Source organism: Paenibacillus sp. FSL R7-0189 (genome assembly GCF_037969925.1).
Classification (GTDB): domain Bacteria; phylum Bacillota; class Bacilli; order Paenibacillales; family Paenibacillaceae; genus Paenibacillus_AQ; species Paenibacillus_AQ odorifer.
Genome location: NZ_CP150223.1, coordinates 6,574,225 through 6,630,928, shown reverse-complemented (window position 1 = coordinate 6,630,928; position 56,704 = coordinate 6,574,225). Strand labels below are relative to the sequence as shown.

The window sequence follows — 56,704 nt, the reverse complement described above, 5'->3', positions numbered from 1 at the left end:
AGGATCAGCAAGTTGTAAAAGATCAATCCGTTAGCATTAAAGATGATTTCTGGGGAAGTTATATAAAGCTGGTACAGGATGTTGTAATCCCGTATCAATATGAGGCATTGCACGACAAAGCAGCGGGAGCTGAGCCCAGTCATGCCATTGCTAACTTTGAGATTGCTGCGGGCCGGAAGAGCGGCGAATTTTACGGCTGGGTTTTTCAAGACAGTGATGTAGCCAAGTGGCTGGAGGCCGTAGGTTATTCCTTAAGCATCAAACGTGATCCCGAGCTGGAGCGTCAAGCGGATGAAGTGATTGACCTCGTTGGAGAAGCGCAGCAGGAAGACGGGTACTTAAATACTTATTTTACGATAAAAGAACCCGGCAAACGCTGGACTAATCTGAACGATTGCCACGAGCTGTACTGTGCTGGGCATTTCATTGAAGCCGCCGTTTCTTACTATGAAGCTACAGGCAAAAGAAAACTGCTCGACATCATGTGCCGAATGGTTGATCATATCGATTCTGTGTTTGGTCCGGAAGAAGGAAAAATGCGGGGATTTGATGGTCATCAGGAGATTGAGCTTGCGCTCGTTAAGTTGTATCGGCTCACAGGTGAGGAGCGGTATTTGAAGCTCAGCAGCTTTTTTATTAATGAGCGAGGTCAACAGCCGAATTTCTTAAAGCAACAATGGGATAATCTGGGGAGTATCAATTTTTTCACAGGTCAGAAGGAGAATTTAGATTTAAAATATTACCAAAGTCATCTTCCGGTAAGAGAACAGGAAGTGGCTGTAGGACACGCTGTGCGTGCGGTTTATATGTATACTGCTATGGCTGATCTAGCCGCACTTACGGGAGATGATACCCTTCGCGAAGCATGCGAGAGACTGTGGAATAACATCACTACTAAGCAAATGTACATTACTGGCGGGATCGGATCTACGCATCGGGGTGAGGCTTTCACCTTCGATTATGATCTGCCTAACGATTCGGTGTACGCAGAGACTTGTGCATCTATTGGGTTGATCTTTTTTGCACAACGGATGCTGAGAATATCGCCGGATGCACGTTATGCCGATGTCATGGAGCGGGCGCTTTATAACAATGTGTTGGGTTCGATGGCACAGGATGGTAAGCACTATTTTTATGTAAATCCACTGGAAGTATGGCCTAAGGCATGTAGCTGCAACCCAGATAAACATCATGTGAAGTCCGAGCGTCAAGGCTGGTTTGGCTGCGCTTGCTGTCCTCCGAATGTGGCGCGTCTGCTGACTTCGCTTAATCAATATATCTATACGATCCATGGTGATACGCTCTATACGAATTTGTATATTGGCAGTGAGCTGACAACAAAGCTGGGTGGAACAGATGTTGCAATTCAGCAAGAGAGTAACTATCCATGGGAAGGTACAGTCTCGTTGAAGATTAATCCTGCAGCGGAAGCAGAGTTTGGGATTGCCTTGCGGATTCCATCTTGGAGCCAAGGTATGGAGATCAGAGTCAACGGTGAAACAATGAATACTGCTGAGAACATCGAGCAGGGATACCTCGTTATCCGGAGACTGTGGAGAGCAGGAGATGTAATCGAAGTGCATGACCCTATGGAGGCACATCGTATCTACGCACATCCGAATTTGCGTGCAGATGCTCAAAAAGTAACGATTCAGCGTGGACCTCTTGTGTATTGCCTTGAAAGTATAGATAATGGTGAGCCTTTAAGCTCAATTTCTTTAAAAGAAGGCAGTGAACTTACTGCGGCTTTTGATGAGACATTGCTCGGCGGCGCTGTTGTTGTCGAGGCAGAGGGGCTGCGTGTAGATAAAGAGGGCTGGAGTGGTGGACTTTACAGTAGAGTAAAAGCACCAGTTCAAACTGTTAAGGTTAAGGCAGTTCCGTATTACTTATGGGGAAATCGTGGCAGTGGTGAAATGAAGGTATGGATTCCGGAAGCCAGCGTTTAAGTTATCGGTAGACATAGATCTCGGGAATGACTGTGTTTTATCAGTATTTTCCAAGGGGGACAGCTGTAATTTACAGTCTGTCCTTTTCTTTTTGCAAAAAGGAGAACACACGCGAAATGGCGAAATTAGAAGAAACATAGAAATATTCTTAAATCCTATAAAAGTGGAGGCGGGCTATATTTATAATCATGCTCCAGAGGGTTATACTTGTCCCTTTTGTTTGTTGGTTTCGGGCATTGAAAATGAACATGTGCGTTCTAAGCAACGGATATTATTTATAAAGATCATTACATAACGGCTTTTATTGCTTCTCATTGGTATCCGAATAATGAAGGGCATGTTCTAATCATCCCTAATCAGCATATCGAGAACATTTATACATTGGATGTTGAAATTTCAAACCGGATACATGAGCTGGAGATTGAAGTTGCTAGAGGACTTAAAGAAGTTTATAAATGTGATGGCGTTTCTTCTAGACAACATAATGAGCCGGATGGCAGCCAAGATGTATGGCATTATCATCTACATGTGTTTCCAAGATATCATGCGGATAATCTGTATGGCACTTATGGGAAGTTATCGGATGAGACAGCAAGAAAAAATTTCGCCCAATTATTAAGCGGATATTTGAGCAACAATAAGAACATTGGGGCTTATTAAGTTGAGAGGGGGAGAAGTATGAAGCCAAACTTTTTCGAAAAAGTTATAGAGTCAGAAGAAGAGTTAAGGTCTTTATTTGGGTACCCAAGCGAATTGGTTAACAACAAAACCATAACTTTTATAGATCATCATTGCCGTGATTATATCTCAAAATCCCCAATGCTTTTTATGGCTACAAGCGGTTCGTCCGGTGCTTGTGATGTCTCTCCGCGCGGGGACGCAGAAGGTTTTGTTCACGTGTTGGATGATAAACATTTAGTGATCCCTGAACGCCCTGGGAACAGACGGTTTGATTCTTTGCGGAATATACTTGAGAACCCAAAAGTCGGTTTGATATTCATCATTCCCGGACTTGAAGAAACATTAAGAATAAATGGGCACGCGAGTATAGTTAAGGATGAAGAAATATTGAAACCTATGGAAGCGCATGGTAAAGTCCCGGTCATTGGAATAGGCGTGGAAGTTGAAGAATGTTATATGCATTGTGCAAAAGCCTTTAAGCGGTCACATTTGTGGGATGACGATTATTGGCTTGCGAAAGAAGTATTGCCTAATCCATCAAAAATACTGGCGCAGCATGCCCGCAAACTTGGAGTTACTCCAGAGGATATCTCGAAATCACTAAAAGAAAGCTATGAAAAACGGCTATATTAACATTTTTGACTTAGAAATGGAATGGGATTTGCCCTTCATTGTATGCTATATTTGATCTGGATAAGGCAACTGATCATTTTACAGATAATATTGGAGGCATCACAATGAGTAAACGTTATCGAATGACAAGAGCAATGCAGAATGATGGAGATTCAGCACCAACCCTATCTTTAGAAGAGTGTAAGCAATATTTCGCATCCAAACCTGATTTCACCTATACATCAGTTTTTACAGTAACAGGTGCCACTACCATGTCCATTGAGGGAGATTTCTTTATGTGGAGCTATGGTGATATAACAATCCCATTTAGACATTATCAGGGCGATATTTATGTTTCTGGCGCCAATGAAGCCGTGATTCCTAGAATGCTTGAGGTTGCGAGTGATTTAAGAGCAGATATTGTGGAAGGGTAAAAAAAGATGACCCCTGAATCCTTCAGGGGTCATCTACTGTTAATTTTTGATGCGCTCAATCGTTCAAACGAACGGTTGAGCGGATTTTTTTGTATTAACCCAGTTCTACAACTACTTGGTGTACAGCACCGTCTCCAACAGGAGTGATGATGTTACCTTCTACAGCTGCGCCATCCAAGGTAAGACTAGCTACACCTTTGGATACATGGTTCGGGTTCTTGATTTGAATCACATAAGTATCTCCACGGAAGACACGGGTGATTTCAAAGCTGTCCCACTCTGTAGGAATACAAGGATCGATCTTCAGACCATTGAAGTCCGCTTGAATACCAAGGATAGATTGTGTAATCGCTACATAGTTCCAAGCAGCAGTACCAGTCAACCAGGAGTTTTTAGCTTCCCCGTGGCGAACGGCATCTTTACCTGCGATCATTTGCGAGTATACATAAGGTTCAGTACGGTGAATTTCGCTGATATCCTCCAAGTAAGCAGGAGCAATTTTAGCGTAAATTTCAAACGCTCTGTCGCCATGTCCAAGTACAGTTTCAGCGATCATGATCCAAGGGTTATTGTGGCAGAAAATACCAGCATTTTCTTTGTAGCCCGGAGGGTACGTAGAAATTTCACCCAGGTTCAGATAGTACTTGGAATATGGTGGCTGTTGCAATACGATACCGTATTTAGTATCCAAATGCTCTTGCACGGAAGTCAGAGCTTTTTCAGCTTGACCATCTTCCACACCGATACCGGCCATAACACAGATACCTTGTGGTTCGATGAAGATTTTACCTTCTTCGTTTTCTTTGGAACCGATCTTGTCGCCATAGTGGTCATAAGCGCGCAGGAACCAGTCACCATCGAAACCGTGAGTCAGTGTGATTTCACGCATGTTGTCAATCTTAGCTTCTGCATCCGTAGCTACATCATTAAGTCCGCGCATCCGGCAGATTTCTGCATAGTCCGGTCCAACGAAGACGAACAGACCCGCGATAAATACGGATTCCGCTACGCGGCCTTCGATGTTGGCAGTAGTTTGGAAAGATTCGCCCGGCTCTGTAGAGAAGCAGTTCAGGTTCAAGCAGTCATTCCAGTCTGCACGGCCGATCAGCGGCAAGCCGTGAGGTCCGAGATTGTTAGTTACATGCTCGAAGGAGCGTTTCAAGTGCTCAAACAGAGTAGCTGTGTTATCCGGATTGCTGTCAAAAGGAACCTGCTCATCAAGAATCGAGGTGTCGCCAGTTTCTTTGATGTAAGCAGCTGTGCCAAGGATCAACCAAAGCGGGTCATCATTAAAGCCGGTACCGACTTCATTGTTACCTTTTTTAGTGAGTGGTTGGTATTGGTGATAGGCACTGCCGTCTTCAAATTGTGTAGCGGCAATATCGAGAATACGTTCTTTAGCACGTTCAGGGATTTGGTGCACAAATCCGAGCAAGTCTTGGTTAGAATCCCGGAAGCCCATACCACGGCCAATACCGGATTCAAAGTAAGAAGCGGAGCGGGACATGTTGAAGGTAACCATACATTGATATGGATTCCAGATGTTAACCATACGGTTCAACTTGTCGTCGCCACTTTGGATTTGATATTTGGACAACAGGTTATCCCAGTGTGCAGCCAGTGCAGCCAAAGCGGCGTCCACTTGAGCGTCTGTAGCAAATTGCTCGATCATAGCCTCTGCTGGTTTTTTGTTGATTACGTTCAGAGATTCCCATTTGTCTTCTTCTGGGTTTTCAATGTAACCAAGGACAAAGATGAAGCTTTGCTCTTCGCCTGGCTCCAGAGTAATGTTCAGGGCGTGCGATCCGATAGGGGACCAGCCGCTCGCTACGGAGTTAGTTGGTTCACCTGCAGCAACAGCTTGCGGGCTTTCCAGACCATTGTACATCCCTACGAAAGCTTCGCGGTCAGTATCAAAGCCGGCGATTTCTTTGTTAACAGAGTAGAAAGCGTAGTGGTTTCTGCGCTCACGGTATTCTGTTTTGTGATAGATAACAGAACCCTTCACTTCAACCTCACCAGTGCTGAGATTGCGTTGGAAGTTAGTCATATCATCTTGTGCATTCCAAAGACAGAATTCTGCAAAAGAGAATAGCTTAACGGATTTCTTCGCGGAACCCGTGTTTTTCACTACAAGACGATGTACCTCAGCATTATGACCCATAGGTACAAAAGCAAGCTGGTTTACAGAGATGCCGTTGCGTTCACCAGTAATGGAAGTGTAGCCAAGACCGTGACGGCATTCGTAGAAGTCCAGATCACGTTTTACTGGCATCCAGCCTGGAGTCCAGAAATCACCATCATCATAAAGATAGTAGTAACGGCCGCCAGCATCCATTGGGATATTGTTGTAACGGTAACGGGTCAATCTTCTGAGACGAGCGTCTCTATAGAAGGTATAGCCACCAGCAGTATTAGAAATAAGTCCGAAAAATTGTTCATTACCAAGGTAGTTAATCCAAGGGTAAGGTGTTTTTGGTGTGTTAATTACATACTCTTTACGAGTGTCGTCAAAGGTACCGAATTTCATGTGAGAAAGTCTCCTTTCGATTGTGAACGCGCGTTTATAAGTTTCAGGAAAAATTCCCTCGAGGGAAGGGATTCTTTCCGTTGTTTCTAAAAGATAGTATTAGGCAGTGATTTCGAGAACCAATGATAGCAGCTTCACAGAAAAATATGTATTCTTCAGTGAATGATGAATCTGTGCTACTTCTTCGGCGGTTGACAGGAATCTCTCTCCACTAAACGAGCTGGAAAGCTGATCGTGCTGAAAGTCGGCTGCTGCGAATCACACAGCTCGATTACTTTTTCCACTGCAGCCTTGGACATTTCATAAATCGGCAAGCGTACAGAGGTCAGCTTAGGCTGAATACGGGATGCCAGCTGAATGTCATCAAAACCAGCAATGGAGATATCCTCAGGGACAATGATTCCGTGTTCGGAGAACGCTTCCATCGCTGAAATAGCCATGTCATCGTTGGAAGAGAAGAAGGCAGTCGGCAAAGGTTCACCAGAAGCAAGCAGCTTCTTGACCTCTTCATAAGCCGTCTCTTTCAGAAAATCACCCTTTAGGATAAACTTCTCATTCATTGGCAGACCATGTTTTTTTAGCGTATCCTCATAGGCCGTGTAGCGTTCTCGACCAGAGTACGTATTCATTTGCCCGCAGATGATGCCGATCTCTTGATGGCCTAGGGAGATTAAATGTTCAATCACTTCTGTGGTGCCCTCGTAATCTTTGGAGTTCACAATGGCCAGATGATTGCGGTCAAGATGCTCCGACATAATCTCTGAGATATCATAATCAATCAGTACAAGCGGAGAATCCAGTCCCACCATTTCGCGGACGATATTAATATCCTTCTGAGTGCCGACAATTATACCACCGTCAATCCGTTTTTGCAGAAAAGCTTGTTTTACCTTCAGAAAATCGTCCGGAGAGTATACCGTATGAATCAGAACGTAACATCCGCGGGCATTCGACGTGTCGACTACGGCATCGACGAATGGTGCAAAGTAATTGTTCTGATAAATTCGGGTAGTGTTCTCTTTCTCGTTCATACTGATGGCGAACAATCCGATGGTATCGGTTTTCTTACCGGCCAGAGCCCGTGCAAAGCTGTTCGGTTCGTACTGATGTTGCTCAATCACCCGCAGCACTTTAGCCCGGGTTTCTTCAGGAACATTGGAATAGTTGTTGATCACGCGGGATACCGTACTTCGGGAAACCCCGGCCAACTTAGCAATATCTTCGCTGCGCATGTTTCCCCTCTTTTCATAAACGCGCGTTTATGAGTTTATTGTAAGCGAAAGCATCGTATAAATCAATCGTAAAAAAAGAAATTTTGCGATCAAGTTAATAAAGGGTGACCTATTTTAAATAGAAGAAGAATCCTACCAAATAATGATAGAGCAGAATAACTAGAAATAGTTTGTATAAGTTTTTTGCGGAGAAAGTGCATTGAAAGCTATGAAAGTCATGCTACTATTGTGATAAAGGTTATTGAGAATGATAATCAATGACAATAAAGCATAGGAGTGAAGGGATCAATGGCAAGATGGGGTCAGAAGTTTTTGTGGGCAGCGGTACTTATAATGGCAATCACCGCGCTGGCAGCATGCGGAACGAATAACAATACTGCGAAAGAAAACGTTGCTAAGACAGAGAATGCAGAGGAATCTACCTCAGCGAGCACTAGCGCACCAACTGAAGGAAGTGGAAATGCCGCAGAAGAGGGTGCAACCCGGACGATTGCCGGGGAATTCGGGGATGTTGAAATTCCAGTTAAACCGCAACGGGTAGCCGGGATCTATGTAGAAGATTATTTGAAGGCATTGGGCATTACACCGGTGGTTCAGTGGTATCATCCAAGCTGGGGCAAACAGGATTATTTAAATCTGGATGTGCCAGAATTCGATATCACGGGTAGCGTGGAGGCATTATTGGAAAAAGACCCCGATTTGATTATTGTGGACGGAGGCGCTGATGCGGCGAGATATGAACTATATTCCAAGATAGCACCAACTTATCGTCTACCTGAGTCGGTGTTGCAAGACTCAAGACAAATGCTTACAGCTATTGCAGATGCCCTTGGTATTCCGGAGAAGGCGGAATCCGTCCTTGCAGCGTATGATCAGAAGGTGGCAGAGGGGAAAGCTAAGCTGCAACAGGCCCTGGGTCAGGAAAAAGTAGCGGTGATCCGGCTTAACGTAGCGGATAAAACCTTTGCTCTATTCGGTGTTAAAAACCGCTATACCGGTGTGATTTATGATCAATTTGGGCTGACACCCGTGCCTATGGCGGCAGAAATGACCGAATATCAATCTGTTATTTCTGAAGAGCTTATTCCTCAGCTCGACGCGGATCATATTATTGTGTTCCCTGATAATGGGGGCTGGGATACTGAAGGGAATCAGGAAGCGATTCAAATACTTGAGGGTCCATTGTGGAAGAGTCTGCCTGCGGTGAAGAACGGGAATGTCTATAGAATGGAACGTTCCCACTGGCAGTCCGGTGCCATCACAGCCAATTCGATGAAGCTTGATGACTTGCTGAAAGCTATGGTGAAATAAAACGGTAGCCGTCGTAAGGAATAGCATAAAGAAGGTTTATCAGCATAGTTGATAGACCTTCTTTTTTATTCTAAACTATAGTAAAGTGAATGAAAATGGTTCTCAATTGGAGGGCGCTAGAATGGCAGAAGATTTACAAGACAGCAATAAAAAGAGGCTATTCTATAGCTTGATTAACATAGAAGCCCAATCCTTATCGGTGAACGGACAGACCTTAGTGTTTCAAGATCATACCCTGATCATTGTATCGGAAGGACAGGGATGGTTAGAAGCCGAGGAGAAGCGTTTTCCTCTGGAAAAAGGTGTCGGGTTCTTGTTCGAACCTGGGCTAATAAGCAAAATCAATGCAGAGGAGCGAGGACTTAGCTTTTATAGGCTTACGTTTGAAGTCATCGAAACGGGGGGAAGCAGGCAGAGTGGAATGGAAAAGGGGACTAAAGAAGGAATTCTCCGGTCCGGTCCGCTAAGCTGCAGACCTTTTTCACAATGTGCACTACTGCTTGAGGCTATCTATCATAGTCGCAGAAGTACGGAAGAGATTGAATGGTTCGCAGGCCATACCCGCTTTCAAGAGTTACTGCTGCTGATCATGCGGGCAAATTCCTCTGTCATCCAGATGAAAGGAGCCCATGAGGCGGTGCAGCGTTCCATCCGCTATATGCAGGAACATTATAATCACGCCATAACCGTCGATCAATTGGCTGAAGTGGCAGGCGTTACACGTGCACGCTACACACAGATTTTTAAAGAAGTGACAGGGCGGATTCCCTTAGAGCATTTGAACGGACTTCGTATTGAAAGGGCCCAGCAGCAGTTGCTGCTTACGAATGACCGTATGCATGATATCGCGTTATCCGTAGGATATAGCAATGAGTATTATTTTAACCGGCGTTTCAAAAGATCGGTGGGCGTTACGCCCGGCCAATACAGAAGCTTCCATCAGGAAGGGCTGCGGGTGTTCGCTCCTTTTCTGGAAGACTATCTGCTGGCTCTGGATATTACACCGGTGGCGCAATATTCTCACGCTCAGTGGGGGAAGCAGGAGTATCTGTCCCTCAACGATGTGCCTGCGGTTGATATTTCAACTGGCGATTGGCAGGAGCTCTCCCAGTACATGCCCGAACTGATCCTGCTGGATGATGGCTTTCAGCGTTGGCACCTGGAGGAGTGCAGCCAAATTGCTCCGTTGTTCAAGCTGCCTTTTCATCAGGAGGATTGGCGTGCCACGTTATTTTCTGCAGCAGCCGTCTTTGGCAGAACGGACCGTGTCCAGGAAGTGATCGGCAATTATGAGCATCGGGCGCAGCAAGCCAAACGAGTGCTAAACCGTTCTGTCCAAGGGCAGACTGTAGCATGCTTAAGAATATCTTCCTACGGAATCAATCTCTATGGATGCGGGCAATTGGGTTATACAGGTAGCGTACTCCATCATGATTTAGGTTTGCAGCCCCATGAATTGGTTCCGAAGTTGACCCGTGGACAGAAGCGGGTGAGCCTAACAAGAGAAGAGCTTGCGAGCCTGACTGCAGATCATTTGTTCATTACCTTTGATCGACAGGAAGGAGAAGGACGGGAACTGCTGGATACACCGCTTTGGCGCAGTCTGCCCGCTGTGCGTAGTCGCTGTGTATATGAGGTGGATTTTATGGCCTGGATGAATTACGGGGTATTGTCGCATCAGCGCAAGATTGAAGATGTGCTAAGAGCGTTAGGGTAAGTGTCAGAAACTAGTCCAGATAAAAACGAGGATAATAAGTGCCACTATACTGCTGAGGCGAGTCATTAATAAATAGGCATCACTGGGCTCTACATCGCCTTTCATCATCCAGCCATAGCGCATGTACCATCCCAAATGAGGAAAGAAGATATTAAGCAATGCTAACAGTACAAAGAGGAATATAAAAATGCCCATGATTTATCACTCCTTTATCTAATGTATACGCCATACTATACGGAGCGTTCCCCAATTTATAAGTGAGTTTCCATATATCATTTAAGCATACGCACGCGATACGAGTCAGTGCAAGGCAGGTCAGAGGAGATTTAAGCCTGAGAAATATTGTAAGGGATACCCTAGCCACCTTGACAGGTGGTTGGGGTATTTTTGTGGCACTATTCAAGGCTGTGTTATCGAAGGCGAATGTTTAGAGGCGTGCTTGTTGTGTTTACATAACAAAGAGTTCGGAAAATATAAAATGTATTTCTAAAAATAAAGGAGGAATTGATCGATGTCTAACCAATATACGATGCAAGATCCTACCACTCAGTACACTAAGGCTGGACCGGAATTTCAGCAGCAACAAGCGGAGCCGGGTCTGCAGAAGAAAATGAATCCAGTACCTGATACAGGAGAAGATACCTATAAAGGAACTGGGCGCCTGACCGGACGTAAAGCGTTAGTTACGGGAGCAGACAGCGGTATAGGTCGTGCTGTTGCTATTGCTTTTGCTCGTGAGGGGGCGGATATTGTTCTATCTTATATGCCCGAGGAAGAGGAAGATGCGAAGCAGGTGGTCAAGCTAGTGCAGGAAGCGGGTCGTACTGCAATCGCCATTCCAGGCGATCTGAAGGATGAGGCATACTGCGAACAGCTCGTCGATACTGCGGTTAAGGAGCTAGGTGGAATTGATATTTTAGCCAATATCGCGGGCAAACAGCAATTCGTCCCAGACATCGCTGATCTCACTACGAAGCATTTTGACGATACATTTAAGACGAACGTGTATGCCATGTTCTGGCTGTGCAAAGCTGCAGTGAAGCATATGCAACCGGGCAGCACCATTATTAACACTTCTTCTATTCAAGCTTATAATCCCTCGCCGATCCTTCTGGACTACGCGACTACCAAGGCGGCTATTAATACATTCAGTAAGTCTCTCGCTCAGCAAGTAGCTGATAAGGGAATTCGCGTCAATGTAGTGGCGCCAGGTCCTGTATGGACACCTCTTCAAGTTGTGGGTGGGCAACCGGAGGAAGTGCTGAAGGAGTTCGGTGCGAGCACACCACTAGGTCGTCCGGGACAGCCTGCGGAGATGGCTCCGGCATATGTATTCCTGGCTAGCCAGGAATCTAGCTATATCAGTGGCGAAACACTGAATGCGAACGGCGGAACACCAACTCCATAAGCCGCTCAGCGGAATGTTGATATTGTAAATACGGCGAATCATTCAAAAGTACCCTGCTAATTTTAGTGCGGGGTGCCTTTGTTTTTATATAAAGAAAGGAGTATTATCGAATTCGAGGCTTTTTCTCCCATTATTTTCATAGAATATGATCTATACTGATCAAGATTGTCGAATACATAGGTTTCCTGCGATTACCCAAGAAATAATTTGAACGGCTCTAAGTTTTAGGGGAGACCACAGAAAGAATTAGGAGATGTATGATGCGAAAAAAGAAACTAGCAATCCTCACCATTTGCTGTGTCTTATTCATGGCGTGTTTTCAATCGGGATCTGTCCTTGCGGATAAAGGAAACGGAACAGTAGTAGATAGTGGAACCAAGGAAAGGCTGATGGAGAAGTATGATCTTGTAGAGCCTGAACCCGCAAATCCAGCAGCGCATGGGAGTCAATACGATTTTGGAATTAGTAACCCTATTTCTTTATTGGTCAGCATCAGTAGGCTGTATTTGTATCCATATGTTTTTGCAGCACAGGAAATAATTAATCATTTGATCGATCAAAGCGAAATTAGTAATTAGTTACTTGTATGTCCTTCAAAATATAATCCCAGCTATCATAATCGTTCATATCCTCAGGAACTTCTAACACACAAATATTATTAATATTCCAACTTAATTCTTGTACCGAGGTTGCTTCACGAACGGGATTAAGAATAAGAATAATAAATTCGTTCGGTTTTAATAAACCAGATAAAATCGATTGTAGCTCTACAGCCTGTTCATATGAGGCGGACCATCTAATGAATAAAGTTTTTTTACTGGTGATTAACTTGTCCCAAAATCTATTAATTCGTAATTCCAGCTTCGCTTTATACGAAGGATAGGTTGTAGACCAGTGTTTACCTTGGTGGATTGGAAAATCATGAACGGAGATAATGTTATATAAAGTATCCTGAATAAAATAGGATTTCACTAATGCATTTTTGTTCCAATTAGGATAGACTGGTATTCCATCCTCCAGAAAAAAATGTGTTTCATCAAGGATTTGCAGATTTATTAATTCCATGAAATTTTGAAATCTATTCTTATACAGTCTATTTACATCAGCTAATGAATAAGAAACCATCCAGTCGAGTGGCATGGAGAATTTCCTCAAGCTATTTCTTTGCAGATTTATAGCAGGAGCACAAGACATCCCTAAGCTTACTATTAAATCATAGCTTTTTTTCACAGCTTGTAATTTCATGGACGCACCCATTTTCAATCAGATTCAGTTCCTAATAAATTATATACACCATTTTCTAGGAATGATTGGACTTTAAGTGTAATGAGATACACAGAAAAAAGAGAGCAGCAATTTCACTGCCCCCTAAACCTATTAGTTACGTTGTAACAAAATATATCCACTAATGTTTGAAGTCTTTTTACGAAAGACTACTTTAAAACCAACATCGTTGTCTAATAAGCAAGCCAAAGCGGTGTTAAGCAATCCATTGGGTCTCAAGCTAGGTCTGCAAGGCACGGCATTTCCAATAACACGCGCGGCAATAATCCTACGTGCTGATCCAGGAACCAAAGGATTTCTGCTCCAACTGATCAAAACTAAATCAGGCTGACGAGTAGCCATGGAAGATCTACCCCTTTCTATTAAGTTTCTTTATATAAAATGCACCATAGATTTTAATGTGCTAACCAATAGCGGAGTAAGGAATACATAGGATCGTGTAGGGAGAGAGGGAGAATAATATGGACAAGGTGTTACATAAGATAGCTAATTTGATTAGCGGTGAGGCTAATAGAGTCATCATTGGGATCTCGGGTCATGGTGCATCTGGAAAAACAACGTTTGCTCATAATCTTTTAAAGCTTTTGCAGCAGGATGATGTGAATTATATTAATACAGACCCCTATATTGTTGAATCTAGTCTTAGAAAATACACTTCTATCGACTATGAATATAAGAATGAACATTACCACGATAAAGTGACAGCTTGTCATCCTGCTGCTCATTATATATCTGCTTTAGAGAGAGATATTCATATGTTGAGGGATGGGTTGGATTTTTACACCATTGGCACGGACTATACAAAAAGTATGTTCATATCTTCACAAAACAAGATAAATATTGTAGAAGGCATGAGCGTTGCTTTTACTGACCCAAATTTGTATGATCTGAAAATCTACTTATATACGGATGGAGAAACCGAGTTGGTGAGAAGGAGTATACGTGATGTTTCTGAAAGAGGAACGGATATAAATTATTTAAGAAAATCCCATGAACAGCGTAGGATGCAATATGAGTTGTTTATGCATTCTTATCATCATAAATTTGATATCGTTTTAAAAAACTCCAATGAAGAGTATGTTCTTGAAAAGGGAACGTTGTAAAGTCAGCTTCATTCTCGTGGAGTAAAAACAGTGAACAGCGAATCAGGCAATATATTGTGTTGGTCCAGTCGGATATCAATAAAAACACGGAAGCCGCTTTACTGGCTTCCGTGTTTTTGGAACTGTGTAGATGAACAGATGCTATTTATTTACCGCTGAGTCACCTATTGGAGTGAATGTATTCTCCACAGTAATGTTAGAGAACTTAGCATAGTTCAGTTGCTCAATCTTATTGGCAACATCATTACTGTCAACGGCAAATCCGACATATACCGAACCATCCATAGCAATAGTTCGCTCGCCAATTAGCTTCCAGTCTTTTCCGTCCGTTGATCCGTAAGCATAAAAAACATCTCCCTTACGGCCAAGCTTGAGCCAATACCCTTGCTCCACACCATTTATTTTGAACGGAATATCTGGAACAAGTTGAATGCCAGCTTTTTCAGCAGCTGATACGCTGTCTAAAGTTTCAGTTAATTCATCAAATCCTCCGCCCTTAATGTTTCTGCCCGTCAGATAAGATGACCAGCTGGTTTCTTTGGACAACTTCACATAGGAGATACCAAGGGCCGCCGCGGCACTGTCTTTATTCAAGTCATCGCGGATCATTAGCCCGGTGAAGGCATGGTTGTCAACGGCCCCGATTTCTTCGAGCTTCGCGGTAAATTCCATATCTCCGTTCATTTCTTTATACACGAAGTGGAAGTCATCTTTGGTTGCATTGTTTGCTTCTGATCGTTCTGTGCCACCTTCACTTTTTCCAAGCTTTCCGTTGCCTTTAACGGTAAGCACATCATTTGTCATACTTCCGGAACCCTTAATGTACGGATCACCGATATCTGCTGTAGTCCAACCCTTTCCAGCCAGGGAAGAGGTAGCGGTATTGACATGAATGTTAGCAGCTGTGGTCTGCGTCTCATTTCCTTGGGTATCGGTCACTCTTGCAGAGATATAGTATGAAGCATCCGTTAAATTCTTGAGGGTATACGTATATGTGTTGCCTTTTTTGACTGCTTCCCCAAGATATTTAGAGCCATTATATACAGCAACTTTTTTTATTTTGTTTCCGGATTTAGGGGAAGCGTTAATTTTAACTTCGACCTCTTTCCCGGTAACAAATTGTGCATTGTTTTCTGGCGCCAAAAGCTTAGCAACGGGGTTGTCGGCGACGTGTTTCATATCAACTAGACCGTTAATATAAAGCTCAAGCCAGGTGTAACCATTTTTAGTAACCGTTTTGTATGCATCCTTGATGCCCCAGATTTTATTTTTCTTTTCCCACTTGTCGTCTATTCCGTTTTGATTAGTGTCAAATTGCTTATCATATTGTGCCTCAATGACGCCAAAGTCTGAAATGTAACCCCCGACTTCATGTTCAGTGTTGATATATCTTCCCGAGTTCTGCTCGACTTCTGCCACAATTCTTGCATCGATAGCATCGCGACGCGGATAGGTAGCTCCCGCTTGTTGCAGAATGCTTTTTAATAGTGATTCATTCGCTTGCTTTACGCCGGACTTAACATAATTATCAAATGCTTTATTGGTAATACCATGGTTAACTCCAGTACTGTCCGCGGAAAGATATGGTGTGGCTGCAAGGGTCGTCTTTTGTTCACCACTCTGTACACCGGAAAATTTCACATAATCTGAAGAATCATTCAGTAAGCCTGTGAGCTTGCCGTTAATTCTGTTTCCAGCGATGTAGAAACCGCCCAGCTTGGTAGCTTCACCGGCATCAATGACTCTGTTAGTTACATTATCTCTTGTACCTGGACCGGCAATTTCGATATTGTTCATAAAGTTAGTAAAAGTAAAACCTCCGCCATAAGTGCCGTTAAAGCCCCAATTGTAAATTACATTGTTCGAGAACTGAACAACCGCCACATGATCAGCATCTGCAGCACCTGCGTAACCGCCGCCTAGTCTTGGGTTTCGCGAGGTATGGTTCGCATACAGATTGTGATGGAATGTTGTTTTGTCTCCGCCTGAAATACCACCGTAGCCATGTCTTCCTTTGGAATGCCCGGATAGAGTCAGACTTTCGGAAATAATGGACCACTGGATCGTGCCATTTTCGCCTCTATATAAAGATAGAGTTTCATCTGTGTTCCAACTGAAGGAACAATGGTCAATGAGGAAGTAGTTGTTGTCTCTCCCCCAAAGCGCATCCATTGAATCGCTGCCATTATACACATTAGTGGCACCCGGACGGAAAGAGGTGTAGCGTATGATGATATTCTCTGAATTGCTGATATTGGTATCCCAACCTGCAATGGTAATTCCGTTGCCTGGAGCGGTTTGCCCAGCGATGGTCAGGTTTTTAATATTATTGAGACTTAACGTGCTCTTCAGTTCAATCGTTCCGGAAACATGAAAAACAATTGTACGACCCTCTTTAGGAGTAGATAAAATCCCATAGCGAAGGGAGCCTGCAATCGGTTTGTCTTTTACAGCGTAATCTTCAAGGGTAGTTACGATGTATACATCGCCTCCTCGACCACCGCTCGTATAGGCGCCGCCACCTTCCGCGCCAGGAAAAGCAAGAATAGAGGCACCCGCAAAACTTTTGTCTCCGTCTGTCTGCCCTGAAGCTGCAAGTGTGTGACCTCCTAAAAATGAAAACGCTACCGAAAAACTCAATAAGACACCCATAACCTTACCTGATTTTTTACTCTTCCATTTCATCTTTTTGACGTATAACATGGATACAGTCTTATCGCTGAATGCTGTTCCTGTTATACTTCCTCCTCTCAGTGAAATGTTACTGGTCTGCGACAAGCAGCTTACTGGTAATACTTTAAAACTTTTAGGGCGTATTTACCTGCCAAAAAAATCTTTTTTTGTGCCAACTATTGCTCTTTGGTTCTTGCGCAAACGAACAAATTCATATTATGTTCTTAGTATTACAGCAGCTATAGTGCTTAGCATTCCATGACGATAGGGAGAAAAACATGAATATTAAATATCAGCATCGTGACCAGGCGTTTCACTCCTTTATTTCTACCAATAACACTTATCCTCTTCATCTACACAAAAATGTAGAGATAACAATGGTTTTGTCCGGCAAAATCAATATCAACATCAATGGAAAAGAGTATGATTTGTCTGAAGGAGACATAGCGATTATTTTTTCCAATCAACCTCACAGCTACAAAACCATAGAGAAAAGCCAGATCCTGCTGTTCTTTTTTGACGCCACGTTTCCGGGGGATTTTGCGGGGGATTTGCTTAATCATGTTCCGGATAACCCTATAGTTTCGAAACAAAAGGTGCTTCAAGATCTGCTGGCAACCTTGTATAAACTATATAAAGAACAATGTGATGTTCGTCTGCTCAAGGCTTATACCTCTGTAGTATTAGGGCACGCTCTGCCGTTACTGCTAATGAAAAAAGTAGACTACAAAAAAGAAATGGATCTCGTCCCCAAAATCCTTGCTTACATCGACATGCATTTTTTAGATCACATAAATCTGGATACGCTTTCAAGAGAGCTTGGCATTAGTAAATTTATCATTTCCCGAATCTTTTCTGAGCAGTTTCATATTTCATTTCGTGATTACATCAATGGCCAACGGGTAGCCTTTGCTCATATGCTGCTGTTATCCACTACCCATCCGGTCACGGATATTGCGTTTGATTCCGGATTCAACAGTTTGCGCTCTTTCTATCGTGTTTTTAAAAATGAATACGGGATAACCCCCAATGAATTTCGCCGAAAAGTATCGAAGGAGTGTGTAGAATGAAAATGCTGAAGATGGCTTATATTCTATTTGACGGGATGACTACGTTAGATTTTGTTGGTTTTTACGATGCGGTTACCCGGATGGGAGTTCTAAAGGCGATAGAAAATGTATCGTGGGATTTTTGTTCCAACAAGGAAGAAGTCACGGATGATCGAGGATTGACGTTGAAAATAAACCAGGTTTCCCCTGATCTGTCAGCCTATGATTTGATATTTATTCCTGGAGGGTTATCCACTCGACAACTTAGATTCGATACTGATTTTATAACATGGATTCAGACTGCTCGAGAGGTTGAATACAAGGTGTCAGTGTGTACAGGGGCTTTGATTTTGGGAGCTGCCGGTTTCTTAAATCAGAAGAAGTCGACTACCAACCCTTCTGCATATGAACTATTAGCACCTTATTGTTCCGAAGTAGTTAAGGAACGGTTCGTAAGGGATGGAAATGTTTTTACTGGGGGAGGAGTAGCAGCTTCGATTGATCTGGGTTTATATTTCATAGAATCGCTTACTAATGAAAATGTAGTTCGAGAAATTCAAGAGAAGATGGATTACCCATATTACAAGCCAATTAACCCTTCCAAAGGGAAATCATAACTATAATATATGGGAATTAATGATATAATATCCAAAGTGAAATAATTAAGGTGATGAATAGAGGTGTAAGTATGTTGGACACTAACAATAGCAATAGAATGCTGGTAACTTTTCCTCATAGTAAAAAATATCCTTATTTAACTTCATATTGTTTATTAGCCAATGCTTTATACGTAGGTTTGAATGTGTTTTTTGATCTTAGTGTTTATTATTATTTATTTTTTGTCCTGCCAGTTTTTCCTTTTCTATTTATTTCGTTAAAAAGTCAAAAGGAAAAGCATAAACTTGAAGTACTAGATGATAGTGTAGTAATTGGTGAAACAAATATTACGTGTGGTTCCTTGAAAAAAATTGTGATTCATAATCCTATTTCAATATTTTTTCATATGATTCCGGCTCAAAAAAAGAAAAAAATAATTACGATACAGGTAAATAAGGATGAAGCAAAGGATCGAAAAACAATATTAGAAGAGCCACTTAGTCCCAGAAGAGATGTTGAAGATATGAGGTGTCACGATGAAGATAGGGAAACCGATTAGAAAGAAGATATACGGATTTATTTTGCAAGACAATGAAGTTGGAGAAAAGACCTTATTAGTCTATCTTAATGAACCAGAAGTACCCTTTAGATTAGTAGGTGGAAATATCGATGCCGGGGAAACAGAAGAAGAAGCGTTATTCAGGGAAATTCAAGAAGAAAGTGGACTTAAACAATTTAAATTAGTAAAGAAAATAGGCACACAATATTATTATAAGGATTTTATAGATGCGAATGTCGAAAGACATGACTACCTTCTAATTCCAGAAACGAGATTACCTGAAAAGTGGAGCTTCACTGGAGAAGGAGAAGGTGAAGACTATGGGACTATTTTTAACTACCAATGGATAAATCAAGATGAAATATACTTATTAGACCAAGAGTTTAGGGAATACATGACGGAAGATTACATGCAAGAATTATTCAGCAAGGTAAAAAGGTAATCCATCTAAACCAAGTGCGAAATGATAATTTGAAAAATCGGCTGTAAGTATAAAAAGCATAAAGATGGTGGGATTGTTTTGCGTGCAGTTAAGCCTATAACGTTATGGTTTATTTCGACGGTTTTATTCACCCTGGCAGCCTTTGGATTGGAGCTTTGGGAAGGAAATAAAATAAGTACAACAGAATATTACGGTTTTCAAAACATTGGGTTTGCTTTTATTTTTCTGATGTTCCTTTTTTCAGTTCTTCTTTACCCGGTTATACTGCTTCCTTTATCATGGGTTATTCGAAAGATAGCTAATCCTTTAATAAGCCGCATAATGATATTCTTATTGAGTGGTATTGCGGGATATGGTTTCTTTTACGAGGTGTACGATGAACGCTTTATACGGGAATACCATTTGAATAGTAGTACAGCTATTGTTTTTTTCGGAATTGCTGGTTTCATCTATGCTCTGGTGGATTACTATTTTGAGTCGCAAGCCATTAAAGCCGAACAAAATCCCTGCTAACCGTGGCGGCCGGCAGGGACTTTATTTTTTAATCTAAGTATTAGGTAATTTGTCAACCTCATCAGTAAAAGCTCTCAAGTACTGGGTGAATATTCCTGTATCTATTTTGGTGGTTGCATCATTTGCAATAGGAGGCGTATCTTGGATTTGTTTGTACATACGATCCATCTCACCCGTGAGCTTAGCCCAGATGCTTTTAATTGAATCATATTTTGCATCAAGGTTGTTGATATAATTATCATACTCCATTTTTTGGGTCATTGCTTTTGCTAATTGCTCGATTGTAAAATCTATATCTATTGTTTGACCCGTAGAGCCAGTTCCTGAACCTGCATACCAGCTGATATCAACAAATCCATCATTCCAAATATCTGAAACGACAAAATTACTGATTTCTTTAAGCGTCGCTTCAGGAGACTGTTCAGTTGTACCTGCATTACCTGAAGCTGAAGTATTAATTACAGGTTCCTTAAAGAGTTTCCTCACTTCGTTAAATGCATCCTTGTCCTTGTCATTAGACGAATATCCCCAACCAACTTTATCATCCTTAATAAAAATGATAAGTTCGCTATTGGAGGAAGACTTCTCACCTTGGATAAGCACGAGTTTATCTTTTCCGCCATCTTTGTCCGTATAATCAGCTGTTTCAATTACTGTAGGATTCTTAAGTTTATTATTCTCGGGTGTCTCAGTAGATTCAGCCATTTGGAAAATGGGTTGTACATCTGGAAGTATATTTTCGGATACGAATTTCTTTTTCGCTTCGATATCTGAACCATTGAGGAAAATCTCCACATAGTTGAGAGCCAGTTTCTCGGAAGCTGTAAGTTTCTTTTTTGGCTCAGGAGTGGGCTCTGAAGGGCTGGCTGTTGCTTCGGACGGTGTAACTCCTGTAGACGTTGTATTTTTTTTCTCTGAATTTGTTGTGGAACTACCACATCCTGAAAGGATTACAATAGTTGCCACGATACATAAAAAAGCTTTTTTGTTCAATCTTATATCCCCCTAAATCTGCTAATAATTGCTAGTTGATTCTACCAGATATAGGAATAGTAATCTATGAATTTTAATTTATGACGGAACCAATATATTAGATTAGCGTGTTTTATTTTTCGGAGGTGAACATTTTGCTGAAAGTACTAAGGGTGTGCGGTATTTTATTCAGTGCAGCAACAATCATTCTGGGAATCACATTTTTCCGCGGTCAGGATCAAGTGATAATCTCTTGGACTATGCTGGGGATGTGCGGAGCTTTAATATTTAATGGAGCGGCATTGTATTTGAAAACTAAAGATAAAATGGCTGTGCTATCCTCGATTGTTGGGATTGTACTGTTAATAGTCTCGCTTACTCAGTTTCCTTTTTGAAAATTAAAAACAACCTCGTCAACCTTAATGGGTCGATGGGGCTTTTTTACGTTATTTTCCTTTATATTTATTTCTTTTTCTTCTTTGTGGGTCCGATCTGGCGTCTTACCTTATCGTTCTCATCTACCTCAATAATATAAATCTCCTTCACTGTACCGGAGAGAGTAAACCATTCACGCATAGCTTCAACCTCAGTCATCGGTCCTAATATTCGTTTCCCCCTATAACATATAAAAAACACTCATACTCCTTAGTTTGTTTGCGGAAATGCAATAAATGCTTATAAAACAAATTATAAACCTGAGCGATGACTTTGTATGTAATAATTCATGCCTGGCGGGATATTTTTACATTGATTAACGAACGTACGTTTGGTTATAATACAAACAAATGTTCTTATCCTTGGAAGGTGAGTAATTATGCAAATAAGAATCGGTCAAACCATTGAAATAGTGTACCAAGATAAATCAGGTAAGATATCTCAACGTAAAATTGAAGTGAAAGGGATTCGTGGAGAATATATTCGCGCAACTTGCTTATCAACCGGAGCTCCGCGCGTATTTCTGGAGGCTAATATTCTTGCTTGGCAGCCTGTGCAAATGAAGCGACATGCTTAGTGACACCGCCCGAAAGCTACTAATGATCATGCGCCACTCTGCCGTGCATCATGCTCATATGCCAACTTTACAGGAGTTAGAAATCAAGAGTGGACGGACACCAAGTAAGATCATTAGTGGGCTTAGGGAATTAGTTAACGAAAAATATATAGAATGGACCCCGCACACTCCACCAGAGAGCGCCCGAATTATTGAAGGCTGGGAAAGGATTGACCCTAGGTTTAAAAAGAAAAAGTCAGAGCCACAAGAGCTCCAGTGGGGGATAGATGGTAGCAAAACGAATTACTGGACGGATTATTAGGAGGGCAACTTCATGATGAAAAAATTAGAGAACGTATGGGAGTGTAGCAGAATGATATTGCCCGAACATAAAAACCGGATTATAGATGACAATAATGAGCAGGAACGTCGTGAAAAACCCACTCTAGATCTACAGGAGATAGAGCGCTTTGAAAAATTGTTATATCGTTCGATGGAAGAGCACAGCCCGATTACACTCACTCTGTTTGATCCCATGGAGAATATATTAAAACGAGGTATCGTGATGAAACTGGATAAACAACAGGGAATTAAACTCCGCTGGTCGGAGGATGAGTGGGATTGGTTCAAGATGGAGGATGTTATTGCAATAACTACATAATTCACTTAATAAAAAACAGGTTAGGAGCAATCTCCTAACCCGCGCTGTACTTCTGATATTAATGTTCTGCTCCGTGGAATAAGACCACTGGTGAGGTACTTGGCAGTGCTGGCGCAATGCTGACGATAGTGAGGACCAACAATAAAGATACAGCAAATTTCTTCACAGAGACTCAACCCTTTCTTTGAAATTTATTATTTTCTCTTCAAAATCTTTAATTTGAGTAGTATCAGCACATGAACGTAATGATTCGAAGTATACTACTGCTTGTTTAAAGATTTTATCAGAGTTTGTGACCTCTGCAGAATCTAATAATTTCATGCTATATTTGATAGCTGTATTATAATCTTGAATTTTTGTTTTATATCTGATCATATTAATAAAAAAAGTTTCTTGGTAGGAATTTATTATAATTTCATCAGCAGCGGTATCCTCAAATTTTGAAATTCTATTAGAGAAAAGAGCTAAATGAGATTCAATGTTTAAATCAAAATTAGTAGCTGCCTTTAACAAAGTTATTAGTCCTGGTAGAACTTCTTTAGAGTTGGATAAAAGGAACGAAACATAGCGATCTATGAATTGAATATTTCCAGAAAGCACTTCTACTTCTAAAAGATTTGGTTCTGATATGTACTTATAATAGGCTACCTCATTTAATCCTTCAGCATCTAATCCCTTGAACCAACTCAAATCGCTATAAGCTTTAATGTAAGTTCGAGCTTTATCATAATTTTCAATTTCTTTGTGGGCTAGTCCCAACATAAGCAAGCTGTATCCATAATAATAAATTAAAGGTCGTTGGTGTTTTAGTTCCAGTTCATTATTGTGTGTGTAATTATTATAAATTTGAGTTATTCGGTTGAAAAAGGTATCTGCTAGTTTTAGAAGATTGGGCCAGCTTTCAAAAGAATATATCATTTTAAGAACTTTTACGGCTGGATCAAGATCTAGAAGATTTATATCTAAATCTAAATCGATATTTCCATCCAACAGCCTCACCTGCCTTTATTTTACATAATATACCTGTATTATACAATGTAATCAATAGATGGTCAATTAAGTGCTCCATATAAAAAATAGATGATTAATAGGGACCAATAAAGTAAATCTATCCATTGTTGCGCCATGATGTGTGCCTGGGTAAGCTTTGGCCCGATGGCACTGACACGTACTGCGTATGGCCAAAGTTTATTAAAAGAAAGTGAGGCGATCGGTGGAAATCAACTGTCTAGCGAACATATCGTCAGTTTGGGAGAGCCCGCGACTCATGCGGTCGCGCTCCCGTATTTCCGAGTTATTTTCGTCGAGGTATTGAAGTAACGGAAACGGAACGCTGGGCTGGTGAGGTTTGGTAGTAGTAGAATTACCGCTCTAGATGACCACATAAAAAGTCATATAGATTATGTAATGCTTCAAGAATAGCAGCAGCTACGACATAAACTAAAAGGTTGCTATTGATTAAATCATTTACCGTATTATGTTTTGTGAGTACAAACTGGAAGAATGTGTACATCGCAATTGTTGCATATGCAGCAACCTTGGAAATATTAAATAACTTATCAAAGATCATTAACAGTGCGTCCACCTCCTTAAGGAATAAATATTATCAATAAATACCTAATTTGAATATCTGTAAACAGAAGCTCAGAGCTGCTGGCAGAAGGCGGTTAAGCTCGATCCGGAATCGGCTGTGTCGAGATTTTATCTAGCTATCTTTTCGGTAAAGAGGTGTTAATTTACTGGTTTCAAAAAAAGAGGCTAGGAGAGACTGTCTAGCCCTCTACGTTTGGAAGATGTGACAACAGTTGCTCTACTTAATACACAGTAGCATTTTGTTGAGCAACGTGAAGTAAATAAAAAGCCTACACCATAAAAATGTAGGCCCACCCATTAAAAGTTACTCTGTTACTAATTTTGAGAAAATGCTTAAATCAATAAACTTTCCTTTGGACATTTCGCACTTTCTCATTGTTCCTTCGAATGTATAGTTTAACTTTTGCAAAACTCTTATGGAATTATTGTTTTCGGGTTCGACTTTTGCTTCTATCCTGTTGAAATTTAAAGTGTTGAACGCATAATCCATCAGAGATTGAATGGCCTCAGGAGCATATCCCTTGCCCCAATAATCTTTACTAATATCGTATCCAATCTCTGCTTTAGCGTTTGAAGAATCTATAGAATTATAACCGCAGGAACCAATTATGCGATTTGATTCTAACTCGATTATGGAATAACGAATAGCTTTGCTTTCCAAAGACAGGTTATTAAGAATTTTAATCATTTCTACTGCTTGGCTTTCATCAGTGAAACTATTGATATTCATAAACTTTGTAACCTCAGGATCAGACCAAATGTTAAACAAACTAGCAGAGTCAGATAATTTCATTTTTCTTAATTTTAGTCTTTTGGTTTGTATTTCTGTAATCAATATATTACCTCCATTATCTATTTATTTTGGGGTTAAGATATCGATATCTGCGCATAGTTCAGTCCCTTCAATATTTAATTCAACACTATTATAACGTAAGAGTTTTTTTATGTCACAGTACGAAGATACAGATCATTAAAGGAGTAGGAGTATCCCTCCAAAGGTTATGACGAAGTAGAAGCCTATTGCGCATCAGGGAAGAGAAGGTCGTCGTTTTGATAACGAAATGATGTTTTTATCCTTATCATCACCATGGTCCGCATTTTCTTCTATCTCTTTTTTCTCATCGTGAAATTCAACAGGAGATTGGGCCGTGATGTAGTCAAATGGAGTGTAATTATTATTTGGTAATTTTCTTGTAAGGATTACCTTTACAATGATGATTCCTAATGAGAGATAGAAAATCGCGCCTACTCCAGCCAACATGAATAGTACTAATCTCATTGTTAACACCGCCTTTGTTTGATTTTATAATCAAATGGTAATATTTACAAGAATCAGGCTGCTGAGTACTATTCATTCGACTGAGATTTGATGCACAGTAGGAAATTCTTGGGCCACTAGATTTTACAAATGGTGGAACCTTCGAACATACGAATGAAGTGTAGCACAATAGTCATACCTACACATGAAATGATTTGACAGTTATAAATATTAATTACTTTAAAGCATCACAGAAAGGTTGTTTTACAGACACCATACTCATGTGGATATCCGATCTCATCTTTAAATGTAACCTCTGCACCATATCGACAGATACTGCTCTTAGAGACAGAACCTTTAATGTTGTATATTTCATCTACTGTGCTTCTTGGTAATAAGATAGGTTTTTAGATATATCAGTTTCTAACGGTAAGACCAATTTTTATGTAGTTACTACATTGAATAATAATGGAAAGTTAAGTTTCAAACGAAGCATCAGCTACCCCTCAGAAGGCAGATCAACCTGAACCAGAACCATCTGGTGATCGCGCAATACTCACAATTACATTAATAACTGGTCTTGAAAAAGTCAGTGTGGCGGCGGTGCCCCGACTGCTGTATTTCTGTAACGTTTCCGCTTAATTGGCTTTGTCAGAAGCTTCATAGATTAGGCAACGAAGGGTCTGATCGGGATAGCGGAACTCCGCGATATAGCTACTTCCATCTTCCAACAACAGTTTAACATCCACCATTCCGCGTTTGTTGTTAAACTCGGTGTCGGTTAGATAAGCTTTGACAATGGTTCTTGTTTCTCCCTGTTTGTCCGTGATGACCTGCACGGCTTTATGAATCCAACTGGCATCCTTCTGGATGGTGCCGGCTGCGTCGTCGTCGATGGGAGTTCTCTTCAGTGCCAAATTAATGGCTGTCGTATCCTCTACGGCACCGGTTGTTGCATTAATCAACACATCATATTCCCAGAATACCTCGCCTGATCCGAGCAGGGTAAGATTCTTGTAAGGAGCAAAATGAACTGTCCAGGTTGGACGTTTGTTTAGTCCCAGCTCAATCAGCATTCCCGATGTTTTTAGCTTGGACACGTCGGCATCGAACAGCTTGCGCACACTGTCAGAGGCCAGTGCCTCAGCTTCAACCTGGCTGATTTTCTGAGGCTGAAGCTGAGGCACAGTCGGATTTCGTTTTGACACGAAGTAATTCACCCGGTAGTACCAGTCAATCAGCTGTAACAGTTCCTCATCAGTCATACTCCTCTCCGGGTAGGTGTACGTATTGGTTTCTAAATCTAGATACATATCTGCTTGTCCAGCCTTTAACGGCAGCTGCTGCTTGGGGCGGAGGCCGTCATACACATACTTATCGTCCAACACTTGTCTGCGGTTGATTTCGGATTCGGTTTGTTCCCGACCTGAAATATGGGGATCTTCTGCCTTGTCTATAAAGTCATAGATTTGCTGGATTTGCGCCGCTGTCATCTGTTGATACAGGTCTTGTTGTATGGTGGATACCGGCGCCGGCGCCTCCACCTTTAGCACGGGTATCGTGCTTTCGCTCAAAGCCAGCCGGTTACTGCCCTGAATTGACGAACTGTTCTTGGCGAAAACTACGGAATTCATCAGGCTGGGGACGATCAGAGCACTGGCTGCAAGCACACCAGCTGAAAACAGGATAACAACTAATGTAGCGAACCGCTTTTTCTTGTTCAATCGGATTACCTCCATTGGGATCTAAGATGATGAATCTTTATACATCTTAACACCAAGTTATTATAGAATTAGGAGGATAGTTGTTATGGAGTTGTAAAAAGATCGGATACTTCCCCTTCACCAAGGACAGTCAGGAGTTAATCTCAATTTTGTCCACGTTCTTCTTCAAGAGCCACAGCTACAATGCAAGAAGTGTCTTTACAATAAAGATGTACCAGAAGCGGGAAGTGTTTACTTAGTGTCGTATTTACATCGATGTGATTAGTCATAACTTTTCACCTAATTGGAAGTATGATTCGTGGGATAATTACATGAACAACAATAAAGTTATTAAGAAGGACTTTAAAGCAGAAAAACGATTGGTTGCGAAGAAATAGATAGTTCGGAGAACAAGCAGTTTTTGTACTGATGAACAATAAAGATTTTCAATACAGAGAGACATACTTTATTGTGGGGAATCCAGCAACTCTATGGATACTCATACTTGGATTGGTTTCGTTTGGAACAAGATCCAATAGGTCATCTTATGGATTATGGTGGGATTGTAGAGGGGGATACACCGGATCTATTAAACTAGCTGGATCTCATTTTGTTTGGGAGTGATTTGAATTTAGAGCATGCATTAAATAACCTACGATATCACACTTCTTTAATCCGTTTGATCGCCCAAGAAGGAAAAGAAAATAAACCACTCTTAGTTCTTATTGTGAAGTAACCTGAAGAGTCGCTCTCCTGACAAAAACCAACATATGTCTCTCCACTGACTAAATGTATTTGTAGTTGTAATTCTGTTTCAATTGCGTGAAAAATCAGTGTGAGATTCATATTAAAGCCCCCTTGCATAAGATGATTATATTCATAAAATACCCACTTCATTGTTAATGAACGCAAAATAGTTGACAATTGACAATGTTGTAATATTTTAAGCGTGATTTTGGCATAAGCATGTCTATAACAAATACCCCGTCAATCACTTAAGGTTGATGGGGTATTTGTTATATTGATGAAAACTAACGATCCTTACCAGTGTTATAGAGCAGCATATATACTTCCCAATGAATTATATTAAGTTTATACAGTAAACTTTAATTCCTTTAGAATGATATTCAGGTGATTCCTAACGGATTTGTTTAATGGTTGTAAAGGCAAGGGAAGACTAGGACTTTTAATTAAGCCAATTATTTCAGCAGCTGCTGAAATCACTCGAAGGCTACCGTAGCTATTGAATAACTTCCAGATCGGTTCTAGTAATTTTGTAAGGTGTTGTGCTTCTTCTAAATGGCCACTTTGAGTCATTCTTGTGATATCTAGACATAACCTCGGAAATAAACCACCTAGCACTGAGTACCATAAGTCACAACCTGCACTCAAGCCTAGATATGCGGATGGATTCCCGCTTATTCCAAACGTAACATGGAGTGGAATAACAGCTCTGAGTTTTTCTACACGTAACTTGGCTTTATCAGATTCTGACGGTATGCCGGGAATCTTAATGGAACAAACATTAGGTGACCTAGCAATTTTTCTGGGCAGCTCATCACTGAAATGGAAATGTGAAGTGCCGGGATTATCATAAACACAAAGTGGAATGGAGAGTGAACTTGTCACCTGTTCGTATACAAAAAACACTTCTTCATCTGTTAGCGCCTGATAGGAGATAGGAGCCAAGAGTACTGCACTTGTCCCAGCTTGTTGTGCATCTTCCGCTAATCGAAGTACTTCTGAAGTTCGAATCGCACTTATGCTTGTCATCACGGGAGTCCCTTCAGCAGAACTAACAGCAAGCTCAAGGACACGCAAACGCTCCCCTCTACTAAGATGCGCATAGTTTCCAGTTGATCCCAGTACACCAATTGAGTCTACTCCTGCCTTTACCAATTCTTTAATAAAAAAAGGGACCAATTTTAGAGGCTAGGTGTTGTTAGAAATTATGAGTTGCCACGTTTGTCCCGTAGCGATTTAGATTCTGAACAAACATAAAATAACCTGTCAAGCTTATGCCTGAAGGGTCTATTAGTGCTTATACGATAAACTCTGTAAATACTGGGCTTCGAAGCATGCCAGATTTGGTCCAGTTCCTCATTCTTACCTTTGCTTGTAGCCGGGACTCCAGATGTACAAACTCCGTATCCTTACCTTTGTATATCAAGATATCAAAGATGGCGTAATACGCTGGGAGTGTCCCAGTGAGTTGAGTTATTTTATCAGTTCGTCTCGCTTGAAATCGGCTCATAACAGATTCAAAATCGGATACTCACAGTACGAAGATACATGGACAGAGAGGGTTAATAGCCCTCCTCTCACAAAGGTTATGACGTAGTAGATACATATTGCGACATGAAAAAAGATAAAAATGCTTATGCATCCTTATCTTTTTCAAGTAATTCTATTATTCTGTCTAATTTTTTCTCTATGCTACTAGTTTTATCTGAAACCTTGTTTTTGGTTCCATAATCACCTTTTAACAGTAAAACCAAGGGAATTGCCAAAACAAATGCCAACGGTATTAAAAAAAAATATTGCAAGATAACACCTCATTAAAAGTTTTTATTTAAGTATAACAAATTTCAAAAAAAAGACTCTCTCCCACAAGGAGGATATAAGAGATAGTTTGGCTGTACTGAACTTATAAAGGGGATGGATAATCTTCATTTCTTACCCATTAAAGATATACCATAGTAATCCATAAGCTATTCCGAAGTAAGCAATCACACCCAGTAAAGAGATGGATAAAAGAATAGTGATAACTTTCTTACCGTTCATAAAATTCACCTCTTATTTAATATCACGGAATGAGGGAGGAACTGACGTCAACGTGGATTGAAATTATTTTTGCTTTTATCGCTATCCTATCTTTTATTTCAGCAGCTGACAAAGAATCTATTCTTTACAAGCAACGTGGCATGCACATGGCAGCAATATGTGTTGCTTCAATTATTGCACTAGCTGCAGACGTTATTTTTTCATAAAACCCAAATTTGAGAGGAGTAATTATAAATGAAAGTTCAGATAGCAGCACATTTCAATAAGCAAACGAAGGATTCCAAAAAGGAACTTTTATAGTTCCACGTAAAAGGTGATGACGAGAAGAAGCCTGAGCTTAACGCAATGACGAGATCAGTGGTTGTGTTGAACATTGACGGCGTAGAACAGGCGCTGACAACCGAATTCAGCAAAAGTACGAAGGATGCGAAGAAGACAGTGCTGGAGTTCATCGTTAAGGGTGACACATCCTCTGAAAACTCCTATGAATTCTACCGGAAGGCTGATCAGATGTAGTCTTGGAAATCGCTGAATCTCAAATGAGCATTGAAGAGTTCCGAGGTGATGACGATGAAGAGGATCATGAAGAGCCAAGAGAAGGCGTACGAGGCAAGGTTAATCCAGACGGTACTATTGAGCTTGAAGACAAGGATCAACTAACCATTGAGGTGATCGCTGCCGCTGGTGAAAACGGTCCGCCGATACCTGAAGGTGACGATGATCTACCGTTCTAAGATGGTATACTCCCCGGCTTCGGTCGGGGGATTCTTAACAAAGGGGGGGATTGCCCGGTGCAACAGAGTTTTTTGCCTGAGATAGATAGAGAACGGACGCAAGCTACCGTTGAGGCGGCTCTTGAAAAATATAGGATATTTAAGTTTTTGTCTTTCGAGGAGAGAGAGGCAACGACAACCGCAGCATGGTTAGACACCCCAAAAGGATCCACTGGAGTTACAACTGATCAAACCTCCAACATAGCTATTCATAATGTAGATACTCAAGCAAACCGCAAGAGCTTCTGTGAACGGATAGAACGAGTGGTGAACCGCATGCCTAAGATGGAAGGGTTCTTGATTAAAGAACGTTATATGACAACAGAGCATGATTATATTACTCATGAGAAAGTGTATTACTTTAAATTTCAGCCGCCGATTAGCTCGGGGACATATAGCAAGATACGTTGGAAGGCTTTTTATAAGCTGGCCTTGAATTTGAATCTAGTAATCGAGAAGGAGGAAGAGAAGGGTGATTGAACAAATGTATAAGACTACTTCTGATTATCCCTCTGTACTTACAGCGAAGGAAATCCAACAAATACTTGGTATAGGTGAGCGTCAAACATATGAACTATTAAACTCGGGTCAATTTCATATCGTGCGGGTCGGAAAGATGATAAAAGTCTCAAAAGATGTATTTCTTAAATGGTTACAGGGATAAAAAAGTGGTGCCGATTATGGCACCACTTTTGCTTTAGTCTACTACAGGGCACCATAATGGCACCAATTTGTATTTCAGTCAAAACCTAAACATTCCATTCCTGAACAAAAGAAAAAGCCTTATATAATAAGGCTTTTTCAGTATAGGACGGATGGGGTTCGAACCCATGACCCCTACCCTGTCAAGATAGTGCTCTCCCGCTGAGCTACCGTCCTGCGACGAAATTTATAATACCATACGATAGAGTAGGATGGCAATTCTTTTTTATAATCAATATAGATGTAGAGTGGTGTTTTCTCTTATCTCCTCCGACTAAGTAGTTAATAGCTAGAAAGGGGATGACCCATCATCCCCCTGCACCGAGTCAGATAAAAAACGGGAGTAGAAATAGACTGCTTATTCCGAAAAAAGGGATACGGCGTGGATAGAAGCGGCGTCTTGGGTAAAAGCCGGGCTGGAACCCGAATTGTCTATAGTTCGACTGCTCAGCAGGCATTCCGTTCATACGATCGACCATTTCGTTGCTGGGAACCGCAAGGGTGATATAGTTCTGGTCCACGTGAGCGATGAAGCCGTCAAAGGATTGACCATCAGTCGTTACTATACCTACATATTTATTCATGCAATTCCAAGCGACCTGTTGATGAAAATTTGTATTTGATTCCATGGATATCCTCCTCGAATGTTTCAATCCTGATAACAGTCTATGGTCCTTTGCCTACAACGTTCACGGCGTTTGCCTATATGTAGGAAGGTTAATTTTCAGGGATAATCACTGAGGAGGATTCGATTAGTTCTTTAATCAATACACATGCTTGTACTGTACTTTCTAATCAGTATTATTCTTGGAGTTATTGGAATGAGCTTCAATGGAGTAGATAACTTCTTTTTTGCCAGTAAGCGGGGAGTCATTTATAAAATACAATTTGTCACCGCTCCGCTTTACGAATTTCAAATTATCTCCTTTAAAAGGAACATCGTTATTTTCCGCGTATTCCTGATCCTTTGCTGTGAGTAGCTCCTTATACAAAAGGGTTCGCTCGCCTGTTTGGCGGTTGATTAAGGTAAGCAATCCATTCTGATTTCCACGAAGCAGTATGATTTCTTTATCAATGCCTTCTACATAGTAAGCATCCTCCTCGCCACCCAGCTTTACAAGATCAAGAGTATCTATTACATTGCCTGTGCCGTCTTGGATGAAACGTAAGGTATTACCATCATGCAAGATTAGGTTGCCATCATAAGGTTTGAAATCCGCATCTCCTCTGAACTGGTAGGCGAATGTGGCCTTGCGTAGTAATGCACCATTTTTGAATATAAGTGTGATTTCGCGTGTATTAATATGAGGCTCTCCATAGGAGTCAATAATCCTAATGACTAGCAGCCCCCCCGCCGTTTTCTCGATCTTCATCCCTGCCCAGTCAAAGTCTGTTTGGAGTGAAGTGAGTTTTATCACCGTATCCTTGCCTTGTGAGACATATAAATCACCATTAGCCTTGACCAGCGTATAGGTACGCCCTCCATAGGATTCTGTGAAAACATTGTAGGTCTTCAGATCATCCGCTAAAAGTGTATTCGTTGTGGAGTCTAGACGGAGATTGCTGCCTTCGAAAGCCTTAACGATAAAACGCGCCGGCACAAATATCCCATCTTCTTTGGATTTAAAAGGTATTCCTCCAAGATCTACCGCTTTCCCGTCAAGCACGCCAGTTTGACTCCCGATTCGAACAGCAAAACTTTTAGTCCAGCCTTTGAACAGAGCACGTTTGCCGGATTTATCCCAGTCCATTTTTAAGCCAGCTTGCTCAGCGATCCCCCGAACATCTACGTAGATTACACCATTTTTGAGCAGCGCAGGTCCGCCTATGTTTCCACCAGGAATGCCAAATTGGTAGTATACTTGCGAAGCATTAGCAGAGGAAGCTTGGGCGAGCGCAGAGGACTCCGATACAGTTAATGAAGAGCTTGCTGACATGGTGGCAGGGAGTAAAAGTGTTGAGAGCATTAAGACGGATAACCAAGCTTTGGAGTGAAAAGAGAGCATGTGAACCAACCCTTTCTTTAAATGGCAGTAAAATTTATCCAAGATAGTTGGTTTGACGCTGAAACGTTTCTAAAAGTTGCGTCGTATACTTTCCGAAGGGCTCACTGTAGAAATATCCTTAATGCTTCTATGATAAGATAGATGGAACTGTACAGTAGTTTCTTAAAATTGAAAGATAAAGGAGCTTGTGATCTTGCCGCAAATGCAAAATGAGCAGAAAAAGAATACTTCTACTCCGCTGAAATGGTTGGGGGGCGGAGCCGCTATGCTCCTGTTAAAAGGAAAGGCGATTTTGTCTCTGCTGAAAATAGGTAAAATTGCCGGGCCGTTAATTTCCATGATGGTTTCGATAGGGGCATATGCTTTAATTTATCCGTGGGGGTTTGCCATAGGTATCGTCCTGCTTTTGCTTGTTCATGAATTGGGACATGTTATAGCCGCTAAGCGCATCGGGCTACCCGTCAGCGCTCCGCTATTTATTCCTTTTTTAGGCGCGTTAATTACTATGAAAAAACATCCGCTGGATGCGAAGACAGAAGCGTATGTAGCTTTTGGCGGACCGATTCTGGGTACTATTGGGTCTACTGCTGTTTTTGGAGCGGCATATTATATGGATAGTCCGCTTCTTTATTCCCTGGCTTATATAGGCTTTTTGCTTAATTTGATTAACCTGCTGCCAATCCATCCGCTAGACGGTGGACGTATCGCTACCGCGGTTACGCGCTGGCTGTGGCTTGTGGGTCTGGTCGGTGGCTTAGCTATAATCGTTTACTTGCGTTCGATTTTGTTCTTTATCATCTGGGCAATGTTTGCTTACGATCTGTATAACAAATTTGTGAAAAGACGTAACAACAACCGGCCGCAGTCTGTGACTAAGGGTTTCTTAATTCCAGTGGAGCCCTTGAGAGAGGCGGGTTACATGATTCCAGGAGCTGAGCATCGCCGGGATTTACCTTTTACCACCTACAGTGATCTAGAGAGACAGCAGTATGTTGTGGTGAGATGGGATCAGCTGAATTATTATGGCAAAGCTACACTGCCACAGCAATGTATTATTGAAAAGGTAAGAATTTCGCAGCTGGAGCAAGTAACGTTAGAGAATGGTCTTCATTTAAAAATGCATTGTGAAATCAGCTATACAGTCCATGATAATGATAAGTATTACGATGTACCAGCCAGTACACGTTGGAAATATGGGACAGCTTATTTTGTTTTAGCAGGCTTTCTGGTTGGGATGATGTATTTAGTCCATTTGGTTGGAAACGTCAATCTCTAAGAGGGCAACTGGAATGAATAGCTCCTATTGTTTATAAAGCTCCTGAATCGTCAAAGCTGTAGTGAGTATAACTGCAGCTGCGGTGAAAGGAGCTTTTTTAATGTCTAAAATTGTGAAATGGGAAGTCGGCGTTTGCCTAGTGTTACTACTGGGTGTAGTGGGTTGTTCTACGGCGAAACCCACAAAAGTTATGGAAATCAATGAGATGACCAATCTGGATGGCAAATCTAAAAGTCAGTATCCTCCGTTATCACCTGTGATGAAAGACGTATATAACCGTTCGATCCCTGAAGAAGTATATTCTGTGGATTAGTCTACTGAGAGATTACGGATTCCATATGTAGGCTTTTCTTTCTAGTCATTATTTTATATAATAGACAACTATCGTTGGCTACATAGAGAGAGGAGTTTGCAACTAACATGGCGGCAGAAATCTTACGGGTAACTACAGAGGAACAGCTTCAGATGGGGCTGGATATCCGCACTAAAGTATTTGTTGAGGAACAAAAGGTACCGGCCGAGGAAGAAATTGACGAATACGATGCCATCAGTCCAAATGCGCACCATATTCTGATTATAGATGAAGGGGTACCTGTAGCAACGGGGAGATTGATCTATTACAAAGCAGGTACTGCTAAAATGCAGCGCATCGCCGTATTGAAAGACTATCGGGTCAAAGGATACGGACGTGTCTTGTTGCTGGCTATGGAAGAGCTTGCTCGGGAGCTTGGACTGGAAGCTTCAATTTTAGATGCTCAGTGTCAGGCAGAGAATTTCTATAAGAAACTCGGCTATGAAGTTATTTCTACGGAGCCATTCTATGATGCAGGTATATTACATGTACGGATGCAAAAAATGCTTTAAAGATTGGCGCACATAATTATTGGACTCTTTACGCAAGCTAGGATGTGCCGAATGATGGCAAATCCAAGTGCAAGGGGCGAGCTAAAGTGCCAAATAACGAACGAGAATCTTTCGTAGCTGTTCAAAAAAATGGGGATGGCGATTTGACAAGCTTCCAGACCTCTACAGGACGTGTGCTGGCGTATGACCAAGCCCTGCAAGAAGTACAGGCCGGAAATATTGCCGGAGTGAACGCTTTTAAAGGTAAGGATGGAGAAACTTATATCCGCGGAGATGCGGATGGAGATCCAACTAACAATCTGGATAATTTGCCGACATTTTCATAGTTCAACACGAAAAGCCGTACATACGTCAACAGACGTTTATGTACGGCTTTTTTTATATGCAAAGATCAGAGCTTATAATTCACATGCTGCTCTAAAAATTCCATCTCCCCTGTAAGTCCGACGAAATCTGGTTGTTCATCGCTATAATGCATGAGCTTGATCCGTTCGCGAACATCTTTAGGCAGAGACATCAGCTCTTCCAGCGTAGTGTGAACAACGCCTGTTCCGCCTAATTGGCAGTCATGCAGGATGATCCGGATCCCGCGCTCCCGCACAAGGCTAATCAGTAGATCCGGCTGAAAGGTCATGTCCGCACTATAAAAAATCTCGTTATTTATTAGAAGGGAATAACTGTTTTTGCCGGGAATATGCGGTGTTTGTACGATCTCTAATGAAAGAGTAGGAGAGAGGTTGTAGGTAATTTCAGGCTGCAAGGGCTTAACTTCGAAGATATCAGATAAGGAAGATACAGCATCTTCTTGGTACAAGCCTCCCTTTAATGTATTGTTCCACAAGGGCTCTATAAGTGTCTCAGGAAGCAGCAAGGTCATTTTTTTACCGTGCACATGCTTTAAGGTTAGCGCAAGCTCTTCCAGCCCTCCAACGTGATCCGCATGAATATGTGTAATGAGCGTAGCATTTACGTCATTGAAGGATTTTCCAAGTCTATGCATGGCAAGCGGGGCTGTTATCCCGCAATCAATCAGCAGGGTGTAATTTTCATCTAGCAGCAAGCCATTGTTGTTAAAATATTTTTTCGCAAAAGCATTGCCTGTTCCTAGCATTTGTAGGCTTAGACTCATAAGAAAGAACCCTCCTGAAATCGGTTATAGCTAATGTTTCTGCTTCGAATAAGACCATAATATCATTTTTCGCAAGATCAATGAAATATTTACCTAAAATTAGCGCAACTTGCTGAAACAAAGTAAGTATATATTAACAGCATGAATTATCTGGAGGGTCTCAAATGAATAGATGGAAAAAAATCACTTTGTGCGTGTTTGCTTTTTCCTTAATGGGTGGCTCATTATTATTCGCCGATTCCGTTAATCAGAAAATTAGAGTATGGAGCAACGGAAAAGAAATTGTAGACGGCGGTTATCTAATTGATGGAAAAACGTACATTCCTGCTAGAGAAACAGGCGGGGTTGTTACTTGGGACGGTTCTGGGAAAGTTACGATTCTTAAACCTAATGTCCATATTGTACTTTTTAAAGGGGATACGGTTTTTGGCAATGTCAACGTAGGCAAGCTGAAAATTAAGATATTAACACAGGTAGATAGCCTGACTGAAGAGATTTCAGCTGTGAAAGTAGCCATGACAGATCCGTCTGGTAACGTTAAGGATATTCAGTCGCAGGTGCTTGAAGGCTCACAGAAGGATAATTTCTGGTTTCCAACCTCTGAGTTTACTTATGACTTTAAAGAAGCGGGCAAATATCGGGTAGGCTTCTATATTAAGCCATCCAAAAATGCAGATTACGTACTTGTGTCGGAGAAGGTAATTACAGCGTTAAATTAGGTGTTCTAAATTGACCTGAACTAATCTAACGTGGTACGATACCAGATGTAGGATAATACAATTCAAAGTGAGGTATTACAATGAGCGATCACAAACATGAGCATGGTGAAGCATGCGGTTGCGGGCATGATCACGACCATGAGCACGAGGAGTTTGTGCTGACCTTGACGAACGAGCAGGGCGAAGATGTGGAAATGGTGCTTGTAGAAACGTTCGACATAGGCGAGAAATTATATGCTCTGTTGTTAGAGCGCGAGAATCCAGAAGCAGACGGCATTATTCTGCGTATGGAAGAAGAAGACGAAGAAATGGTATTGTATAATATCGAAGATGAAGAAGAATGGAAAGCTGTTGAAGAAGCTTACAACAATCTGCTTGCTCAGCAAGAATAGATTCTAGCGACTAAACTTAAGCTGTTCTATGTGAATGGGACAGTTGATGCTTATATACAGAAACCCGATACTCATTATGGTATCGGGTTTTTGTATAAATGATTGAAGTTTTTTAGGAAAAGATGGATCTTAGGATATAGGATCGGCTTCAACAATCACCTTAACATTAGTGATGCTGCGGTCCTCAGGACCTTTAACCGGCAGACCGATTTCGACGTGGTCGATAATGTAGTCGATATTATCCTGAGTAATGACTTCGCCAGGGAGGAGAATCGGTATCCCCGGTGGATATACATAGATAAACTCTGCAATGATGTACCCGGCAGATTCGCGGAACGGAACTAACTGAGTGTCAGCATAAAAAGCATCTCTTGGAATCAAAGCAAGCTGCGGGATTTCTGGAACCTGAACCTTCAGTTCATAGATTTCACCCTTGCTATAATGGATGGCGGACAACACCCGCAAAGCAGCTAATAATTTATCTACTGATTCTTGAGTATCACCTGGGGTAATAAGGCAAAGAATATTATACATGTCACTCAGTTCAACTTCGATGTTGTATTTCTCACGCAGCCAGTTTTCGGTTTCGTAACCTGTGATCCCTAAATGGCGAACATGAATGTTAAGTTTGGTTGGATCTAGATCGAAAGTTGCTTCAGTTCCAAGTATTTCTTTACCAAAACTGTACAAGCCTTCGATAGTGTTAATGGTCTCGCGTGCGTAGTTGGACAATTGGATCGTTCTTTCCGCCATTTCATGTCCGTTCAGCGCGAGATTACGTCTAGATGTATCGAGAGACGCCAATAAAATATATGAGGTTGATGTTGTTGTCAGCATGCTCATAATGGTCTGCACCCGTTGTGGGTTAATCAGCCCAGTCTTCGCATTTAGATTCAGTACCGAGCTTTGCGTCATGGAACCACCAAGCTTATGCACACTAGTGGCAGCTATGTCCGCACCGGCCTGCATGGCCGATACCGGCAGATCCTCATGAAAATGAATCAGTACTCCATGTGCCTCGTCCACCAGTACGGGTACCCCGTAACGGTGAGCCAGGTCGACAATCGAACGCAGGTCGGCACATACGCCGAAGTACGTTGGATTGATAACTAGAACTCCTTTAGCGTCTGGATGACGCTTTAACGCTCGTTCCAGCGCACTGGTGGTTATGCCGTGATCTATCCCGAGATTCTCATCCTGTACAGGCGAGACGAACACAGGCTTGGCTCCGGAGAAGATAATGGCCGACATTACGGATTTATGAATGTTACGCGGCACAATTATTTTTTCACCCGGTGAGCAGACAGAGAGGATCATCGTCATGATGGCATTGCTCGTGCCCTGTACGCTAAAATACGTATAGTCGGCGCCGAAAGCCTTCGCAGCCAGCTTTTGAGCCTCCTGGATTACGCCAGTTGGCTGATGTAGATCATCAAGCGGTGCGATGTTGATTAGATCTATGGATAGAGCGTTATCGCCGATAAACTCACGGAATTCGGCATCGGTTCCTAGCCCCTTCTTATGCCCGGGAATATGAAATTGAACTGGATTGCCGGCGGCATGCTTTTTTAGAGCTGTGAAGAGGGGAGTACGGTGTTGATTCATTTAATGCTGTCACAACCTTTCGCGAATAGTTAATTTTTAAGGCAAGCATCAGTATAACAAAACAATCTTCAGAATACTAGGATTTGGATGTGATAGAATGTCCACGAAAGCTGAACAACGGATGAATATTAGTTTAGCATCACCATTTATTGTGGAGATGTGGGTAATTATTTTTTTAGTTGAATTTGTTAAAGGTTCGCTGCTTGTTGCCTTGTTGCCGGTGTATATGGAGAATATACTGGGCCTGTCGGTGACAGTAGTGGGATTCGCTTTTGCCCTACAGTATTTGGGGGACAACGTCTTCCGCAGCCCTTCAGGCTGGGTTATGGAGCGCATAGGGTTCCGCTGGACGATGACAGGTGCATTGTTGCTGATTCTAGTAGCCATTGGCTTGATAATCTATGCCAAAACGGCCGTTGCGTTATCCATCGCCTGTCTCATTCTTGGGATCGGGACATCTCCGCTTTGGCCATGTGTGATGACCGGAATTACCGAACTCGCCGGATCAACCAAAAGCGGCAGCAGTGGTGCGGCCATGGGCGCTGTTGAGATGGCCTCTCTCGCAGGAACAGGAATCGGTCCAATTGTTGTGAATTTTTTAATGGATCAGGGTGGACAGAGTTATCATGTGGCTTTTCTGGTCTTGTTAGGTTGTGCTGCCGCTGTAGTTGTAGTAGCCCTTTTCTTACCTAAACGAATCTCTTCCAGCGGGTCTCATGCTGTCGTGAGGGACATGCATGGACTTGGCGGAGCAATGGATCGTAAAAAGCTTAGTCCGATAGAAAGTATAAAAAGAACGCTGCATCAGGTGAGAACTACCCTGAAAGTCAGCAGATGGCTGTACCCGGCGTTGTTCCTACAAGCCTTCGCCATTGGCTTGATGACGCCTGTAGTTACCTTGTTTGCACGTACAGAGCTGCATGTTAGTCCCAATCAATTCAGTTTGCTCCTCATTGCAGGGGGAGGGATTACAGTTCTTGCACTTATTCCCGCAGGCAAGCTGGTGGACCGCATAGGGACAACGGTGTTTCTGAATATAGGTTTTTTGTTAGCTGCCTTTTCACTGGCCTTTTTCTCTCAGGTTCGCTGGCTGCCACTTGCCTTTATCGCGGTGGCACTGGTCGGTATAAGCTACGCGCTTATCCTCCCGGCATGGAATGCCTTTCTGGCTAAGCAAGTACCTAAGGGAGAACGAGGGACGGTCTGGGGGTTGTTCCTGACACTCCAAGGATCAGGAATGGTAGCGGGGCCAGTATTGTCAGGAAGATTATGGGATCATGTAGGACATGGTGTCCCATTCCTGGCAAGTGCCATTGTAATGCTGCTGCTCTTCGGGCTGCATCTGCTTATTGTGCATAGAACGAAACAGAAATTTAAGACTAGCTGAGGAAAATAAAGAGCCGCTGATAACCGAAGAATGATCCGGTATATCAGCGGTTTTTTTAGAAAATTAGAAGGACATAAGATATAACGGAAGTAAGTTTCGAAGGTCTTCTGTATGACGCTGTGCAGCTGAAGGACTAGAACGTCTATGCTCCAAAAGGACTAAAAGGCATTAAAATTCTCGCTCAGCGTTTGGAGAAAGGCTGTTGCGGGTAAAAATAGTCAATAAACCAAGTTACCGCTACATAAACTGAAGTATAAAATAAGATTAAGACGAACGCAAAAAGGAAGTTAACTCAAGAAGAGGTCCGGCAGCCATGATTACTCTGGAATTGAACTAATGAAGGCTGGCTTTACAGATGTGAAGCTGTTAGGGGGGAGTGCCGTGAACAAAAACGACGAGGTGGAATATTGTAACCTGGAACTGCGGTTCGACAGACAGCATATCCAGGACCTGATCAAGGATTTGATTCAAGAAGGTTATTCCCTATATTGGAGCGAGAATGAACAGGTCTTTGTGATTTCGGTCCGTACGGGTCGTAAGTTAGTGAAATTGCGGTTTCAAAGGATTAAGGACGGCTATAAGCTTGTGGGCGATTATATGATCCGTGATGCTCGCTTGTCAGAGTGGATGGAGAAATTAATTGGGGATATGCGCGGGCATGCTATCGTTAAGCGTTTCCGGGATCGGCAGATAATTATTGAAAATATTCTGTTTGGCGAAGTGATTCGCCTGGTTGAAATTTCTGGTTATCAGCAGCGTGTGTTATATCAGAAAGGACCTATGCTCACAGATGAGGAGCTGACAAGACTCTTTTATTCTATTGAAGGGGAAGAACGGGTTCGCCAGCGGAGAATTGAAGTGGATGAACAGTTGGATCGGTTAAATGATGCACTAAAAGCTGGAGATACGGTTCGCGCGGACAAATGTCGAGCTGAGCTTGCCTTTTTGACCAAGGAATTGTTTATGTTAGAATGGTAAGCAAGTGCCGCAAATGTTCTTTCAAGGCACCCTGTTCATCGGGGTGTCTTATATTTGTATTGGAACTTGCAGACAGGGGTTCACTTCTGACGTTAAAAACGTTAAAATAGTCATTGTGATCATTTCTTGGTCTGAATTTGTCAATGAAATTGATCTCTATTCGCAGGGCAGGCTTTGCTGTCTCTGATAAAGGGTGGTATTCTTATACTGCGAGAAATGGATTTCACAAAAATATAGGGTGCAAAGGGTGGAGGACCAGATGGCAAAACAACAAATCGGCGTTATTGGCTTGGCGGTAATGGGCAAGAATTTGGCTCTAAATATCGAAAGCAAAGGTTTTTCCGTATCCGTATTCAACCGCTCCCCGGAGAAGACACATGATCTTCTTGCTGAAGCGGAAGGTAAAAACCTCGTAGGCACATTTTCTGTTGAGGAATTTGTAGCTTCGCTGGAAACACCGCGCAAAATTCTGATCATGGTTCAAGCTGGTAAAGCTACTGATGCTACCATCGAGCAACTGCTGCCGCATCTTGATCAAGGCGACATCATTATCGACGGAGGGAATGCTTACTTCCCTGATACAGTTCGTCGTAGTAAAGAGCTGGAAGAAAAAGGTTTCCGCTTTATCGGTACTGGAGTTTCCGGTGGTGAAGAAGGTGCTCTTAAAGGTCCTTCGATTATGCCAGGTGGTCAAGAAAGTGCGTATAAACTTGTAGAGCCTATCCTAACGGCAATCTCAGCCAAAGTGGACGGAGAGCCTTGCTGTACATATATCGGACCTGACGGTGCAGGACACTATGTTAAAATGGTGCACAACGGTATCGAATATGGTGATATGCAATTGATCTGTGAAGCTTATCAGTTGTTGAAAGATGTTCTAGGTCTGGATGCAAAACAACTTCACAATATTTTCAAAGAGTGGAACAGCGGCGAGCTCGACAGCTACCTGATCGAGATCACTACTGATATCTTTGCTCAATATGACGAAGAAACCGGCAAACCTATGGTTGACGTTATCCTTGATTCCGCTGGCCAAAAGGGTACTGGTAAATGGACAAGCCAAAGCTCACTAGATCTTGGTGTACCTCTGTCCATGATTACCGAATCCGTATTCTCCCGCTTCCTGTCTGCTATGAAGGATGAGCGCGTAGAAGCAAGCAAAGTGCTTAACGGACCAGAAGCAACAACATTTGAAGGCGACAAAGCCGAATTCATCGAGAACGTGCGTAAAGCATTGTTCGCGAGCAAAATCGTATCCTACGCGCAAGGTTTCGCTCAACTTCGCGTAGCTTCCGACGAATATGGTTGGGATCTGAAATATGGCGAGCTGGCTAAAATCTGGCGCGGCGGCTGCATTATCCGTTCCCGTTTCCTACAAAACATCACAGATGCTTATGAGAACAATGCAGAGCTTAAGAACCTGCTTCTTGATCCTTTCTTCAAGAATGTTATGGACAATTACCAATCCGCATGGCGTAAAGTCATTGCTTCTGCGGTAACTTTGGGTGTTCCAGTCCCTGGATTCTCCAGCGCATTGGCTTACTATGACAGCTACCGTACAGAACGTTTGCCTGCTAACTTGCTTCAGGCTCAACGTGATTACTTTGGCGCTCACACCTTCAAACGTGTGGACAAAGAAGGCGTCTTCCACCACAACTGGATGGCAGCGGAATAATCTAATTGACTGTATGACAAGCGGCCCGGACGGCTTCACCAGAAATGGGGAGCCTTTCGGGTCTTTTTTTACTGGAAGAAGCGGATTGTCTAATGTTTTGACCCTGTGTTATGATATGACAAATATCGCGGTTGGAGGATAGTCATGGCTGGGGATACAGAAGAACTAAAAACGATGAGTCAGGAAGATAAGAACAAAAACATTATTTTAGTAGGGATGATGGCGACTGGTAAGTCAACTGTTGGTGCTATTTTGGCCGAGGAGCTGGGCTATGAGCTGGTTGATTTGGATCATGTCATTATTGAGACTGAAGGCAGAAGCATTGCAGAAATCTTCGCAGAAGATGGTGAGGAATACTTTCGAAGCGTAGAAACTGCGGTTCTAAAGCAAATGCTAGAGTCTGAGAATAAATTAATATCCACTGGTGGAGGCGCGGTATTGGCGCCGGGGAATACAGCCTTAATGCTGAGTAAAGGGCATGTGGTTGCGCTAACGGCAACTGAGGAAGAGATTATTGCACGTGTTAGCGGGGATGAGAATCGTCCGCTGCTCGCCGGCAATGCAGAAGAACGGGTCAGACGAATCATGGAAGATCGCCAGGATGCATACCTATTCGCGCATTACACGGTCGATACAACGGGACTGACTGCGGCAGAAGTGTCGCAACATATTTTAATGCATTACCGCGGTTGAGCTTTTAAGAGAGTGTCTCATTCCATTCAATCATACCGCCGCTAAGGTTCGCAGCGTTATAACCAAATTGCTGTAGATATTCGCAGACACGTTGGCTGCGGGCACCGGAACGGCAAATGAAGATCACTTTGGCGTCGCTTGGAATATCCTCTGTACGGTGCGGAATTTCTCCCATAGGGATATGTTGTGCACCGGGAATCATCCCAAAGGCTACCTCTTCGTCTTCGCGAACATCGATGAGTACAAGGTCTTCACCTGTCTCTATACACTGCCGTAATTCTTGCGGTGTGATTTGTGGAACATTATGCATGGGTTTGACCTCTTTTCATCAGAAGAATGGTTTAATGATAACACAAGAACAGAATACCCTGTCAAACGAGCATTACATACCCACTACATCTACTAAGGAGAGTTTATATTATGGACGTTATTGTTAGGCCAACGCCATCTCTGCAAGGAGAATTTGGAGCCCTCTCTTCCAAAAACTATACGACACGTTATCTGCTGGTTGCGGCATTGTCTGAAGGAGTAAGTACGATTTATCATCCTGCACATAGTGAGGATAGCGACGCGATCCGTCGCTGCATAGCAGATTTGGGTGCTGTGCTTACAGAGGATGAGGAAAAGATTGTGATTCAAGGCTTCGGACGTCATCCAAAAGACGTTAAAGAACTTAATGTAGGAAATGCCGGAGCGGTGCTGCGTTTTCTTATGGCTGTGGCCGCGTTAAGTCCTGAGGTTACTTTTGTAAATACGTATCCAGACTCATTGGGCAAACGTCCGCATGACGACTTGATTGTGGCGCTGGAACAGCTAGGTGTTCAGGTGGAGCATAATGAAGGGAAATTGCCAATCACGATCCGTGGGGGTAAACCGGTTGGAGGCAGAATTACTGTCTCTGGTGCAGTAAGCTCCCAGTTCTTAAGTGCTCTATTATTCCTGACACCATTGCTTGAAGAAGATAGTGAAATTATTGTCCTCGATGATTTGAAATCGAAGGTTGTCGTGGGCCAGACCTTGGAAGTGTTGGAGCAGGCAGGTATTGTGGTGCACGCTGCGGATGATTACATGTCCTTTAAAGTTCCAGGTCGTCAAGCTTATGCAGCTAAGTCATATACTGTTCAAGGTGACTACCCAGGCTCTGCGGCAATCCTTGCGGCGGCTGCCGTTACAAAGTCGGATGTGAAAATCCACCGTCTTGCAGAACAAAGTAAACAAGGTGAAAGAGCCATTGTTGATGTGCTGCGGATGATGGAAGTTCCTCTTACTCATGAAGAGGGCACAGTACATGTCCAAGGGAACGGTATCCTAAAAGCTGTTGAATTTGATGGAGATGCTGCAACCGATGCGGTATTGGCCATGGTGGCTGCCGCAGTATTTGCAGAAGGCACCTCCCGATTCTACAATGTTGAGAATTTGCGTTATAAGGAATGCGATCGCATTACCGATTACTTAGCAGAATTAACCCGTGCCGGAGCTAAGGTAGAAGAACGCCGCGATGAGATAATTGTTCACGGTATGCCTGAAGGTGTCGAAGGCGGAGTCACCATTAATGCGCATTATGACCACCGCGTAATTATGGCACTATCCGTAGTGGGCCTGCGTGCGCGTAAACCTCTTTTGATTAAGGATGCACATCATGTGGCAAAATCTTATCCACAATATTTTGATCACTTGCGTGCGCTTGGTGCGAATGTGGAGTGGGTACAATAGGAATGAGGGAGCTAGCGTATCTAGCTTCAGTTAAACAAGGATCATTAAGTGTAACTATGGAAAGGGGCACTACTTATGAGCTTTGAGAATCCAAGTCGGGAGCAGATCGGAGATATCCTTGCTTCCGCAGGTAACATTGCTGTTGTCGGCTTGTCAGACAAAACAGACCGAACCTCTTATATGGTCGCGGGCGCCATGCAAAGCCGGGGATATCGGATCATTCCCGTTAACCCAACGGTGGATGGTGAGATCCTGGGAGAAAAGTGTTATCACACTTTAGCAGAAATTCCGGAGCCAGTGGACATCGTCAATGTATTCCGTCGAAGCGAACACTGCGCAAAGGTCGCGCAGGAGGCTGCTGACATTGGCGCACGTGTGCTGTGGCTCCAGCAGGGTATAGTTAGCGCAGAAGCCGCTGAAATCGCCGCTGAGCACGGTATGATCGCCATTATGGACCGCTGCATCAAGGTCGAAGAAGCGATCACAATGCATGGGCGTAGCCGGCAGTAGGGTTGGTCATATACTGTTGAACTGAACACTGAGTTAAGTGTGTGGTGATTACAGTTATCGTTGACCAACGGACGTAACAAGGAACTGACGAATAACGAACTAGCTGGTGAAGAATGAACTAGCTGATGAAGAACGAGCTAGCTGGCGAAGAACGGACTAACTGGTGAAGAACGAACTAGCTGGTGAAGAACGAACTAGCTGGTGAAGAACGGACTAACTGGTGAAGAACGAACTAGCTGTTATGAATGAGCAAAAGTGCAATAAACTAACTAGGTTTAAATTTATGACGCTGAGGTTATAGCAAACTTAGATGATGGAGATCAGCCAAAGTAAGAGGTATTGTGTAACAAAAGGTGCGATTTTTAATGTAACTCGCCTGTTGAGCTAGTTATAATGAGATTAGACGAAGAACGTCCTTTAACCGCTTTTTGCGGTGAAGGGCGTTTTTTTATTTTGTAGGGGAGGCTATAGGTTATGGAGTTTGAAGAAGCGCATGGTTTGTTTATCGACCAACATATGAAATCAAGAACAGGTGAAAGAAGAGGGAGGCTGGTTAGAGGCAATAATTTTGCGGAAAAGCTATTTTTGCAGAATGTATGGTGGCCTATGTTTGAGTCCCTAGACGATTTGCATCCAGAATACGAAGTATATGACTGGAATCGCAAATCACAATTTTTGGACTTTGCTTTTCTTCCGCAGACGGGCAGCAGCTTTGGGATCGAGTGTGATGGATATCAAAGCCATGTGAAAGATATGGACCGCGAGAAATTCAACTATTCAGTAAATCGGGACACTTTTTTGACTGGGATGGGCTGGAGGATGATTCATTTTTCTTTTGATGATATCCAGCAACGTCCCGAGGTCTGCCGGATGCTGTTACAACTGGTGCTGGCGCCTTACTTGGCGCGTAAATCTGCTAGCGTAGCTATTTTATCTGAGGAAAAAGAGGTTCTGCGTTTCGCTTGGCGTCTAGGTAAACCGGTTCGTCCAAAGGATGTGGCCACGCATTTCTGCATTAATTTCCGTACGGCGCGTCGATTGCTGCAATCATTAAGTGAGAAGGGGTTGCTGAAGCCGGTTAATCAGGGAGAAAGAATTCGGTATTATGAGGTGAAGGCTCTCAGACCAGATCAAATGTGGTAAGAGGATCTTTAGAGTCTGCGCAAGGGAATAATTGCACTTTGTACAACTAAATCGCCGAAATAGTTATCTAAATGCGAAATAGTTGTACTTTGTACACTTAAAACGCATCAAAGATTAGGTTAAGTGGGAAATCACTAAAAATAGTTGTATGAAGTGCAGTTAAAAAGGTGCTTAGAGTAACGTCGATATGAATAGTTGCACAAAGTACACTTAAACTCAGGTGGAATTCCTAACTGTGAGTTTAGGGTGTTGGAGATAGCTAATGGGGGGAGAAAAGTTCGATGTTATGAAGCGAATGCTCTGGGATCAGATCAGTTCAGACCAGACTAGACCAGACCAGACCAGACCAGATCAAATCCAATCCAATCCAATCCAATCAGGTATGCTAGGGACATCTATGGGATAGCTGCGCAAGGGAATAATTGCACTTTATACAACTAAATCGCCGAAATAGCCATCTAAATGCGAAATAGTTGTACTTTGTACACTTAAAACGCATCAAATATTAGATGAAGAGGGAAATCATTAAAAATAGTTGTATGAAGTGCAGTTAAAAAAGTGCTCAGAGTAACGTCGATATGAATAGTTGTACAAAGTACACTTAAACTCAGGTGGAATTCCTAACTGTGAGTTTAGGGTGTTGGAGCTAGCTAATGGGGGGAGAAAAGTTCGATGTTATGAAGCGAATGCTCTGGGATCAGACCAGACCAGACTAGACTAGACCAGACCAGACCAGACCAGACTAGACCAGACCAGACCAGACTAGACCAGACCAGACCAGATCAAATCCAATCCAATCAATCAAATCAGGTATGCGAGGGATATCTATACGATAGCTGCGCAAGGGAATAATTGCACTTTATACAACTAAAACGCTAAAATAGCTATCTAAATGCGAAATAGTTGCACTTTGTACACTTAGAACGCATCAAAGATTAGATGAAGTGGAAAATCACTAAAAATAGTTGTATAAAGTGCAGTTAAAAAAGCGCTCAGAGTAACGCCGATATGAATAGTTGCACAAAGTACACTTAAACTCGATTCTGACTCTGTAGTATTAATAGCCCCACGTAAATACCAGCTGTTCTATGGATTCTAATGAATAAATGTTTAGTGGAAAGTGAGAATATTTGTTTTAAAAATGTAACGTGAAGATCTCATGAGTTTCTTTTGACAAAAATCCCCGCAGCGCTTACCATTCAATATAGAAAGAAAGGAGAGGGTAGCCTTGAATTGGCTCGGATCATTGCAGCAATTGGGCAGAGCCATAATGCTTCCTACCATGGTACTGCCGGCGGCAGCCATTTTGCTGAGTTTGGGCAGCTTACCTTGGTCTGCATGGGGACTTTCTTCGGTGTCTGAAGTGGCTACTTACGCGGGGCAGGCAATATTTTATTATATGCCTTATTTGTTCGCTGTAGGTGTAGCATGGGGGTTATCCAATCAAGCCGGAACAGCGGGTCTTGCAGCGCTGGCTGGGATGTTCACTTACGACCGAATTGTCACCCAAATGGGAGACGGGCTTGTACAACCTGCAACACTAATCGGAATTTTGCTGGGGATCGTTGCCGGTGTCGCGCAAAACCGGTTTAAAAATATTAAGCTTCCAGAGGCGATCCAGTTTTTTGGAGGGTCGCGTTTTGTTTTGCTGTTCATGGGCTTATTTTCTGCCGGGTTCGCGTGGGTAATGTTAGGAATATCTCCGCTGCTGCAGATTGGGCTGGATAATCTTTTTCAGGGAATATTGCAGACGGGCGGGTTTGGTGTTTTTATCTATGGGGTCCTATATAGGGTTCTGACCGCTTTTGGACTACATCATATTCTTAATAATGTGTTTTGGTTTCAATTTGGGAATTTTACGACTCCTGATGGCAGTGCTGTGGTTCAGGGGGATTTGCCGCGTTTTTTTGCAGGCGATCCTACGGCGGGGATTTTTATGGCGGGGTTGTTTCCGATTATGATGTTTGCGCTGCCTGCCATTGCTTTTGCAATTATTCAGGAAGCGCGCGAGGATTTGAAGCCCAAGATTAAAAAGACTTTTGTGCGTGCGGCGTTGGTTTGTTTTCTGACCGGGGTTTCGGAGCAGATCGAATTTGCATTTTTATTTGCTTCTCCGTATTTGTTCGCGGTACATACTGTAATGTCCGGTCTCGCAATGGTACTGACCTACATGCTGGGAATCCATCACGGGTTCTCCTATTCGGCTGGAGCCATTGATTTCTTCTTGAACATGCATTTGTCACAGAGGGCTTGGCTGCTGATTCCGATTGGTATCGGCTATGGGATTGTATACTATAATTTATTTCGCTGGGCGATTCGCCGTTTTCAGATCCCGACACCGGGGCGTGAAGAAGGTTCAGAGCTTGGGGATTGGGCCGGCAATATCCCTTATCAGGCACCGCTAATCTTAGAGGCGCTTGGGGGCAAGGAGAATATTGTACAAGTGCAGTCCTGTATCACCCGTCTGCGGCTTACGGTTCATAATGACCGAGATATAGATACTGGAGCGCTTAAAGGTTTGGGTTCCGCAGGGATTATCAAGCTGGGCGGCGGAAATGTCCAGGTAGTATTTGGCACGTATTCTGAACTGATCCGCGAGGAGATTAACAAGCTTATGCTTCGTGATTTGCCGCAGGTGCTGTTCAGTTCGCCAATGCAGGGCAGAATGATGCCTATCGAGGAAGTGCCTGATCACATTTTTGCAGCTAAGCTAGTGGGCGATGGGGTTGCATTTTTGCCGGAAAAAGGGGAGCTTACTTCACCCGTATTCGGGAAAGTTATGCACGTCTATCCTACAATGCATGCCGTGGGTATTTCGACGCCGGAAGGGCTGGAAGTACTCATGCATATAGGGATCGACACTTCACAGCTCAAGGGACCCTTTGAGGCGGTTGTAAAAGAAGGCGACAGCGTGGAGCCAGGTCAATTGCTTGTTAAATTCGACCTCGCTTATTTGCGTGAACATGCGGCCTCATTGGCTACACCGATGGTGATCACGAATCCTGATCGGGTCAAATCATGGAGCTATGCTCCATTTAAAAATGTTAAAAAGGGGCAATCATCAGTAATGTCCGTAGTCTTACACGAAAGTAACGTTGGAGGGATTGAAGGATGATACAAGGCATAGGCGCAGCAGCAGGTGTAGCTATCGGGAAGGCCTTTGTCTTGCCGAACTGGGAATGGAGCTTACCGGATACACAAGTGAACCCAGTGGATCTAGCTAAGGAGTTTGAGCGTTTATACGAAGGTATCCGTACCTCTAAGGACGAGATTGAATTCATTAAAAAAGAGTTCAGAGAAGTGGTAGGTCCGGAGGAATCGAGTATTTTTGATGCTCATCTGGCGATCTTAGATGATCCTGTGTTCATGAGTGAAATCCGCGGGATCATTGAACGCCAGTACAAAGCGGCAGAAGTAGCTGTGAAAGAAGCGATTGATCATTTTGTAGCGATGTTTGATCTGCTAGACGATGAGTACATGAAGGAGCGGGCGGTTGATATCAAGGATGTCGGAAACCGTCTTTTAAAACATCTTTTAGGCGCTCCAGAGGTTACGTTACCATCGGATACACAGCCATATATTCTTGTTGCGAAGGAGTTGTCTCCTTCCCAGCTAGCTCACTTGAATCCAACTTATGTTCTAGGTATTGTCACCATGATGGGCGGTAAAACCTCACATTCCTCCATTATGGCTCGTGCGCTAGGCATTCCGCTTGTAGCGGGCTTGGAGAATAATCTGTCTAATCCTATTCAGACCGGGGACATGCTTGTGATCGACGGCGATACCGGATCTGTACAAATCCATCCAGATGAACTTACGATAAATGAATATGTAGCGATTCGGGATAAACAGCATAAAAAGAAAGAGCAGCTGGAACTGCTCGCCACCGTGGAGGCTGTCACCAAGGATGGTGTGAACCTGCGACTTGCCGGCAATATCAGTTCAGTTAAAGAACTCAACATAGCACTTAAGTATGGTGCTGAAGGTGTAGGCCTGTTCCGTACAGAGTTTCTTTATATGGACCGCAGATCTTTCCCAACTGAGGATGAACAATTTGAAGTGTATAAACAGGTTGTCGAGAAGGTGGGCAATAACACTGTAGTGATTCGTACGCTGGATATTGGCGGGGACAAGCAGTTGGATTATATCCAGCTGCCTGAAGAACAGAATCCTTTCCTTGGTTATCGGGCGATTCGCATCAGCTTGGATCGATTGGATATGTTCAAAACCCAGTTAAGTGCCATTTTGCGGGCAAGTGCATACGGGAATGTAAAGTTAATGTTTCCGATGATTTCTTCCGTAGAGGAAGTGCAGGCGGCAAAAGCTGTTTTAGAAGAAGTGAAAGCTGAGCTGGAGCAACGAGATATCCCTTTTAACCGGAATCTTCCTGTGGGTATTATGATTGAAGTTCCGGCGGCGGTTATGATTGCGGATTTATTGGCTGAGGAAGTTGACTTTTTCAGTATCGGCACTAATGATTTGGTTCAATATGTGTTAGCGGTAGACCGTATGAATGAACAAATTGCTCATATGTATCATCCGTACCATCCAGCGGTTCTGCGAATGATCCGTATGACGGTAGAAGCGGCACGTAATGCCAAGATTGATATCAGTGTATGTGGTGAAATGGCGGCGGATGAGCGTTCTTTGCCTCTTTGGCTGGAGCTGGGAATTAGAGATCTCAGCATGTCGCCGCAGGCGCTGCTGAAGGTTAAACACCGCACACTGAACACATTGGCCAAGGATGCCAAAAGAATTGCCAAAGCGTGTTTCCATCATCGTACAAGCTCAGAGACGGAAGAAATGTTAACTGCGTTTGCGCAAAAAAGTGGCCTTACGCTTGGATCAAGCGGAGAACTACAGGAGAAAGCCTCATCCTAAAGTTACTGTAACTTTTATTCAATTCATATCAAGGTTCGGCATTCTTGCCGAGCCTTTTTCTATATTTATGACATACTTTTAAAAAAACAAAACCGTTTACCCTGCAGCGCAGTCAATACATAGAGAGAGTTACACAGAACCGATTTAGGAATAAAGGCAAGGGGGGAGGCAGGCCGAAAATGGATCACATTATAAATGATGAAATGGAAATGGCCGCTACGGACGAAGAGCTGTTTTATGAGCAAGTGGCTGGACAGAAAAGAAAACTTTATAGCATTGCCTACAGCTATTTGCGAAATGAAGCGGATTCGCTGGAGGTTTTGCAGGAGGCAACCTGCCGCGCATGGATTAAACGAAAGAGCTTAAAAGACGCGGAGCGGTTCGCTCCTTGGTTAACACGTATTTTGATTAATTGCTGTAATGATGAGCTGAAGCGCCGAAAGAGGAATACAGTCGCAGAAGCTGCTCGAAGTGATGAGGGAATCATGGAGATGAAAAGTGACCGCAGACTGGACATGGAACAAGCGCTGGATGGAGTGAAACCCAAATATCGCCAAGTGCTGGTGCTCAAATATTACAAGGATATGACCCTTGCCGAAATTGCAGAGGTGCTGGATAAACCAGAGGGCACAGTGAAGACATGGCTGAATAAAGGATTAAAACAATTGCGTGACAAAATGAAGCGGAAGGGGGAGCTATTTTATGGCTGAGTCTGAAGAAAAGCTGCTTAAGGATTATTTTCAGAAAATCGATGCGGAGGCAGAAGAAATTTTGGATGTAAAACTGGACACTGCGATCCGCAGGGGGATGCAGCAAGGGAACCGTACACGTTTGTCTTTTAGTAAAAGGTACGCTGTTGTTGTATTGGTGGTCTTGGCATTCGCCTTACTTATAATTGTGCCTTGGGCAAATCAGATGATAAATCCCGTACGTGCACAATTACCTCCAAAAAGCTGGGGCCAGCTTGAAGTGTTTAGACCCGTTATTGCTAATAATCTGACGATTAAATCAGCACTTGATGCAGGGATGATGAAGGAGGTAAGTATCTCTTCTTCTGAGGTGGACGGGATAACATGGACTGTTAACGGAATCATTGCAGATCGAAGAGGCATTGCAGTGCTTTATACAATCCAGAACAATACGGATCAGAAGATGCGTCTTTTTGGCTTGTCTTTGAAAAAGACTCCAGAGGATAAATACCACCTTAGTGGATACAGCGGGTTTAGCACTTCTAATGCACAAGAGGTTGGGTCCCCTGGGACGACTCGTATGTATGAGCAAATCGTCTGGGATAAATATCAGGATGAGATACCAGAGGAGTTGAATATCACATTATCGCTTTTTCCAGATGCTCTTAGTCAAGTTTTTAATAACAAGGATATAAAAGAAATGGGTGTCAAAATTCCACTGGAAGCCGATAACAATTATTTTCAAGGAGAACTTGTTGATTTGAAGGATAGTCTGTCTATCGGTGGACAGAAAATTATAATGGACCAGGTTTATATTGGACCTACGGGTATTTATATGCGGGAAACCTTTGGCAGAGAGAATACAATGAGGATTTTTAGTTTGCTATCACCTAAGCTTGTCCTCGGAAAAGGGGATCATCAAGAGGAACTAATGCGGGCAAGTGGATCGAATATTTACCACAATGACAATATGAGACCTAATGATCCAATCAAACTTGAAGTTGAAGGAATCTCTGCTCTAGATCAATCAGAGGTCGAGCTTGTGATTAACACGGAAACGCAGCAGATTTTAAAGGCACCGGATAACTCTCTCTCGATTTCCAAACGGACCGCGGACGAAGAGCAGGGGATTATAGTATTGGATTTATTGATTCCCAAAAAAGTTGAGGAGTTGCATGAAGCAACCGGTTTTGGGATAGACGATAATTTTGTGGATAGCGCTGGAAGCGGACATTGGCTTGTACATGATAATTACTCCGGATATAGAGAGTATAGAGAGGATGCAAAAGGAACTACAATAACTTATTTTCTTAACGTGGGTCAAGAAAAGCTGCCTCAACCTTTGACCTTTAGGTTTACAAATTATCCAAATATGATCATGGAGACGGATTCTATGCGGATCAGGTAATAATTTGGAATTTTAAACGCCTCAAATCAAAAGCCCTGCTCCTCAAATTGTGAGAAACAGGGCTTGTTTGATTTTAAACTATATACCTATGTTTATTCCCCAGCAAGTGCATCGCAAAAGGCTTTGCCGTATGGCGGAAGATCTGGCGGGCGGCGAGCGGAAATGATATGTCCATCCGTAACTACAGCCTCATCCTTCCAGATGGCTCCGGCATTCTCCATGTCATCACGGATGCCCGGCGTGGAGGTGACGGTTACACCTTCCAGAATTTTAGCAGAAATTAATACCCAGCCTGCATGGCAGATCTGCCCAATTGGTTTTTTAGCCGCATTAAAATCCTGTACTAGCTTTAGAACGGCACTGTATCTACGGATTTTATCAGGAGCCCAGCCGCCTGGAACCAAAATCCCATCATAATCTGCGGCATTAAGCTCGTCCCAGGAGTATTCTGCTTTAGCAGGTACGCCATATTTACCGACGTACGTCTTATTTTTTTCCAGACCTGCCAAGTGAACCTCGGCACCTTCTTCTCTCACCCGATACACGGGATACCAGAGCTCCAAATCTTCAAATTCATCGTCTACGAGTGCTATCACCTTTTTACCGGCTAGTCTCATTTAGTTAAGCTCCTTTCGATTCCCATGATTCTTTCATTATTCTATCAAATTTAAAATATGAAGTCATCTTTAGGGATGTAAATTATAGACAAATTGCCAATTTAATCATTATATGCAATAAAGGAGGGTTTTAATCGAGTGGAGTCGAATATAGAAGTTGAAAAAGTCAAACTTTGTGCTTTATTAATTTTGTGCAAGAGGTGTAGAAGATGTATAAAGATAATTTGATGGAGAAGTTGTGCAGTTGTGGTGGCCTCATGAACTTACATATGCATTCTTTGATTTTTAATACGAAGATGAAGATTACGCATGTTCCTGTCTATACCTGCCCAGAATGCGCTAGTTATGAACCTTTGCAGTTTATTAAAGCAGATCTAGGCAAATTAGTAAAAGAACTCAGTGGAGATGATCCTGGAAAAGATTTTTTGTTTACGGAGAGAAATGAATTGGCCAGTGTATTAAAAGAATCCTTGTCAGAAACTATAATAGGGGGAATATCAGAACTAGAGACGATAATCCGAGAGAGGATTCAGACCCGAGTCGATATGCTTCTCGATATCTATCGTTTAGCTGAGAAGCTGTCAGACCAGCATTGGATGGAAGAAACTAGTCGAAGATTGTCTCAATTATCCTTCCAAATGACTGAAAATGAAGATTATAAAAAAATTGTGTGAAAATAATGAAAATTTTTCACGGAATGTTGGATTTTTCACTCACTTTTTGTTACGATAGATAGAAGTTACATTATTGATGCTCTTGGACAGGTTAACCAGCACTGGTCACAATTTTAATCCAGGGTGACGTTTTCAGCCTTGAAAGAAATTTTGAAAGGAAAATGAAGCGTTATCATTGCACAAATGTACAAAGTGTCGTATCATATTTTTAATTAGTCGAACGATAAAATTTATCGCAATGGAGAGAGTAATTTGACGGTAACCATTTACGATGTAGCTCGAGAAGCAGGCGTATCTATGGCTACGGTATCACGGGTTGTGAATAATAACCCTAACGTGAAACCGCAGACCCGGAAGAAAGTTTTTGAAGCGATTGAACGTTTGGGATATCGTCCCAATGCCGTGGCAAGAGGTCTTGCCAGTAAGAAAACGACAACCGTTGGGGTTGTCATCCCTGATATTTCAAACTCGATTTTTGCAGAAATTGCACGCGGGATTGAAGATATCGCGAACATGTATCATTACAATATCATATTGTGTAACGCGGATAAGCGTAAAGAGAAAGAAATTCGTGTCATTAATACCCTTTTGGAGAAACAGGTCGATGGTCTGCTCTTCATGGGGGGTACAGTAACTGACGAACATATTCAAGCTTTCCAGACTTCTGCAGTTCCGATTGTTCTATGTGCTACACGGGATGAGAAGGGAACTTATCCTTCCGTTGACATCGATCATGAAACCGCTGCTTTTGATGCTGTGAACACATTGATTCGTCACGGTCATCGTGAGATTGCTATGATCAGTGGCACACTGC

Annotated in this window: 63 protein-coding genes and 1 tRNA gene (2 of these 64 running past the window's edge); 41 read left to right on the top strand and 23 right to left on the bottom strand. The window is 42.6% G+C overall.

What is annotated here, in order from left to right; translation table 11 throughout:
* From MKY63_RS29310 to MKY63_RS29295, 4 genes are all read left to right on the top strand, one after another.
* Positions 1-1,949 carry the 3' portion of a beta-L-arabinofuranosidase domain-containing protein gene (locus MKY63_RS29310; RefSeq protein WP_235219537.1) on the top strand. 19 nt of this gene lie to the left of the window's left edge, so 1,949 of the gene's 1,968 nt are visible here — the last part of the coding sequence; the start codon falls outside the window, past its left edge; it ends in the stop codon at positions 1,947-1,949.
* A 270-nt stretch (positions 1,950-2,219) separates the two neighbouring features.
* Positions 2,220-2,609: an HIT family protein gene (locus MKY63_RS29305; protein ID WP_305953612.1), complete on the top strand. Its 390-nt coding sequence runs from the start codon at positions 2,220-2,222 to the stop codon at positions 2,607-2,609.
* A gap of 18 nt (positions 2,610-2,627) precedes the next feature.
* Positions 2,628-3,263: a pyridoxamine 5'-phosphate oxidase family protein gene (locus MKY63_RS29300; RefSeq protein ID WP_036685984.1), complete on the top strand. Its 636-nt coding sequence runs from the start codon at positions 2,628-2,630 to the stop codon at positions 3,261-3,263.
* Positions 3,264-3,367: 104 nt separating this feature from the next.
* Positions 3,368-3,676 (top strand): hypothetical protein, encoded by a 309-nt coding sequence (locus MKY63_RS29295; protein WP_036685986.1) that lies wholly within the window; start codon positions 3,368-3,370, stop codon positions 3,674-3,676.
* Positions 3,677-3,770: 94 nt separating this feature from the next.
* Here the strand turns inward: MKY63_RS29295 and MKY63_RS29290 are convergent, their stop codons facing one another.
* Both MKY63_RS29290 and MKY63_RS29285 read right to left on the bottom strand, forming a co-directional pair.
* Positions 3,771-6,206, bottom strand: a complete 2,436-nt coding sequence (locus MKY63_RS29290; protein ID WP_036685988.1) for a glycosyl transferase — start codon at positions 6,204-6,206, stop codon at positions 3,771-3,773.
* Between the two features lie 176 nt (positions 6,207-6,382).
* On the bottom strand, positions 6,383-7,438 hold the full coding sequence (locus MKY63_RS29285) for a LacI family DNA-binding transcriptional regulator (RefSeq protein WP_036685989.1): 1,056 nt from the start codon (positions 7,436-7,438) through the stop codon (positions 6,383-6,385).
* Between the two features lie 288 nt (positions 7,439-7,726).
* Between MKY63_RS29285 and MKY63_RS29280 the strand changes: the two genes are divergently transcribed.
* Together MKY63_RS29280 and MKY63_RS29275 are read left to right on the top strand one after the other, a co-directional pair.
* A complete protein-coding gene (locus MKY63_RS29280; protein ID WP_036685992.1) occupies positions 7,727-8,749 on the top strand; it encodes an ABC transporter substrate-binding protein in 1,023 nt (340 codons plus the stop codon).
* A 121-nt stretch (positions 8,750-8,870) separates the two neighbouring features.
* Positions 8,871-10,466, top strand: coding sequence for a helix-turn-helix domain-containing protein (locus tag MKY63_RS29275; protein ID WP_051491429.1), 1,596 nt, complete (start codon positions 8,871-8,873; stop codon positions 10,464-10,466).
* 3 nt (positions 10,467-10,469) lie between these two features.
* On the opposite strand, the gene MKY63_RS29270 is transcribed toward MKY63_RS29275, so the two are convergent.
* Complete coding sequence (locus tag MKY63_RS29270; protein ID WP_036685995.1) at positions 10,470-10,661, bottom strand: DUF6199 family natural product biosynthesis protein; 192 nt, start codon at positions 10,659-10,661, stop codon at positions 10,470-10,472.
* A 316-nt stretch (positions 10,662-10,977) separates the two neighbouring features.
* On the opposite strand from MKY63_RS29270, the gene MKY63_RS29265 reads away from it, so the two are divergent.
* Both MKY63_RS29265 and MKY63_RS29260 read left to right on the top strand, forming a co-directional pair.
* Positions 10,978-11,874: an SDR family oxidoreductase gene (locus MKY63_RS29265; protein ID WP_036685997.1), complete on the top strand. Its 897-nt coding sequence runs from the start codon at positions 10,978-10,980 to the stop codon at positions 11,872-11,874.
* 260 nt (positions 11,875-12,134) lie between these two features.
* Positions 12,135-12,452, top strand: a complete 318-nt coding sequence (locus tag MKY63_RS29260; protein WP_036685999.1) for a hypothetical protein — start codon at positions 12,135-12,137, stop codon at positions 12,450-12,452.
* Here MKY63_RS29260 and MKY63_RS29255 read toward each other — a convergent pair.
* Together MKY63_RS29255 and MKY63_RS29250 are read right to left on the bottom strand one after the other, a co-directional pair.
* Positions 12,442-13,119 carry a DUF1796 family putative cysteine peptidase gene (locus MKY63_RS29255; protein WP_036686545.1) on the bottom strand — a complete coding sequence of 226 codons (678 nt, stop codon included), beginning with the start codon at positions 13,117-13,119 and terminating at the stop codon, positions 12,442-12,444. The two genes, MKY63_RS29260 and MKY63_RS29255, sit on opposite strands and share 11 nt — an antisense overlap.
* 132 nt (positions 13,120-13,251) lie before the next feature.
* Positions 13,252-13,500 carry a hypothetical protein gene (locus tag MKY63_RS29250; RefSeq protein WP_036686000.1) on the bottom strand — a complete coding sequence of 83 codons (249 nt, stop codon included), beginning with the start codon at positions 13,498-13,500 and terminating at the stop codon, positions 13,252-13,254.
* 119 nt (positions 13,501-13,619) lie between these two features.
* On the opposite strand from MKY63_RS29250, the gene MKY63_RS29245 reads away from it, so the two are divergent.
* Entirely contained in the window at positions 13,620-14,261 is a 642-nt protein-coding gene (locus MKY63_RS29245; RefSeq protein ID WP_076104771.1) for a phosphoribulokinase, read from the top strand.
* A 141-nt stretch (positions 14,262-14,402) separates the two neighbouring features.
* On the opposite strand, the gene MKY63_RS29240 is transcribed toward MKY63_RS29245, so the two are convergent.
* Positions 14,403-16,964 carry an Ig-like domain-containing protein gene (locus MKY63_RS29240; RefSeq protein ID WP_051491430.1) on the bottom strand — a complete coding sequence of 854 codons (2,562 nt, stop codon included), beginning with the start codon at positions 16,962-16,964 and terminating at the stop codon, positions 14,403-14,405.
* 248 nt (positions 16,965-17,212) lie between these two features.
* Between MKY63_RS29240 and MKY63_RS29235 the strand changes: the two genes are divergently transcribed.
* From MKY63_RS29235 to MKY63_RS29215, 5 genes are all read left to right on the top strand, one after another.
* Positions 17,213-18,004, top strand: a complete 792-nt coding sequence (locus MKY63_RS29235; protein WP_036686005.1) for an AraC family transcriptional regulator — start codon at positions 17,213-17,215, stop codon at positions 18,002-18,004.
* 5 nt (positions 18,005-18,009) lie between these two features.
* A complete protein-coding gene (locus tag MKY63_RS29230; protein ID WP_036686550.1) occupies positions 18,010-18,600 on the top strand; it encodes a DJ-1/PfpI family protein in 591 nt (196 codons plus the stop codon).
* Between the two features lie 71 nt (positions 18,601-18,671).
* Positions 18,672-19,139 carry a hypothetical protein gene (locus tag MKY63_RS29225; protein ID WP_036686006.1) on the top strand — a complete coding sequence of 156 codons (468 nt, stop codon included), beginning with the start codon at positions 18,672-18,674 and terminating at the stop codon, positions 19,137-19,139.
* Positions 19,117-19,581, top strand: a complete 465-nt coding sequence (locus MKY63_RS29220; protein WP_051491431.1) for an NUDIX domain-containing protein — start codon at positions 19,117-19,119, stop codon at positions 19,579-19,581. The genes MKY63_RS29225 and MKY63_RS29220 overlap by 23 nt, the downstream gene beginning before the upstream one ends.
* A gap of 78 nt (positions 19,582-19,659) precedes the next feature.
* Positions 19,660-20,094: a hypothetical protein gene (locus MKY63_RS29215; protein WP_051491432.1), complete on the top strand. Its 435-nt coding sequence runs from the start codon at positions 19,660-19,662 to the stop codon at positions 20,092-20,094.
* Positions 20,095-20,127: 33 nt separating this feature from the next.
* Here MKY63_RS29215 and MKY63_RS29210 read toward each other — a convergent pair whose 3' ends face one another.
* Positions 20,128-21,087, bottom strand: coding sequence for a hypothetical protein (locus MKY63_RS29210; RefSeq protein WP_051491433.1), 960 nt, complete (start codon positions 21,085-21,087; stop codon positions 20,128-20,130).
* 134 nt (positions 21,088-21,221) lie between these two features.
* Between MKY63_RS29210 and MKY63_RS29205 the strand changes: the two genes are divergently transcribed.
* From MKY63_RS29205 to MKY63_RS29195, 3 genes are all read left to right on the top strand, one after another.
* A complete protein-coding gene (locus tag MKY63_RS29205; protein WP_036686008.1) occupies positions 21,222-21,461 on the top strand; it encodes a hypothetical protein in 240 nt (79 codons plus the stop codon).
* Between the two features lie 416 nt (positions 21,462-21,877).
* Positions 21,878-22,078, top strand: coding sequence for a hypothetical protein (locus tag MKY63_RS29200; RefSeq protein WP_036686009.1), 201 nt, complete (start codon positions 21,878-21,880; stop codon positions 22,076-22,078).
* A 313-nt stretch (positions 22,079-22,391) separates the two neighbouring features.
* On the top strand, positions 22,392-22,718 hold the full coding sequence (locus MKY63_RS29195) for a YolD-like family protein (protein ID WP_036686011.1): 327 nt from the start codon (positions 22,392-22,394) through the stop codon (positions 22,716-22,718).
* A gap of 162 nt (positions 22,719-22,880) precedes the next feature.
* On the opposite strand, the gene MKY63_RS29190 is transcribed toward MKY63_RS29195, so the two are convergent.
* The 9 genes from MKY63_RS29190 to MKY63_RS29150 form a co-directional block, all read right to left on the bottom strand.
* Positions 22,881-23,708 (bottom strand): hypothetical protein, encoded by an 828-nt coding sequence (locus MKY63_RS29190; RefSeq protein ID WP_036686014.1) that lies wholly within the window; start codon positions 23,706-23,708, stop codon positions 22,881-22,883.
* 373 nt (positions 23,709-24,081) lie between these two features.
* Positions 24,082-24,288, bottom strand: a complete 207-nt coding sequence (locus MKY63_RS29185) for a hypothetical protein (protein WP_036686015.1) — start codon at positions 24,286-24,288, stop codon at positions 24,082-24,084.
* 327 nt (positions 24,289-24,615) lie between these two features.
* Positions 24,616-25,146 carry a GNAT family protein gene (locus MKY63_RS29180; protein WP_036686017.1) on the bottom strand — a complete coding sequence of 177 codons (531 nt, stop codon included), beginning with the start codon at positions 25,144-25,146 and terminating at the stop codon, positions 24,616-24,618.
* Between the two features lie 192 nt (positions 25,147-25,338).
* Positions 25,339-25,590: a DUF3951 domain-containing protein gene (locus MKY63_RS29175; RefSeq protein WP_036686019.1), complete on the bottom strand. Its 252-nt coding sequence runs from the start codon at positions 25,588-25,590 to the stop codon at positions 25,339-25,341.
* Positions 25,591-26,207: 617 nt separating this feature from the next.
* The gene (locus MKY63_RS29170) at positions 26,208-27,293 is read right to left on the bottom strand and encodes a hypothetical protein (RefSeq protein WP_326046717.1); all 1,086 of its coding nucleotides are present in this window, start codon (positions 27,291-27,293) and stop codon (positions 26,208-26,210) included.
* A 143-nt stretch (positions 27,294-27,436) separates the two neighbouring features.
* Positions 27,437-27,562 (bottom strand): hypothetical protein, encoded by a 126-nt coding sequence (locus MKY63_RS29165; protein ID WP_339810779.1) that lies wholly within the window; start codon positions 27,560-27,562, stop codon positions 27,437-27,439.
* 370 nt (positions 27,563-27,932) lie between these two features.
* Positions 27,933-28,118 (bottom strand): hypothetical protein, encoded by a 186-nt coding sequence (locus tag MKY63_RS29160; protein ID WP_038570197.1) that lies wholly within the window; start codon positions 28,116-28,118, stop codon positions 27,933-27,935.
* Positions 28,119-28,364: 246 nt separating this feature from the next.
* Positions 28,365-29,171, bottom strand: a complete 807-nt coding sequence (locus tag MKY63_RS29155; protein ID WP_339810776.1) for a dihydrodipicolinate synthase family protein — start codon at positions 29,169-29,171, stop codon at positions 28,365-28,367.
* Positions 29,172-29,650: 479 nt separating this feature from the next.
* Positions 29,651-29,818, bottom strand: a complete 168-nt coding sequence (locus MKY63_RS29150) for a hypothetical protein (RefSeq protein WP_155288124.1) — start codon at positions 29,816-29,818, stop codon at positions 29,651-29,653.
* Between the two features lie 583 nt (positions 29,819-30,401).
* Here MKY63_RS29150 and MKY63_RS29145 point away from each other — a divergent pair.
* From MKY63_RS29145 to MKY63_RS29130, 4 genes are read left to right on the top strand one after another with little or no spacing between them, the layout of a single operon-like run.
* Positions 30,402-30,572, top strand: coding sequence for a hypothetical protein (locus MKY63_RS29145; RefSeq protein WP_178420353.1), 171 nt, complete (start codon positions 30,402-30,404; stop codon positions 30,570-30,572).
* A gap of 2 nt (positions 30,573-30,574) precedes the next feature.
* Positions 30,575-30,790, top strand: a complete 216-nt coding sequence (locus MKY63_RS29140) for a hypothetical protein (protein WP_076100644.1) — start codon at positions 30,575-30,577, stop codon at positions 30,788-30,790.
* 57 nt (positions 30,791-30,847) lie between these two features.
* Positions 30,848-31,309, top strand: coding sequence for an ArpU family phage packaging/lysis transcriptional regulator (locus MKY63_RS29135; RefSeq protein WP_076100642.1), 462 nt, complete (start codon positions 30,848-30,850; stop codon positions 31,307-31,309).
* A 4-nt stretch (positions 31,310-31,313) separates the two neighbouring features.
* On the top strand, positions 31,314-31,493 hold the full coding sequence (locus MKY63_RS29130; protein WP_076100890.1) for a helix-turn-helix domain-containing protein: 180 nt from the start codon (positions 31,314-31,316) through the stop codon (positions 31,491-31,493).
* Positions 31,494-31,636: 143 nt separating this feature from the next.
* Here the strand turns inward: MKY63_RS29130 and MKY63_RS29125 are convergent.
* The 3 genes from MKY63_RS29125 to MKY63_RS29115 form a co-directional block, all read right to left on the bottom strand.
* Positions 31,637-31,708: transfer RNA gene (locus MKY63_RS29125), tRNA-Val, on the bottom strand.
* 149 nt (positions 31,709-31,857) lie between these two features.
* On the bottom strand, positions 31,858-32,160 hold the full coding sequence (locus tag MKY63_RS29120; protein ID WP_036686108.1) for a hypothetical protein: 303 nt from the start codon (positions 32,158-32,160) through the stop codon (positions 31,858-31,860).
* A gap of 162 nt (positions 32,161-32,322) precedes the next feature.
* Positions 32,323-33,537 (bottom strand): copper amine oxidase N-terminal domain-containing protein, encoded by a 1,215-nt coding sequence (locus MKY63_RS29115; RefSeq protein ID WP_339810769.1) that lies wholly within the window; start codon positions 33,535-33,537, stop codon positions 32,323-32,325.
* Positions 33,538-33,739: 202 nt separating this feature from the next.
* Here MKY63_RS29115 and MKY63_RS29110 point away from each other — a divergent pair, with 202 nt between their 5' ends.
* The 4 genes from MKY63_RS29110 to MKY63_RS29095 all read left to right on the top strand — a co-directional run bounded on the left by MKY63_RS29110 (position 33,740) and on the right by MKY63_RS29095 (position 36,003).
* Positions 33,740-34,813 (top strand): site-2 protease family protein, encoded by a 1,074-nt coding sequence (locus MKY63_RS29110; protein WP_339813648.1) that lies wholly within the window; start codon positions 33,740-33,742, stop codon positions 34,811-34,813.
* Positions 34,814-34,913: 100 nt separating this feature from the next.
* Complete coding sequence (locus tag MKY63_RS29105; RefSeq protein WP_036686109.1) at positions 34,914-35,126, top strand: hypothetical protein; 213 nt, start codon at positions 34,914-34,916, stop codon at positions 35,124-35,126.
* Between the two features lie 107 nt (positions 35,127-35,233).
* Complete coding sequence (locus MKY63_RS29100; RefSeq protein WP_036686111.1) at positions 35,234-35,677, top strand: GNAT family N-acetyltransferase; 444 nt, start codon at positions 35,234-35,236, stop codon at positions 35,675-35,677.
* 86 nt (positions 35,678-35,763) lie between these two features.
* Positions 35,764-36,003: a DUF3892 domain-containing protein gene (locus MKY63_RS29095; protein ID WP_036686113.1), complete on the top strand. Its 240-nt coding sequence runs from the start codon at positions 35,764-35,766 to the stop codon at positions 36,001-36,003.
* A gap of 65 nt (positions 36,004-36,068) precedes the next feature.
* Here MKY63_RS29095 and MKY63_RS29090 read toward each other — a convergent pair whose 3' ends face one another.
* On the bottom strand, positions 36,069-36,806 hold the full coding sequence (locus tag MKY63_RS29090; protein WP_076104781.1) for an MBL fold metallo-hydrolase: 738 nt from the start codon (positions 36,804-36,806) through the stop codon (positions 36,069-36,071).
* Positions 36,807-36,970: 164 nt separating this feature from the next.
* Between MKY63_RS29090 and MKY63_RS29085 the strand changes: the two genes are divergently transcribed.
* Positions 36,971-37,525: a copper amine oxidase gene (locus MKY63_RS29085; protein ID WP_036686116.1), complete on the top strand. Its 555-nt coding sequence runs from the start codon at positions 36,971-36,973 to the stop codon at positions 37,523-37,525.
* 80 nt (positions 37,526-37,605) lie between these two features.
* Positions 37,606-37,917 carry a DUF1292 domain-containing protein gene (locus tag MKY63_RS29080; protein WP_036686118.1) on the top strand — a complete coding sequence of 104 codons (312 nt, stop codon included), beginning with the start codon at positions 37,606-37,608 and terminating at the stop codon, positions 37,915-37,917.
* Between the two features lie 129 nt (positions 37,918-38,046).
* Here the strand turns inward: MKY63_RS29080 and MKY63_RS29075 are convergent, their stop codons facing one another.
* On the bottom strand, positions 38,047-39,522 hold the full coding sequence (locus MKY63_RS29075) for an aminotransferase class I/II-fold pyridoxal phosphate-dependent enzyme (RefSeq protein ID WP_036686120.1): 1,476 nt from the start codon (positions 39,520-39,522) through the stop codon (positions 38,047-38,049).
* A gap of 97 nt (positions 39,523-39,619) precedes the next feature.
* On the opposite strand from MKY63_RS29075, the gene MKY63_RS29070 reads away from it, so the two are divergent.
* The 4 genes from MKY63_RS29070 (at position 39,620) to MKY63_RS29055 (ending at position 44,255) form a co-directional block, all read left to right on the top strand.
* Complete coding sequence (locus tag MKY63_RS29070; protein ID WP_036686122.1) at positions 39,620-40,909, top strand: MFS transporter; 1,290 nt, start codon at positions 39,620-39,622, stop codon at positions 40,907-40,909.
* A 381-nt stretch (positions 40,910-41,290) separates the two neighbouring features.
* A complete protein-coding gene (locus MKY63_RS29065; RefSeq protein ID WP_036686566.1) occupies positions 41,291-41,887 on the top strand; it encodes a hypothetical protein in 597 nt (198 codons plus the stop codon).
* Positions 41,888-42,146: 259 nt separating this feature from the next.
* Positions 42,147-43,562 (top strand): NADP-dependent phosphogluconate dehydrogenase, encoded by a 1,416-nt coding sequence (gene gndA / locus MKY63_RS29060; protein ID WP_036686124.1) that lies wholly within the window; start codon positions 42,147-42,149, stop codon positions 43,560-43,562.
* Positions 43,563-43,706: 144 nt separating this feature from the next.
* Positions 43,707-44,255 (top strand): shikimate kinase, encoded by a 549-nt coding sequence (locus MKY63_RS29055; RefSeq protein ID WP_235219530.1) that lies wholly within the window; start codon positions 43,707-43,709, stop codon positions 44,253-44,255.
* A 4-nt stretch (positions 44,256-44,259) separates the two neighbouring features.
* Here the strand turns inward: MKY63_RS29055 and MKY63_RS29050 are convergent, their stop codons facing one another.
* On the bottom strand, positions 44,260-44,565 hold the full coding sequence (locus tag MKY63_RS29050) for a rhodanese-like domain-containing protein (protein WP_036686126.1): 306 nt from the start codon (positions 44,563-44,565) through the stop codon (positions 44,260-44,262).
* Between the two features lie 110 nt (positions 44,566-44,675).
* Here MKY63_RS29050 and aroA point away from each other — a divergent pair, with 110 nt between their 5' ends.
* The 8 genes from aroA to MKY63_RS29010 all read left to right on the top strand — a co-directional run bounded on the left by aroA (position 44,676) and on the right by MKY63_RS29010 (position 54,599).
* The gene (gene aroA / locus MKY63_RS29045; protein ID WP_036686127.1) at positions 44,676-45,968 is read left to right on the top strand and encodes a 3-phosphoshikimate 1-carboxyvinyltransferase; all 1,293 of its coding nucleotides are present in this window, start codon (positions 44,676-44,678) and stop codon (positions 45,966-45,968) included.
* Between the two features lie 75 nt (positions 45,969-46,043).
* Positions 46,044-46,478 carry a CoA-binding protein gene (locus MKY63_RS29040; protein WP_076104783.1) on the top strand — a complete coding sequence of 145 codons (435 nt, stop codon included), beginning with the start codon at positions 46,044-46,046 and terminating at the stop codon, positions 46,476-46,478.
* Between the two features lie 474 nt (positions 46,479-46,952).
* Positions 46,953-47,621 carry a hypothetical protein gene (locus MKY63_RS29035; protein ID WP_076104784.1) on the top strand — a complete coding sequence of 223 codons (669 nt, stop codon included), beginning with the start codon at positions 46,953-46,955 and terminating at the stop codon, positions 47,619-47,621.
* Between the two features lie 262 nt (positions 47,622-47,883).
* On the top strand, positions 47,884-48,027 hold the full coding sequence (locus MKY63_RS29030) for a hypothetical protein (protein WP_178944159.1): 144 nt from the start codon (positions 47,884-47,886) through the stop codon (positions 48,025-48,027).
* Positions 48,028-48,849: 822 nt separating this feature from the next.
* Positions 48,850-50,736 (top strand): glucose PTS transporter subunit IIA, encoded by a 1,887-nt coding sequence (locus MKY63_RS29025; RefSeq protein ID WP_339810763.1) that lies wholly within the window; start codon positions 48,850-48,852, stop codon positions 50,734-50,736.
* Positions 50,733-52,502, top strand: a complete 1,770-nt coding sequence (gene ptsP / locus MKY63_RS29020; RefSeq protein WP_036686134.1) for a phosphoenolpyruvate--protein phosphotransferase — start codon at positions 50,733-50,735, stop codon at positions 52,500-52,502. Before MKY63_RS29025 ends, ptsP begins: the two co-directional genes overlap by 4 nt.
* 179 nt (positions 52,503-52,681) lie before the next feature.
* Complete coding sequence (locus MKY63_RS29015; RefSeq protein WP_094902125.1) at positions 52,682-53,212, top strand: sigma-70 family RNA polymerase sigma factor; 531 nt, start codon at positions 52,682-52,684, stop codon at positions 53,210-53,212.
* Positions 53,205-54,599, top strand: coding sequence for a DUF4179 domain-containing protein (locus tag MKY63_RS29010; protein WP_076212710.1), 1,395 nt, complete (start codon positions 53,205-53,207; stop codon positions 54,597-54,599). The genes MKY63_RS29015 and MKY63_RS29010 overlap by 8 nt, the downstream gene beginning before the upstream one ends.
* A 92-nt stretch (positions 54,600-54,691) precedes the next feature.
* On the opposite strand, the gene MKY63_RS29005 is transcribed toward MKY63_RS29010, so the two are convergent.
* Positions 54,692-55,216 (bottom strand): type 1 glutamine amidotransferase domain-containing protein, encoded by a 525-nt coding sequence (locus tag MKY63_RS29005; protein WP_036686137.1) that lies wholly within the window; start codon positions 55,214-55,216, stop codon positions 54,692-54,694.
* Between the two features lie 209 nt (positions 55,217-55,425).
* On the opposite strand from MKY63_RS29005, the gene MKY63_RS29000 reads away from it, so the two are divergent.
* On the top strand, positions 55,426-55,890 hold the full coding sequence (locus tag MKY63_RS29000) for a hypothetical protein (protein ID WP_038570275.1): 465 nt from the start codon (positions 55,426-55,428) through the stop codon (positions 55,888-55,890).
* Between the two features lie 252 nt (positions 55,891-56,142).
* Positions 56,143-56,704 carry the 5' portion of a catabolite control protein A gene (gene ccpA, locus MKY63_RS28995; protein WP_036686140.1) on the top strand. Its footprint extends 449 nt past the window's final position, so 562 of the gene's 1,011 nt are visible here — the first part of the coding sequence; it begins with the start codon at positions 56,143-56,145; its stop codon lies off the right edge, out of view.

Excerpts from the sequence above, each read along its gene's own strand:
- MKY63_RS29300 (WP_036685984.1), top strand. The coding sequence starts at position 2,628 with ATGAAGCCAAACTTTTTCGAAAAAGTTATAGAGTCAGAAGAAGAGTTA.
- MKY63_RS29295 (WP_036685986.1), top strand. The coding sequence starts at position 3,368 with ATGAGTAAACGTTATCGAATGACAAGAGCAATGCAGAATGATGGAGAT.
- MKY63_RS29290 (WP_036685988.1), bottom strand. The coding sequence starts at position 6,206 with ATGAAATTCGGTACCTTTGACGACACTCGTAAAGAGTATGTAATTAAC.
- MKY63_RS29285 (WP_036685989.1), bottom strand. The coding sequence starts at position 7,438 with ATGCGCAGCGAAGATATTGCTAAGTTGGCCGGGGTTTCCCGAAGTACG.
- MKY63_RS29280 (WP_036685992.1), top strand. The coding sequence starts at position 7,727 with ATGGCAAGATGGGGTCAGAAGTTTTTGTGGGCAGCGGTACTTATAATG.
- MKY63_RS29275 (WP_051491429.1), top strand. The coding sequence starts at position 8,871 with ATGGCAGAAGATTTACAAGACAGCAATAAAAAGAGGCTATTCTATAGC.
- MKY63_RS29270 (WP_036685995.1), bottom strand. The coding sequence starts at position 10,661 with ATGGGCATTTTTATATTCCTCTTTGTACTGTTAGCATTGCTTAATATC.
- MKY63_RS29265 (WP_036685997.1), top strand. The coding sequence starts at position 10,978 with ATGTCTAACCAATATACGATGCAAGATCCTACCACTCAGTACACTAAG.
- MKY63_RS29260 (WP_036685999.1), top strand. The coding sequence starts at position 12,135 with ATGCGAAAAAAGAAACTAGCAATCCTCACCATTTGCTGTGTCTTATTC.
- MKY63_RS29255 (WP_036686545.1), bottom strand. The coding sequence starts at position 13,119 with ATGAAATTACAAGCTGTGAAAAAAAGCTATGATTTAATAGTAAGCTTA.
- MKY63_RS29250 (WP_036686000.1), bottom strand. The coding sequence starts at position 13,500 with ATGGCTACTCGTCAGCCTGATTTAGTTTTGATCAGTTGGAGCAGAAAT.
- MKY63_RS29245 (WP_076104771.1), top strand. The coding sequence starts at position 13,620 with ATGGACAAGGTGTTACATAAGATAGCTAATTTGATTAGCGGTGAGGCT.
- MKY63_RS29240 (WP_051491430.1), bottom strand. The coding sequence starts at position 16,964 with ATGTTATACGTCAAAAAGATGAAATGGAAGAGTAAAAAATCAGGTAAG.
- MKY63_RS29235 (WP_036686005.1), top strand. The coding sequence starts at position 17,213 with ATGAATATTAAATATCAGCATCGTGACCAGGCGTTTCACTCCTTTATT.
- MKY63_RS29225 (WP_036686006.1), top strand. The coding sequence starts at position 18,672 with ATGTTGGACACTAACAATAGCAATAGAATGCTGGTAACTTTTCCTCAT.
- MKY63_RS29220 (WP_051491431.1), top strand. The coding sequence starts at position 19,117 with ATGAAGATAGGGAAACCGATTAGAAAGAAGATATACGGATTTATTTTG.
- MKY63_RS29195 (WP_036686011.1), top strand. The coding sequence starts at position 22,392 with ATGATGAAAAAATTAGAGAACGTATGGGAGTGTAGCAGAATGATATTG.
- MKY63_RS29185 (WP_036686015.1), bottom strand. The coding sequence starts at position 24,288 with ATGATCTTTGATAAGTTATTTAATATTTCCAAGGTTGCTGCATATGCA.
- MKY63_RS29175 (WP_036686019.1), bottom strand. The coding sequence starts at position 25,590 with ATGAGATTAGTACTATTCATGTTGGCTGGAGTAGGCGCGATTTTCTAT.
- MKY63_RS29165 (WP_339810779.1), bottom strand. The coding sequence starts at position 27,562 with ATGACTAATCACATCGATGTAAATACGACACTAAGTAAACACTTCCCG.
- MKY63_RS29160 (WP_038570197.1), bottom strand. The coding sequence starts at position 28,118 with ATGAATCTCACACTGATTTTTCACGCAATTGAAACAGAATTACAACTA.
- MKY63_RS29145 (WP_178420353.1), top strand. The coding sequence starts at position 30,402 with ATGACGAGATCAGTGGTTGTGTTGAACATTGACGGCGTAGAACAGGCG.
- MKY63_RS29130 (WP_076100890.1), top strand. The coding sequence starts at position 31,314 with ATGTATAAGACTACTTCTGATTATCCCTCTGTACTTACAGCGAAGGAA.
- MKY63_RS29120 (WP_036686108.1), bottom strand. The coding sequence starts at position 32,160 with ATGGAATCAAATACAAATTTTCATCAACAGGTCGCTTGGAATTGCATG.
- MKY63_RS29115 (WP_339810769.1), bottom strand. The coding sequence starts at position 33,537 with ATGCTCTCTTTTCACTCCAAAGCTTGGTTATCCGTCTTAATGCTCTCA.
- MKY63_RS29110 (WP_339813648.1), top strand. The coding sequence starts at position 33,740 with ATGCAAAATGAGCAGAAAAAGAATACTTCTACTCCGCTGAAATGGTTG.
- MKY63_RS29105 (WP_036686109.1), top strand. The coding sequence starts at position 34,914 with ATGTCTAAAATTGTGAAATGGGAAGTCGGCGTTTGCCTAGTGTTACTA.
- MKY63_RS29100 (WP_036686111.1), top strand. The coding sequence starts at position 35,234 with ATGGCGGCAGAAATCTTACGGGTAACTACAGAGGAACAGCTTCAGATG.
- MKY63_RS29090 (WP_076104781.1), bottom strand. The coding sequence starts at position 36,806 with ATGAGTCTAAGCCTACAAATGCTAGGAACAGGCAATGCTTTTGCGAAA.
- MKY63_RS29085 (WP_036686116.1), top strand. The coding sequence starts at position 36,971 with ATGAATAGATGGAAAAAAATCACTTTGTGCGTGTTTGCTTTTTCCTTA.
- MKY63_RS29080 (WP_036686118.1), top strand. The coding sequence starts at position 37,606 with ATGAGCGATCACAAACATGAGCATGGTGAAGCATGCGGTTGCGGGCAT.
- MKY63_RS29075 (WP_036686120.1), bottom strand. The coding sequence starts at position 39,522 with ATGAATCAACACCGTACTCCCCTCTTCACAGCTCTAAAAAAGCATGCC.
- MKY63_RS29070 (WP_036686122.1), top strand. The coding sequence starts at position 39,620 with ATGTCCACGAAAGCTGAACAACGGATGAATATTAGTTTAGCATCACCA.
- gndA (WP_036686124.1), top strand. The coding sequence starts at position 42,147 with ATGGCAAAACAACAAATCGGCGTTATTGGCTTGGCGGTAATGGGCAAG.
- MKY63_RS29055 (WP_235219530.1), top strand. The coding sequence starts at position 43,707 with ATGGCTGGGGATACAGAAGAACTAAAAACGATGAGTCAGGAAGATAAG.
- MKY63_RS29050 (WP_036686126.1), bottom strand. The coding sequence starts at position 44,565 with ATGCATAATGTTCCACAAATCACACCGCAAGAATTACGGCAGTGTATA.
- aroA (WP_036686127.1), top strand. The coding sequence starts at position 44,676 with ATGGACGTTATTGTTAGGCCAACGCCATCTCTGCAAGGAGAATTTGGA.
- MKY63_RS29040 (WP_076104783.1), top strand. The coding sequence starts at position 46,044 with ATGAGCTTTGAGAATCCAAGTCGGGAGCAGATCGGAGATATCCTTGCT.
- MKY63_RS29035 (WP_076104784.1), top strand. The coding sequence starts at position 46,953 with ATGGAGTTTGAAGAAGCGCATGGTTTGTTTATCGACCAACATATGAAA.
- MKY63_RS29030 (WP_178944159.1), top strand. The coding sequence starts at position 47,884 with ATGGGGGGAGAAAAGTTCGATGTTATGAAGCGAATGCTCTGGGATCAG.
- ptsP (WP_036686134.1), top strand. The coding sequence starts at position 50,733 with ATGATACAAGGCATAGGCGCAGCAGCAGGTGTAGCTATCGGGAAGGCC.
- MKY63_RS29015 (WP_094902125.1), top strand. The coding sequence starts at position 52,682 with ATGGATCACATTATAAATGATGAAATGGAAATGGCCGCTACGGACGAA.
- MKY63_RS29010 (WP_076212710.1), top strand. The coding sequence starts at position 53,205 with ATGGCTGAGTCTGAAGAAAAGCTGCTTAAGGATTATTTTCAGAAAATC.
- MKY63_RS29005 (WP_036686137.1), bottom strand. The coding sequence starts at position 55,216 with ATGAGACTAGCCGGTAAAAAGGTGATAGCACTCGTAGACGATGAATTT.
- MKY63_RS29000 (WP_038570275.1), top strand. The coding sequence starts at position 55,426 with ATGTATAAAGATAATTTGATGGAGAAGTTGTGCAGTTGTGGTGGCCTC.